The organism is Streptomyces sp. NPDC014676, from assembly GCF_043084105.1.
GTDB lineage: Bacteria > Actinomycetota > Actinomycetes > Streptomycetales > Streptomycetaceae > Streptomyces.
The window spans coordinates 293,838-351,079 of record NZ_JBIBZI010000007.1 but is presented as its reverse complement, the minus strand read 5'-3'; the positions used below and the strand labels follow the sequence as shown (position 1 = coordinate 351,079).

Below are 57,242 nucleotides of genomic sequence, written 5' to 3'. Positions count from 1 at the left end.
TCCTCGCCTCGGCGGCGCACTCCAGGACGGCGGAGAACTGCGGCCGGCCGACGCCGGTCATCATGCGGGTGGTGCACATGGCGCCGGGGCCCACGCCGACCTTGACGATGTCGGCGCCGGCCTCGATCAGGTCGCGGACGCCCGCGGCGGCGACGACGTTGCCGGCGACGATCGGCACCCGCGGGTCGAGGTCGCGGACCAGCTTCAGCGCGCCGATCATCGACTCCTGGTGCCCGTGCGCGGTGTCGATGACGAGCGTGTCGACGCCGGCGTCCAGCAGTTGCCGGGCCTTGCCGGCCACGTCGCCGTTGATGCCGACGGCGGCGGCTATGCGGAGCCTGCCCCGCTCGTCGGTGGCCGGGGTGTACAGGGTGGCGCGCAGGGCGCCCTTGCGGGTCAGGATGCCCGCCAGGCGGCCGTCCTTGTCCACGGCGGGGGCGTAGCGCCGGTTGGCTCCGTCGAGGGTGTTGAAGGCCTCGCGCGGGTCCGTGTCCGCGTCGATGAGGATCAGGTCCTTGGACATGACCTCTTCGAGCTGGGTGAAGCGGTCCACGCCGGACAGGTCGGTGTCGGTGACCACGCCGACCGGCTTGTGGTCCTCGTCGACGACGACACCGGCGTTGTGCGCGCGCTTGGGCAGCAGGGCGAGCGCGTCGGCGACGGTCTGGTGCGGGGCCAGCACGATCGGGGTGTCCAGGACGAGGTGGCGGCCCTTGACCCAGGAGACGACCTCGGTGACGACCTCGATCGGGATGTCCTGCGGGATGACGACGAGTCCGCCGCGCCGGGCCACCGTCTCGGCCATGCGGCGGCCCGCGATGGCGGTCATGTTCGCGACGACCAGCGGGATGGTGGTGCCGGTGCCGTCCGGCGAGCTGAGGTCCACGCTCTGCCGCGAGCCGACCGCGGAGCGGCTGGGCACCATGAAGACGTCGTCGTACGTCAGGTCGTACGCGGGCTGGATGTCGTTGAGGAAACGCACGTGCTGCACATCCCAGTCGATCAGAGGTGGCCCCCGGACAGGTCAGCCAGGGGGAAGAGCACGTACTTCATTGTCCCATGGCGACCGGAACCCCCGCCCCGGGCAGATCGTCCAGGCTGGTCAGAGCCCTGCTCGGAGGATCCTCCAAGGGCCGGGGCACGGTGGGCGACGGCGTTCGGTACGCCGCTCCGGCGGACGCGTCCCGCACGGCCGCCCGCTCCGCGGGACGCGGCCGCCGCGTACGCCCGCCGGCCGCGTACGACGATCAGCGGCGCCCGCTCCACGGCTCCCCCGGGCCGGACGGTGCGATCGGAGAGGGAGTCGGCGGGGCGTCCCGGTCGCGGCCGAACCAGTCGGTGGGAGCAACCGCGTCCGTACCGGGGCCGCGAGCCCCCGAAGTCGCCGGAGACGGCGCCGTCCCGGTCGTACGGGACGCCCGCGTCGATGAGCTCCGGGGTGCGGCACCCCTCGGCGGGCGGGCCGGCCGGCCGCCCGGACGGTGCCCGTGCCGCCGGCCCACGCGGGCGCCGGCCCGTCGTCACCGGCGGACGAGCGGCCGGCCGGCGGAGCGAGCGGGCAGCGGGCGGGACACGGGAGCAGTGCCTGTCGCGCGGCACCGTGCGGCCGGTGCCGCCGGGCCCGCCCCGCCTCACCCGTCGTCAGGCGCCGTCCGGGTCCGCGCGGTTGAGGGCGGACCGCGGGGTGGGCCCCGCCGTCATCAGGTAGTCCGCGGCCGACGTGTCCGTCACCAGGCTGGTGACCAGACCGGAGCGCAGTACGGCGTCGATCGCGGGCCCCTTGCGCTGTCCGCCCGCGATCGCGACGACCTCGGGCACCCGGCGCAGCTGGTCGGTCTTGACCGTGATGCACCGCTCCCCCAGGTCCCGGCCGACCCGGCGCCCCTCCGCGTCGAAGAGGTGCGCGGACATCTCCGCGGCGACCCCGAGGGAGGCGTAGTGCGCCCGCTCCTCGTCGCTGAGCATGTCGTGCACCGTGGAGATGCCCGGCTCCCAGGAGCCGATGGAGACGCAGGCGACGGTGACCTTGTCGAAGTACTCGAAGGCCCGCGCGATGCCGGTCTGGTGGCGCAGCGCCTGGGCGGTGGCCGCGTCCGGCAGCAGCATCGGCGCGTAGATGGGGTGGGCGTCGCCGCCCGACACCTGCGCGGCGCGCCGCACGGCCTCCACCGAGCCGCGCTCGGCGGTCCCGGCGTCGTACACACCCGTGAGCTGCACGACCGTGCAGGGCGGCAGCCGGTCCAGGGCCGCCGCCATGTGAATGGTGGAGCGGCCCCAGGCCAGGCCCAGCACATCTCCTTCGTTGACCAGCTCGCCGAGCAGGTCGGCGGCCACCTCTCCCAGGTTCTCGGGGTCGGGCGTCTCCGCGGCCTCGGCCGGGGACTCGACCACGACGGCGTGCCTCAGGCCGTACCGGGCGCGGAGCGCGTCGGAGCGCTCCGCGTCCAGCTCGGCCGGCACGCGGATCTCGATCCGTACGAGATCCCGTTCGAGGGCGGTCTCCAGGACCCGGGCCACCTTGAAGCGGCTGACGCCGAACTCCTCGGCGATCTGGATCTTGGATTTGCCCTCGAGGTAGAAGCGGCGGGCCATGGCCGCCGCCTGCACCAGCTCAGCGGGTCCCATCCGCATGGCTGACCGGCCCGCCGACATACCCGACACGGCGATCTCCTCACTGCTGTTCACACTCTGGATTCGCCGTTCATCCTTGCAGATCCGGCGCGGTCGATCAGCCCTCCCGGGCGCCGTTCATGTTCCTGACGCTCAGTGGTCGCATGCCCACGACGCCTTGGCCGTCGCGGCCTCGGCCTGGTTGCGCAGTGCACGTACCGCCTCGGCCGGGTCCGCCGCCCCGTACACGGCGGAACCCGCGACGAAGACGTCGGCGCCGGCGTCGGCGCACCGCTCGATGGTGGACGCCGAGACCCCGCCGTCGACCTGGAGCCAGAGCTCCAGACCGTGCTTGCGGATCAGCTCGCGGGTACGGCGGATCTTCGGAAGCATGATGTCGAGGAACGCCTGCCCGCCGAAGCCGGGCTCGACCGTCATGATCAGCAGCATGTCGAGCTCGGGGAGCAGATCCTCGTACGGCTCGATGGGGGTCGCCGGCCTCAGCGCCATGGAGGCACGGGCGCCCTTGGCGCGGATCTCCCGGGCGAGCCGCACGGGCGCGGTGGCCGCCTCCACGTGGAAGGTGACCGAACCGGCCCCCGCCTCCACGTACTGGGGCGCCCATCGGTCGGGGGCCTCGATCATCAGATGGCAGTCCAGCGGGGTGTCCGTCGCACGGGCGAGCGACTCCACGACCGGCACGCCGAGCGTGAGGTTCGGGACGAAGTGGTTGTCCATGACGTCGACGTGGAGCCAGTCGGCGTCGGCCACCGCCTTCGCCTCGTCGGCGAGGCGGGCGAAGTCGGCGGACAGGATGCTGGGACTGATCTGCGGGGCCATGCACCAAGCGTGCCATGTCCCGCGGGCGTTGCCCGCACCGGTCCCGCGCGGGCCGGCCGTGCTCGCCCCCGGCGCGACCGCCGTACCGGGCGTGCCGGTGCCGCCGGCCGCCGGGACGAACTCGCCCGATCCCACCGACCGCCGGGACGAACCCCGCCCGGTGCCCCGGCCCGGTCGCCGCGACCGGCGCCGCGGCCGTCCCGGGCGCCCTCCTGGACGCCTTCGTCGTGCGGTCGGTGCCGGCGACGTCCCTGTCCCCTGTTCCCGGACGTGGGCCCGCAGGCGTGGCGGCCGGGAGGCGGGCGTCAGCCGGTGCGTCGGATGAGGGCCAGGTACATCGCGTCGGTGCCGTGCAGATGCGGCCACAGCTGTACGTCGGGGCCCTCGCCGAGATCCGGTACGCCGGGCAGCAGCGGCCGGGCGTCGATCAGGTCGGTGTCCGGGAACTGCTTGAGGAGGTCGGCGACCACGGCCCGGGTCTCGGCCAGGTGCGGGGAGCAGGTGGCGTAGCCGACGACACCGCCGACCCGTACGGACTCCAGGGCGGTGCGCAGCAGCCCGCGCTGGAGGGGGGCGAAGCCGTCCAGGTCCTCCGGGCGGCGGCGCCAGCGCGCCTCGGGGCGGCGGCGCAGGGCGCCGAGGCCGGTGCACGGCACGTCGACCAGCACCCGGTCGAAGCTGCCGGGCCGCCACGGCGGACGCGTCCCGTCGGCGGCGACGACCTGGTACGGCCCCGGGTTCCCGGCGAGCGCCTTCGCCACCAGACCGGCCCGGTGCGGCTGCTTCTCGGAGGCCAGCAGCACCGCACCCCGCTCGGCGGCGAGCGCGCCCAGCAGCGCGGCCTTCCCGCCCGGTCCGGCGCACCCGTCCAGCCACATCCGGTCGGGCCCCTCAAGGGGCGCGTCGGCGAGCGCGAGCGCGACGAGCTGGCTGCCCTCGTCCTGCACGCCGGCCCGGCCCTGGGCGACCGCCGGGACGGCGCCCGGCTCCCCGCCCTCGGTGAGCCGCACCGCGTACGGCGACCAGCGGCCGACGACGGCGGCCTCCTCGTCGAGCAGTTCGGTGGTGGTCGCCCGCCCGGGACGGGCGACCAGGGTCACCTCGGGCCGCTCGTTGTCGGCCCGCAACAGCTCCTCGATGCCGGCCCGGCCGCCGCCGAGGGAGTCCCACAGCGCGGAGACGACCCAGCGGGGGTGCGAGTGCACGACGGCGAGGTGGTCCTCGGGGTCCTCGTCGTAGGGCGGCGCGACCCGCTCCAGCCAGCCGTCGAGGTCGTCCTGAGCGATCTTGCGCAGCACGGCGTTGACGAACTTGGCGCGACCGTCGCCGAGCACCACCCGGGCCAGTTCGACCGTGGCGGACACGGCGGCGTGCGTCGGGATGCGCGTGCCCAGCAACTGGTGCGCGCCGAGGTTCAGCACGTCCAGCACCGGCGGGTCCACCTCGCGCAGCGGCCGGTCGACACAGGCGGCGACGACCGCGTCGTACGTCCCCTGGCGGCGCAGCGTGCCGTACACCAGCTCGGTGGCCAGCGCCGCGTCGCGCGCGTCGAAGTCGCCGTTCTCGCGCGCCTTGCGCAGCAGCGGGGGCAGGACGAGGTTGGCGTACGCGTCCCGCTCGTCGACGGCCCGCAGGGCCTCGAAGGCGAGGATGCGGACGGGGTCCTTCTGGGGCCGGCGGTAGGGCTTGGCGGGCCTGCGGGGCCGACGGGGCTGGTCGCTCACGAAAAAGGTGCTCCGGATGTGGGGTGAAGTGCGCTCTCCAGCCTACGTCGTGGAGATCCGGGGGCGTCAGGCGCCGACGGTCTCCCCGGCGGCGATCCGCACCCCGCGTGCCCAGTCCGCCGCCCGCATCGGCTTCTTGCCCTGGGGCTGCACCCACAGCAGCTCCACGGCGTACGAGCCGGTGCCCACGTACACGTTGTTCTTGCCGGCGGACAGCTGCCCGGGCGCGAGGTCGGTCAGGTCCGGCACGGGGGCGGCCTGGACGATCTTCAGCCGCTCGCCCCGGAAGGTGGTCCAGGCGCCGGGCGCGGGGGTGCAGCCGCGCACCACCCGGTCGACGCGCAGCGCCGGGGTGTTCCAGTCGACGCGGGCGTCCTCGACGGTGACCTTGGGGGCGAGGCTGACACCGTCGGCGGGCTGCGGTACGGCCTTCAGGGTGCCGTCCTCGATGCCGTCCATGGTGGCGGCGAGCAGCCCGGCGCCGGCGAAGGCGAGCCGGGTGAGCAGGTCGCCGCTGGTGTCGGTGGGGCGGATCTCCTCCGTGATGGTGCCGTAGACGGGGCCGGAGTCGAGGCCCTCCTCGATGAGGAAGGTGGCGGCGCCGGTGATCTCGTCGCCGGCCATGACGGCGTGCTGCACGGGTGCGGCGCCGCGCCAGGCGGGCAGCAGCGAGAAGTGCAGGTTGACCCAGCCCCGGGCGGGGATGTCGAGGGCGGCCCTGGGCAGGAGGGCGCCGTAGGCGACGACGGGGCAGCAGTCCGGCGCGATCTCCTCGAGCCGCTCCAGGAACTCGGGGTCCCCGGGCTTCACCGGCTTCAGCACCTCGATCCCGGCCTCCTCCGCCCGCTCGGCGACGGGGGAGGCGACCAGCCTGCGCCCCCGCCCGGCGGGCGCGTCGGGCCGCGTGACGACGGCGGCCACCTCGTGCCGCCCGGAGGCGAGAAGAGCGTCCAGTGCGGGAACGGCGACCTCGGGGGTACCGGCGAAGACGAGCTTCATGGGGTGCTTGGGGCCTCTCGGGCGGGGACGGACACGGCAGCGCACCAGTCTATGGGGCGCGCGTCACGGGGACGTACGAAGGGAAAGCCGCCGACGGCGACGCGGCCCCACGGAAAACGTCCGCCTCTCGGCCCACCGGAAACGGGGGGTGCGCGGACGGGAGCCCCGCCGATGCCGGAGGCCGAGGCGCACACCTCCACCGGGGGCGTACGCATATGCCGCCACGCCCCCACCCCGTGACCCGCGGAGCGCTCCCGCGTTGGTCAGCGAAGAGTTGACCACGGGCCCCGACACGGGCTCGATTCCTTTCACGCCGGTTCGAGAGGCTTGTTCATGGCCGACCACGCAACCCACGACGCCCAGGCTCGGGCCAGCCTGCACTTGCTGGTGCGGGACATCGAGCGGGTCCGCCGGCAGGTGGACGCGTTGCGCACGCTCACCGCCCAGTTGGGCAACGTCTACCGCCCGCGCCGCTCCGGGCCCTCCACGGGCTTCGTCGTCTACGGACGCGCCCCCGCCCCCACGGTCCGTCTCGCCCAGGAGCTGCGGGACAGTGTCGAGACCCTGGTCACGGCGGCCGTGGACTTCGACCGTTCCCTGGGCTTCTCGTGGGACGCCGTGGGCTCGGCGCTCGGGGTCACCAAGCAGGCGGTCCACCGCCGCTACGGCGCCCGCCGTGCCGCCGCCCAGGCGCCGGCGGCCGGCGAGGCCGCCGCGGAGGCGCCGGGCACGCGCGCGGTGAACACGGTCGCCGGCGTCGCCACGGTACCGACGGGCCCCGCGGCCCACTCCATGCCGACCCAGCCCACGGCCGGCAGTCCGTCCCTCCGCGACGAGCCGCGCTCGACGGCCTTACCCTCCCCCCGCAACGGCTGAGCCCCCGCTCGCCGCACCGCACCCCGCCCTCCCGGACGCCCCGCCCCCGGGAGGGCGCGGCACACCCCGGCGGGGTTCCGCCGGTGTCCTCAGCCGATGTCCGGAGGGTCGACGCGGACCCACACGGGGATGTTCCCGCCGCGGGCCATGCGTGCCGCCTGGGCCGACTTCAGCGCGGCGGTCAGCGCGGCGCCGTTGCCGGGAGGCACCCGGACCAGCGCCCGGTCCCAGTGTTCGCCGGGGGGCGGCGCGCCCGGCCGGCGCGGGCGGCCCGCCGGGGTGACCGGCAGGGGCACCGGGCCCAGGATCTCCGCCCGCGCGGGCAGCTCCACCGCGCGGAGGAACTCGGCCACCGCCTCGCCGGGCCCCGACACCGCCGCCATCCGGGACACCGGCGGGAATCCCAGCTCGCCCCGCTCGGCCAGTTCCCGTACCGCGTGCCCGACCGGGTCCCACCGGACCAGCGCCTGCACGGGCCGCAGGGTCGGCTCGGCGACCACAACCACCGTGCCGCCCTCGGACTGCGGCCGGACCAGTGCCGCCGCGCCGATCCAGCGGCGCAACGCGTCCTCCCCGGCCCGCAGGTCGGGCCGGCTCAGCATGGCCCACCCGTCCAGCAGCAGCGCCGCCGCGTATCCGCCCTCGGCCACCGGCTCCGCGCCGGGGGTGCTCACCACCAGCGCGGGTGTCCCGGGCACCGTGTCCAGCACGTGCTCGCGCCCGGAGGTGCGCACCGGGACCGCGGGGAAGGCGCGGCCCAGCTCCTCGGCGGTCCGCCGGGCCCCGACCACCTGGGCCCGCAGCCGGAACCCGCCGCACTCGGGGCAGTGCCAGCCGCTCTCCTCGCGCCCGCACCACTCGCACCGCAGCTCGTCGGCCCCCTGTGCCTGCAGCGGCCCGGAGCAGTGCCGGCACCGCGCGGGGGCCCGGCAGCCGGCGCACGCCATCCGCGGCACGTATCCACGGCGGGGCACCTGTACGAGCACCGGCCCGTGCCGCAGCCCCTCCCTGGCGGCCTGCCAGGCGAGGCTCGGCAGCCGCGCCGCGCGGGCGGCCTCGTCCCGCGCGAGATCCCCGTCCCCCACGGTCCGCACCAGCGGCGCGGCGGCCCGCACCCGCTCCCTCCCGGCGACCAGCGGCCGGGCCCAGCCGGTCTCCACGAGCTGGGCGGCCTCCACGGTGCAGTGCCGGCTGCCCAGCAGGAAGCCGCACCTGTCCTGCGCCGCCCGCAGCAGCAGCACCTCACGGGCGTGGGGCTGCGGGGCGTGCGGCTCGCTGTGGCTGTCGTCACCGTCGTCCCAGACGGCGACGAGTCCAAGGTCCCGCACCGGCGCGAACATCGCCGCCCGCGTCCCGATGACGGCCCGTACGGATCCCCGCCGCACGGCGAGCCACCGCGCATACCGCTTCTCCGGTCCGGCATCGGCGGTGAGGACCGCGTGCCGGCCCTCCCCCAGCAGTTCGGTGAGCGCCGCGTCGGCGCGGGCCACGGCCCTTCCGTCCGGCAGGACGACCAGGGCGCCGCGCCCGGAGGCCAGGGTCGCGGCGACGGCCCGGGCCAGTTCCTCGCTCCAGCGCGGCCCCGGCAGCGCGTTCCACACGGCCCGTGGGGTGCCTCCCGAGGCCAGCGACTCCAGGAAGGCGGGCCCCTGCTCGTACCGCTCCCAGGAGCCGGGTACGGGCGCCGGGGGCGGCGGCAGCGGGTCGGGCGAGGGCCGCTGCTCGGCGCGGGCGTTGCGCGGCGGCACGGCGAGCTGGAGGACATCGGCGAGGCTGCCCGCGTACCGGTCGGCGACCGCGCGGGCGAGGCCCAGCAGCTCCTCGTCCAGCACCGGTTCGGGCGAGACCACCTGCGCCAGTGCCGCCAGGGGCCCCGAGTAGTCGGACTCGGCGAGCCGCTCGACGAGGAACCCGTCGATCAGTCCGCCGCCCTCGCGCCGCCCCTCGCGCACCCGGTGCCGTCCGGCCCCGAACCGCACCCGCACCCGCACCCCCGGCTGTGCGTCGGCGTCCAGCTCCTCGGGCACGGCGTAGTCGAAGTAGCGGTCGAGGTGGAGCACACCCTTGTCGACGAGGACCCGGGCGACGGGCAGCTCCTTGGCGAGCGCGGCGCCGCGCCAGGTGCGCGGTTTGGCCCGGGGCGTCCTGGCCTTGCGCACGCTCTCCCGGATGAGCGCGAGCTGCTCGGGCGGCGCGCCCTCCGCACCGCCGTCCGACTGTCCGTTCTCGCTGCTCACGCCTGCATTCTTACCAAACGCCACTGACAGCGACGCCGGCCCGAGGCCGAGCCGGGTACGGATCACGAACGCCCGAGGGCGCTTCTGCCTCGGTCCGCTCGGCCGTACCGGTCCGGGACCGGTGGCAGGATGCGAACCCGCGAGGGGTGCCATCCGGACGTGTGCGTGCCCTTCGCACCGGGCCGTGACGTCGCCGCACTCACCGCGCAGGGCTCACTCCCGTGGCGTGCGCGGGCGTTCACGGCGGAGCGGCTCCGTACGCGCCGAGGCCCGGCGGCCCCTCGAAAAGGGGTGCCGGGCCTCGGGGAGAATCGCGGGACGGCCGGACCTACAGCCCCGCCGCCTTGCGCAGGGCGTCCACGCGGTCGGTGCGCTCCCAGGTGAAGTCGGGCAGCTCACGGCCGAAGTGACCGTAGGCGGCGGTCTGGGCGTAGATCGGGCGCAGCAGGTCGAGGTCGCGGATGATCGCGGCCGGGCGGAGGTCGAAGACCTCGTCGATGGCCTTCTCGATCTTCTCGGTGTCGATCGTGGCGGTGCCGAAGGTCTCGACGAACAGGCCGACCGGCTCCGCCTTGCCGATGGCGTACGCCACCTGGACCTCGCAGCGGGCGGCCAGGCCGGCCGCCACCACGTTCTTGGCGACCCAGCGCATCGCGTACGCCGCCGAGCGGTCCACCTTGGACGGGTCCTTGCCGGAGAAGGCACCGCCGCCGTGGCGGGCCATGCCGCCGTAGGTGTCGATGATGATCTTGCGGCCGGTGAGGCCGGCGTCGCCCATCGGGCCGCCGATCTCGAAGCGGCCGGTCGGGTTCACCAGCAGCCGGTAGTTCTCGGTGTCGAGCTTGATGCCCTCGTCCAGGAGCGCCTTCAGCTCCGGCTCCACGACGAACTCGCGGATGTCGGGGGCGAGCAGCGACTCCAGGTCGATGTCGGAGGCGTGCTGCGAGGAGACGACCACGGTGTCCAGACGGACCGCCTTGTCGCCGTCGTACTCGATGGTGACCTGGGTCTTGCCGTCCGGGCGCAGGTAGGGGATGGTCCCGTTCTTGCGCACGTCGGACAGGCGCTTGGACAGGCGGTGCGCGAGGAAGACCGGCAGCGGCATCAGCGTCGGCGTCTCGTCCGTCGCGTAGCCGAACATCAGGCCCTGGTCGCCGGCGCCCTGCCGGTCCAGCTCGTCCTCGTCACCCTCGACGCGGGCCTCGTAGGCGGCGTCGACGCCCTGCGCGATGTCCGGGGACTGCGCGCCGATGGACACCGAGACGCCGCAGGAGGCGCCGTCGAAGCCCTTCTTCGAGGAGTCGTAGCCGATCTCCAGGATCTTGTTGCGCACCAGCGTCGCGATGTCCGCGTACGTCTTGGTGGTGACCTCGCCGGCCACGTGCACCAGGCCGGTGGTGATCAGGGTCTCGACGGCGACCCGGGAGGTCGGGTCCTCACGGAGGAGTGCGTCGAGAATGGTGTCGCTGATCTGGTCAGCGATCTTGTCGGGGTGACCCTCGGTCACGGACTCCGAGGTGAACAGACGACGGGACACAACGCTCCCTGGGGTTGCAGCGGCTGCTGGCTGATCATTGGCGGACGGCGGGGGCTGCACCCGACGCCGTCCGTGGAACAGTTTATCGGTCGCGCTTCGCCACGGGTCCCCCCGTCTCGTCTCGCGAGAGCGCTGTGACCTGCGGCACGGGCATTCTGCCCATGCCGAGCGAGGTTGGCCAGAGGCGCCACGCCCCGAAGGACGAGGTTTCGGGAACCGGACGACGAAATGAATCACTCATCCGAGGCGTTCGGCCACCAGGTCCCATACGGTTTCGGCCAGGGCCTCCTTGGGGCCGTGCGGGACGGGGGTCTCGCTGCCGTCGGTGCCCAGCACCACGGCCTCGTTCTCCTCGGAGCCGAAGGTCTTGCGCTCCCCCACCTCATTCACCACCAGCAGATCGCAGCCCTTGCGCTTCAGTTTGGCGCGGCCGTTGGCGAGCACGTCGTCGGTCTCGGCTGCGAAGCCGACGATCACCTGCCCGGCGCGCGTCCGGTCGCCGGAGATCTCGGCGAGGATGTCCGGATTCCGTACCAGGGTGATGGGCTCGGGCTCCCGGTCGTCCTTCTTCTTGATCTTGCCGGTGGCGTAGGCGGCCGGCCGGAAGTCGGCGACGGCCGCGGCCATGACCACGGCGTCCGCGTCGGCGGCGGCGCCGAGGACGGCCTCGCGCAGCTCCACGGCGGTCCCCACCCGGACGAGGTCCACGCCCGCCGGGTCGGGCAGGGCGGTGTTGGCCGCGATCAGTGTGACGCGGGCGCCGCGGGCGGCGGCGGTGCGGGCGAGGGCGTAGCCCTGCTTGCCGGAGGAACGGTTGCCGAGGAAGCGGACGGGGTCGAGGGGCTCGCGGGTGCCTCCGGCGCTGACGACGACATGCCGGCCCTTGAGGTCGGGCTCGGTGACGCCGCGGGCCAGCACCCGGCGGCAGACCTCGAAGATCTCGCCCGGGTCGGGCAGCCGGCCCTTGCCGGTGTCGACGCCGGTGAGGCGGCCGACGGCCGGTTCGATGACGACGGCGCCGCGGCGGCGCAGGGTGGCCACGTTCTCCTGGGTGGCCGGGTGCTCCCACATCTCGGTGTGCATGGCGGGGGCGAAGACCACCGGGCAGCGGGCGGTGAGCAGGGTGTTGGTGAGGAGGTCGTCGGCCAGGCCGTGGGCCGCCTTGGCGAGCATGTCGGCGGTGGCGGGGGCGACGACCACCAGGTCGGCGTGCTGTCCGATGCGGACGTGGGGCACCTCGTGGACGTCGTCCCAGACCTCGGTGGAGACCGGGTTGCCGGAGAGCGCGGACCAGGTGGCGGCGCCGACGAAGTGCAGCGCGGAGGCGGTGGGGACGACCCGGACGTCGTGTCCCGACTCCGTCAGCCGCCTGAGCAGCTCACAGGCCTTGTACGCGGCGATGCCGCCGCTGACCCCCAGAACGACCTTCGGCTTGTCCACCGTCTCTCCCCGGACCTCGGAAATGTGCGACCACCCCCATGAGACACCACAGGCCCGGCAACGTGCTGCCGGGCCTGTGGAAAAGTCAGCTGGAATCAGCTGATACGACTTACCGACCGATTACTGAGCGGGGCCTTCGACGGCCTCGGAGGTCAGCAGCCCCGCGTTGATCTCGCGCAGGGCGATCGAGAGCGGCTTCTCGTGGACGTGGGTGTCGACGAGGGGACCGACGTACTCGAGCAGACCCTCGCCGAGCTGCGAGTAGTACGCGTTGATCTGGCGGGCCCGCTTGGCCGCGTAGATCACGAGGCTGTACTTCGAGTCCGTGGCCTCGAGGAGCTCGTCGATCGGCGGGTTGATGATGCCCTCGGGCGCGGAGATGGAAGAGGACACGCTCTACCTTCCGATGGATGGGAAAGATTCAGTCGGCGCGATGGGTGAACGATTGCTCACGATCACACGACGTTCATCAAGGCTAGCAGCTCGCGGGCCACGTCCTCGACGGAGGTGTTGACCAGGGTGGTGTCGAACTCCGGCTCGGCTGCCAGTTCGGTCTTCGCGGCCTCCAGCCGACGCTCGATGACCTCGGGCGACTCGGTGCCCCGGCCCGTGAGCCTGCGCACGAGCTCCTCCCAGGAGGGAGGGGCCAGGAACACCGACTGGGCCTCGGCCATGGACTCGCGGACCTGCCGCGCGCCCTGGAGGTCGATCTCCAGCAGCACGGGCACACCCGCCTCCAGGTGCTCCAGCACCGCCGCGCGGGGAGTGCCGTAACGGTTGCCGGCGAACTCGGCCCACTCCAGCAGCTCGCCGTTGGCGATCAGCTTGTCCATCTCCTCGTCGGTGACGAAGAAGTAGTGGACTCCGTGCTGCTCCCCGGGGCGGGGCGCCCGGGTCGTCGCCGACACCGAGAGCCAGACCTCGGGGTGTTCCTTGCGCATATGGGCGACGACCGTGCTCTTGCCGACCCCGGAGGGGCCGGAGAGCACGGTCAGCCGCGGACGTTCAGTCATGCAGCGATTATTCCAGCAATCACGGGAGGTCCGGGACGCCGGTCCCGGACCGTCCCGCACTCAGGAACCGGTGCTGCCGAACTCGCGCTCCAGGGAGGCGATCTGGTTGGACCCGAGACCACGCACGCGGCGGCTCTCGGAGATGCCCAGTCGCTCCATGATCTGCTTGGCGCGGACCTTGCCCACGCCCGGCAGGGACTCCAGCAGGGCGGAGACCTTCATCTTGCCGATGACGTCGTTCTCCTGACCCTGCTTGATGACCTCGTGAAGGGAGGCGCCGGAGTGCTTGAGTCGATTCTTGACCTCGGCCCGCTCCCGGCGAGCCGCGGCGGCCTTTTCGAGCGCGGCTGCGCGCTGTTCAGGGGTAAGGGGCGGAAGAGCCACGCCTACGTCACCTCGGATGTCGAACTGTCGGATACGGACCGGTGAGGAACCTAGTCGCCCCACACCTGGGGAGTCACGAGCGACACCGTCGCCCGTTCACTCTCCGTCGGAGACTAGCGGCCAACTCCGCCGGAGTCAGCGAGAACTGCGGAAAAGTCCTGGTCAGCCTCCGTCAGGCCGGACATTTAAGACATAATCCCCTGGATTTGAGGATGTATCCAGAGTCCGGCGACCACGGATTCCCTCGTCGGGCGGTTCAGGCCGGCGCCACGGCGGCCCTGATCTCCTCCGCGAACCGCTCCGCGGCGTCACGCAGAGCGACCGTGTCGGGACCGTGGCGCAACACTCCCCGGCTGACGTTCGGCACCACGTTGCGCACCGCGCCGCCGAAGACCGCCGGGAGATCGGCCGCCGTGGCCCCCTGCGCGCCGATACCGGGCGCGAGGATCGGCCCGCCCATGTCCAGGTCGTACGAGGAGAGGTCGCCGAGCGTCGCGCCGACCACCGCGCCGAAGGACCCGAGCGGCTCCTCGCCGGCGTTCTCGACGGCCAGGTGCCCGAGCACGGTCGCCCCGACGGTGCGCCCGTCGGCACGGATCGCGTGCTGGACCTCGCCGCCCTCCGGGTTGGACGTCAGCGCCAGCACGAACAGCCCGGTGCCGGTCTCCCGGGCCAGCGCGACGGCCGGGCTGAGCGAGCCGTAGCCGAGGTACGGCGAGACGGTGAGCGCGTCGGAGAACAGGGGTGCGTCCTTGTGCAGGAAGGACTCGGCGTAGGCGGCCATGGTGGAGCCGATGTCACCGCGCTTGGCGTCCATGACGACCAGCGCGCCGGCCGCCCGCGCCTCCTGGACCGTCCGCTCCAGGACGGCGACACCGCGCGAGCCGAAGCGCTCGAAGAAGGCGCTCTGCGGCTTCAGCACGGCCACCCGGTCGGCGACCGCCTCGACGACGGTGCGGCTGAACCGCTCCAGGCCCGTCACATCGTCGTTCAGGCCCCACTCGGCGAGCAGGGAGGCGTGCGGGTCGATGCCCACGCACAGCGGGCCGCGCTCGTCCATCGCGCGGCGCAGTCGCGCGCCGAAGGGTTCCAGACCGGTCATACCGTCGTCCTCACGTCGGCGCCCACCGCGTCGGCGAGCGTGGCGTACGGGCTGGTGCGCAGCCGCGCGGCGAGCCCCTTGTGCATGGCACGGCCCCAGAAGGGGCCTTCGTAGATGAACGCGCTGTACCCCTGGACCAGCGTGGCACCGGCCAGGATGCGCTGCCAGGCGTCCTCGGCGTTCTCGATGCCGCCGACGCCGACCAGGGTGATCCGGTCGCCCACGCGCGCGTAGAGGCGGCGCAGCACGTCCAGGGAGCGTGCCTTGAGGGGGGCGCCGGAGAGGCCGCCGGTCTCCTGGACGAGGGCGGGCGAGGACGTCAGGCCGAGGCCCTCGCGGGCGATGGTGGTGTTGGTGGCGATGATGCCGTCCAGGCCGAGTTCCACGGCGAGGTCGGCGACCGCGTCGACGTCCTCGTCGGCGAGGTCGGGGGCGATCTTCACCAACAGCGGCACCCGGCGGGCGGGCACCGTACGGTCGGCGGCCTCGCGGACGGCGGCGAGCAGCGGGCGCAGGTGATCCACGGCCTGCAGATCGCGCAGCCCGGGCGTGTTCGGGGAGGAGACGTTGACGACCAGGTAGTCGGCGTACGGCGCCAGTCGCTCGGCGGACCTCACGTAGTCGGCGACGGCCTCGTCCTCGGGGACGGCCTTGGTCTTGCCGATGTTGACGCCGACGACCGTCCTGAAGACGGGCGTACGGGAGGCCAGGCGCGCGGCGACGGCGAGCGAGCCCTCGTTGTTGAAGCCCATGCGGTTGATCAGGGCCCGGTCGGCGACCAGGCGGAACAGCCGCTTCCTGGGGTTGCCGGGCTGCGGTTCCCCGGTCACCGTGCCGATCTCGACGTGGTCGAAGCCGAGCATCGCCAGGCCGTCGATGCCGACGGCGTTCTTGTCGAAGCCGGCGGCGAGGCCGAAGGGGCTGTGCAGGCGCAGTCCGAGGGCCTCGGTGCGCAGTTCCTTGTGGCGCGGAGCGAGCACGGCGGCGACGAACGTACGCAGCACGGGGACGCGCGCGACCAGACGGATCCAGCGGAAGGCCAGGTGGTGGGCCTGCTCGGGGTCCATCCGCCGGAAGAGCAGGGTGAAGAGAATCTTGTACATGGTGTCCTCATGGAGAGGGGGACACCGTTTCCGGTGTCCCCCTGCGGGCTGCTGCTAGTCGCGGGCCGCGGTCAGATGTTCCGCGTGTTCCTGCAGTGAGCGGACGCCCACGTCGCCGCGGTTGAGCGCGTCGATGCCCTGGACGGCGGCGGCGAGCGCCTGGACCGTCGTCAGGCAGGGCACAGACCGGGCCACGGCGGCCGTACGGATGTCGTAGCCGTCGAGGCGGCCGCCGGTGCCGTACGGGGTGTTGACGATGAGGTCGACCTCGCCGTCGTGGATGAGCTGGACGACGGTCTTCTCACCGTTCGGGCCGGTGCCCTCGGACTGCTTGCGCACGACCGTGGCGTTGATGCCGTTGCGCCTGAGGACCTCGGCGGTGCCGGAGGTGGCCATCAGCTCGAAGCCGTGGGCGACCAGCTCCCGCGCGGGGAAGATCATCGAGCGCTTGTCGCGGTTGGCGACCGAGATGAACGCGCGTCCCTTGGTCGGCAGCGGTCCGTACGCGCCCGCCTGCGACTTGGCGTACGCCGTGCCGAAGACGGAGTCGATGCCCATGACCTCGCCGGTGGAGCGCATCTCCGGGCCGAGGACGGTGTCGACGCCTCGGCCGTGGATGTCGCGGAAGCGGGACCACGGCATCACGGCCTCCTTGACGGAGATCGGCGCGTCCAGCGGCAGCTCGCCGCCGTCGCCGTTCGCCGGGAGCAGGCCCTCGGCGCGCAGCTCGGCGACGGTCGCGCCCAGCGAGATCCGCGCGGCGGCCTTCGCCAGCGGCACCGCGGTCGCCTTCGAGGTGAAGGGGACGGTGCGCGAGGCGCGCGGGTTGGCCTCCAGGACGTACAGGATGTCCCCGGCCAGCGCGAACTGGATGTTGATCAGGCCGCGCACGCCGACACCGCGCGCGATGGCCTCCGTGGAGGCGCGCAGCCGCTTGATGTCGAAGCCGCCGAGCGTGATCGGGGGCAGGGCGCACGCCGAGTCGCCGGAGTGGATGCCGGCCTCCTCGATGTGCTCCATGACGCCGCCGAGGTAGAGCTCCTCGCCGTCGTACAGGGCGTCCACGTCGATCTCTATGGCGTCGTCGAGGAAGCGGTCGACCAGGACCGGCCGGGAGGGGCTGATCTCGGTCGACTCGGCGATGTAGGACTCCAGCCGGGTCTCGTCGTAGACGATCTCCATGCCGCGTCCGCCGAGCACGTAGGACGGGCGGACGAGGACCGGGTAGCCGATCTCGTCGGCGATGGCCTTGGCCTCGGCGAAGGTGGTGGCGGTGCCGTGCTTGGGGGCCGGCAGGCCGGCCTCCGCCAGGACCCGGCCGAAGGCGCCGCGGTCCTCGGCGGCGTGGATGGCCTCCGGGGAGGTGCCGACGATCGGCACGCCGTTGTCCTTCAGCGCCTGCGCCAGACCCAGCGGGGTCTGCCCGCCGAGCTGGACGACGACGCCCGCGACCGGTCCGGCCTGCTGCTCGGCGTGGACGATCTCCAGGACGTCCTCCAGGGTGAGCGGCTCGAAGTAGAGCCGGTCGGAGGTGTCGTAGTCGGTGGAGACGGTCTCCGGGTTGCAGTTGACCATCACGGTCTCGTACCCGGCGTCGCTCAGCGCGAAGGAGGCGTGGACGCAGGAGTAGTCGAACTCGATGCCCTGGCCGATGCGGTTGGGGCCGGAGCCCAGGATGATCACCGCGGGCTTCTCGCGGGGCGCGACCTCGCTCTCCTCGTCGTAGGAGGAGTAGAAGTACGGGGTCTTCGCGGCGAACTCGGCGGCGCAGGTGTCGACCGTCTTGTAGACCGGGCGGATGCCGAGCGCGTGCCGGACCTCGCGGACGACGTCCTCGCGCAGGCCCCGGATCTCGGCGATCTGCTGGTCGGAGAAGCCGTGCCGCTTGGCCTCGGCGAGCAGGTCGGTGGTCAGCTCGGGGGCCTCGGACAGCTCGTCGGCGATCTCCTTGATGAGGAAGAGCTGGTCGACGAACCAGGGGTCGATCTTCGTGGCGTCGAAGACCTCCTCGGGGGTGGCGCCCGCGCGGATGGCTCCCATGACCGCGTTGATCCGGCCGTCCGTCGGGCGGACCGCCTCGCGCAGCAGCTCGTCCTTGTCGCCGGGCTCGCCGACGAAGGTGAACTGGCTGCCCTTCTTCTCCAGGGAGCGCAGTGCCTTCTGGAAGGCCTCGGTGAAGTTGCGGCCGATGGCCATGGCCTCGCCGACCGACTTCATGGTGGTGGTGAGGGTGGAGTCGGCGCTCGGGAACTTCTCGAAGGCGAACCGGGGGGCCTTCACGACGACGTAGTCGAGCGTGGGCTCGAAGGAGGCCGGGGTCTCCTGGGTGATGTCGTTGGGGATCTCGTCGAGGGTGTAGCCGACGGCGAGTTTGGCGGCGATCTTGGCGATGGGGAAGCCGGTCGCCTTGGAGGCCAGCGCGGACGAACGCGACACGCGCGGGTTCATCTCGATGACGATGACGCGGCCGTCGACCGGGTTCACCGCGAACTGGATGTTGCAGCCGCCGGTGTCGACGCCGACCTCGCGGATGATCGCGATGCCGACGTCGCGCAGGGTCTGGTACTCGCGGTCGGTCAGCGTCATCGCGGGCGCGACGGTGATCGAGTCGCCGGTGTGCACGCCCATGGGGTCGAAGTTCTCGATGGAGCAGACGACCACGACGTTGTCGTTCTTGTCGCGCATCAGCTCCAGCTCGTACTCCTTCCAGCCGAGGATGGACTCCTCCAGGAGCACCTCGGTGGTCGGCGAGAGGGTGAGACCCTGCCCGGCGATGCGGCGCAGCTCCTCCTCGTCGTGGGCGAAGCCGGAACCGGCGCCGCCCATGGTGAAGGAGGGGCGGACGACGACCGGGTAGCCGCCGAGCGTGTCGACCCCGGCGAGGACGTCGTCCATGGAGTGGCAGATGACCGAGCGGGCGGACTCGCCGTGCCCGGTCTTCTTGCGGACCTCCTCGACGACCTCCTTGAACAGGTCGCGGTCCTCGCCCTTGTGGATCGCCTGCACGTTGGCGCCGATCAGCTCGACGCCGTACTTCTCCAGGACGCCGTTCTCGTGCAGCGAGATGGCGGTGTTGAGCGCCGTCTGGCCGCCCAGGGTGGGCAGCAGCGCGTCGGGCCGCTCCTTGGCGATGATCTTCTCGACGAACTCGGGGGTGATCGGCTCGACGTAGGTGGCGTCGGCGATCTCCGGGTCGGTCATGATCGTAGCCGGGTTGGAGTTCACAAGTACGACCCTCAGCCCCTCGGCCTTGAGGACGCGGCACGCCTGGGTGCCGGAGTAGTCGAACTCGGCGGCCTGGCCGATGACGATCGGGCCGGAGCCGATGACCAGGACGGACTGGATATCGGTGCGCTTAGGCACGCTGGCCCTCCATCAGGGAAACGAAGCGGTCGAACAGGTAGGCGGCGTCGTGCGGGCCCGCGGCCGCTTCGGGGTGGTACTGGACGCTGAAGGCCGGCTTGTCGAGGAGCTGGAGGCCCTCCACCACGTTGTCGTTGAGGCAGACGTGGGAGACCTCGGCGCGGCCGTAGGGGGTGTCGGAGACCTTGTCGAGCGGGGCGTCGACGGCGAATCCGTGGTTGTGGGCGGTGACCTCGACCTTGCCGGTCGTACGGTCCTGCACCGGCTGGTTGATGCCGCGGTGGCCGTACTTCAGCTTGAAGGTGCCGAAGCCGAGGGCGCGGCCCAGGATCTGGTTGCCGAAGCAGATGCCGAAGAGCGGAGTGCCGCGCTCCAGGACGCCCTGCATGACGGAGACCGGGTGGTCGGCGGTGGACGGGTCGCCGGGGCCGTTGGAGAAGAAGACGCCGTCCGGGTCGACCGCGTACACGTCCTCGACGGTGGCGGTCGCCGGCAGGACGTGCACCTCGATGCCGCGCTCGGCCATGCGGTGCGGGGTCATGCCCTTGATGCCGAGGTCGACGGCGGCGACGGTGAACTTCTTCTCGCCGATCGCGGGGACCACGTACGCCTCGGTGGTGGCGACCTCGGCGGAGAGGTCGGCGCCGGTCATCTCCGGGGCCTCCTGGACGCGGGCCAGCAGCGCGGCGTCGTCCTGGATCGCGTCGCCGCTGAAGATGCCGACGCGCATGGCGCCGCGCTCGCGCAGGTGGCGGGTGAGGGCGCGGGTGTCGATGCCGGAGATACCGACGACGCCCTGGGCGTCCAGCTCGTCGTCCAGCGTGCGGCGGGAGCGCCAGCTGGAGGGCACGCGCGCGGGGTCGCGGACGACGTATCCGGAGACCCAGATCCTCTTGGACTCCATGTCCTCGTCGTTGACGCCGGTGTTCCCGATGTGCGGGGCGGTCATCACGACCACCTGGCGGTGGTACGACGGGTCGGTGAGGGTCTCCTGGTAGCCGGTCATGCCGGTGGAGAACACGGCTTCGCCGAACGTGGCCCCCACGGCCCCGTAGGCGCGGCCGCGGAAGATCCGGCCGTCCTCCAGGACGAGTACGGCGGGAGCCTTGCCGGCTCCCCGGGTGGAGGTCGTCATCGCGCGCCTTCCGTTTCCGTCTTGTTGATCATGTCGTTCAGGGTTTCGACCCACTCGTTGTGCTCGACCGCGTGGTCGGAGCGGAAGCCGGAGTCGATCAGCTTGTCGCCGTGCTCCCAGGTGACGACCAGCAGGCCGCCCTCGGTGAGCACCTTGCCGGCGATGCCCTTGTCGAGCCGGGCCTCGCGCAGCGCGGCGACGGGGACGAAGAAGTCGTTCGCGCCGGGGCGTACGACGTCCAGTCCGGCGTCCGTCAGCGTGAGCTCGGCCCGGCTGCGGGTGCCCAGGCCGTGCGCCACGATGCGGTCGAGCCACTGACCGGCGGTGGTGGAGCCGTGGTAACGGCCGCTCATGCTCAGTCTCGCCGGGCCGGGGTCGTCCGGCGCGCTGGGCAGCTCCGGCAGGTCGCCCTGGAGGGTGCCACGCCACTTCCAGCCCTCGCGCATCAGCCAGTAGACGAGCGCCACGAAGAGGGCGAGTCCGACGACCCAGCCGATCCGGGCGGCCCAGTCGGTCACTTCCGCCGATTCCTTCCCGGCGGCCAGCAGGAGTACAGGTGTCACGTGAGCTTCCCGTCGACGAGCGTGGCCTTGCCCCGGAGCCAGGTGTGCGTGACACGGCCCGGCAGCTCGCGGCCCTCGTACGGGGTGTTGCGGCTGCGCGAGGCGAAGCCCGCGGGGTCCACAGGGCCACGGTATGCCGTGTCGACGAGGGTGAGGTTGGCGGGCTCACCTGCCGAGACGGGACGGCCGTGGCCCTCGGCCCGTCCGATGCGCGCGGGCGTGAAGGACATGCGGTCGGCGACGCCGGCCCAGTCCAGCAGGCCCGTGTCGACCATGGTCTCCTGCACCACCGACAGCGCGGTCTCCAGGCCGACCATGCCCATGGCGGCGGCGGCCCACTCGCAGTCCTTGTCCTCGTGCGGGTGCGGGGCGTGGTCGGTGGCGACGATGTCGATGGTGCCGTCGGCGAGCGCCTCGCGCAGGGCCGTCACGTCGCGCTCGGTGCGCAGCGGCGGGTTGACCTTGTAGACCGGGTTGTACGACCGGACCAGCTCGTCGGTGAGGAGGAGGTGGTGCGGGGTGACCTCGGCGGTGACGCGGATGCCGCGGGACTTGGCCCAGCGGACGATCTCGACGCTGCCCGCCGTCGACAGGTGGCAGATGTGGACGCGGGAGCCGACGTGCTCGGCGAGCAGCACGTCCCGCGCGATGACCGACTCCTCGGCGACCGCCGGCCAGCCGCCGAGTCCCAGCTCGGCGGAGACGACGCCCTCGTTCATCTGGGCGCCCTCGGTGAGGCGGGGCTCCTGCGCGTGCTGGGCGACGACGCCGCCGAAGGCCTTCACGTACTCCAGGGCGCGGCGCATGATCACGGCGTCGTGGACGCACTTGCCGTCGTCGGAGAAGACGGTGACGCCGGCCGCGGACTCGTGCATGGCGCCCAGCTCGGCGAGCTTCTGTCCCTCCAGGCCGACGGTGACGGCGCCGATGGGCTGCACGTCGCAGTAGCCGGACTCCTGGCCGAGCCTCCAGACCTGCTCGACGACACCGGCGGTGTCGGCGACCGGGAAGGTGTTGGCCATGGCGAAGACGTTGGTGTAGCCGCCGCTCGCCGCCGCGCGGGTGCCGGTCAGGACGGTCTCGGAGTCCTCGCGGCCGGGCTCGCGCAGGTGGGTGTGCAGGTCGACCAGACCCGGCAGGAGCACCTTGCCGCCGGCCTCGACGACCTCGGCACCGTCGGCGGACAGGTCGGTGCCGACCTGGGTGATCGTTTCGCCGTCGATCAGGACGTCCTGCGGCTCGCCGCCGAGCACCTTCGCACCGCGGATCAGGATCTTGCTCATCGTTCTTACTTCTCCTCGGTGGTGGTACGGGCGGGGGTGACGGCGGGTTCGTTGCCGCCCAGCAGCAGGTAGAGGACGGCCATCCGGATGGACACGCCGTTGGTGACCTGCTCGATCACGGTGCAGCGGTCGGAGTCGGCGACGTCGGCGGTGATCTCCATGCCGCGGACCATCGGGCCGGGGTGCATCACGATGGCGTGCTCGGGCATCCGCGCCATGCGGTCGCCGTCGAGGCCGTAGCGGCGCGAGTACTCCCGCTCGGTGGGGAAGAACGCGGCGTTCATCCGCTCGCGCTGGACGCGCAGCATCATGACCGCGTCGGACTTGGTCAGCGTCGAGTCGAGGTCGTACGACACCTCGCAGGGCCAGGTGTCGACGCCGACCGGCAGCAGGGTCGGCGGGGCGACGAGGGTGACCTCGGCGCCGAGCGTGTGCAGCAGGTCGACGTTGGAGCGGGCGACCCTGCTGTGCAGGACGTCACCGACGATGGTGATGCGCCGGCCGGAGAGGTCCTGTCCGAGTCCGGCGTCCCGGCCGACCAGCCGGCGCCGCATGGTGAAGGCGTCCAGCAGGGCCTGGGTGGGGTGCTGGTGGGTGCCGTCGCCCGCGTTGATGACGGCGGCGTCGATCCAGCCGGAGGTGGCCAGGCGGTACGGGGCCCCGGAGGCGCCGTGCCGGATGACCACGGCGTCGACGCCCATGGCCTCCAGGGTCTGGGCGGTGTCCTTCAGGGACTCGCCCTTGGAGACGCTGGAGCCCTTGGCGGTGAAGTTGATGACGTCCGCGGAGAGCCGCTTCTCGGCGGCCTCGAAGGAGATCCGGGTGCGGGTGGAGTCCTCGAAGAAGAGGTTGACCACGGTCCGGCCGCGCAGGGTCGGGAGTTTCTTGATCGGCCGGTCGGCGACCCGGGCCATCTCCTCGGCGGTGTCGAGGATCAGGACGGCGTCGTCGCGGGTGAGGTCGGCGGCCGAGATGAGATGACGCTGCATCTGTCAGGCTCCGTAAGGCAGTTCAATGAGGCGAAATCGGGCAGACGGGTACGCGCGTGGGCGTGCCGGACCGGCGCACGCGGTCGGCGTGCGCTCCGCGGTGCTACTGGGCGGTCCGCTTGGCGCCGAGCAGCACGGTGTCGCGACCGTCCTCCTCGGCGAGCAGGACCTTGACCGTCTCCCGCAGCGACGTGGGGAGGTTCTTGCCGACGTAGTCGGCGCGGATGGGCAGTTCGCGGTGGCCGCGGTCGACGAGGACGGCGAGCTGCACCGCGCGGGGGCGCCCGATGTCGTTCAGCGCGTCGAGGGCGGCGCGGATGGTGCGGCCCGAGAAGAGCACGTCGTCGACGAGGACGACCAGCTTGCCGTCGATGCCGTCACCGGGGATCTCGGTGCGGGCCAGCGCACGCGGCGGGTGCATGCGCAGGTCGTCGCGGTACATGGTGATGTCCAGCGAGCCGACCGGGACCTTGCGCTCGGTGATCTGCTCGAGCTTGGCGGCGAGCCGCTGGGCGAGGAAGACGCCTCGGGTCGGGATGCCGAGGAGCACCACGTCGTCGGCGCCCTTGGCGCGTTCGACGATCTCGTGGGCGATGCGGGTCAGTACCCGCGCGATGTCGGGGCCTTCGAGAACGGGCCGCGCATCGGACTGCGTGTTCTGCGTGTCCATGTGAAACGGACCTCCTTCTCCGCCTCACGGGACGGACTTTAAAGGACGTCGGATTGCGTCGCTCAGGCTATCAGGTCGGGATCCGCGCGGAGCGACACCCCCGATCACCCCAATGGCGTAGCCGATCTTCGCTACCACGGAAGAGTCGGTGTGGACCATTCGGCTTGACGCACGAGAGTAACGCTGCGTAACCTCACAGTGAGTTACCAGCCGCGCGGCATGGAAACCAGCCAGAGTCGCGTCGACACAGTGCCGGGGAGCTATATGTCCAGCGAATACGCCAAACAACTCGGGGCCAAGCTCCGGGCGATCCGCACCCAGCAGGGCCTTTCCCTCCACGGTGTCGAGGAGAAGTCCCAGGGCCGCTGGAAGGCGGTCGTGGTCGGTTCGTACGAGCGCGGCGACCGCGCCGTGACCGTGCAGCGCCTCGCGGAGCTGGCGGACTTCTACGGCGTCCCGGTGCAGGAGCTGCTGCCGGGTACGACCCCGGGCGGCGCCGCCGAGCCGCCGCCGAAGCTGGTCCTGGACCTGGAGCGGCTGGCCACGGTGCCGGCCGAGAAGGCGGGCCCGCTGCAGCGCTACGCGGCGACGATCCAGTCGCAGCGCGGCGACTACAACGGCAAGGTGCTCTCGATCCGCCAGGACGACCTGCGCACCCTCGCCGTCATCTACGACCAGTCGCCCTCGGTCCTCACCGAGCAGCTGATCAGCTGGGGCGTCCTGGACGCGGACGCGCGCCGCGCGGTGGCCTCCCACGAGGAGGCGTAACCGCTCCGCGGGGACGCAGAAACGTGCCGCCGGGGTGGCCGGAACCCTGAGGGTTCCGGCCACCCCGGCGGTTTTGTGCGGGCGCTTCCGCGTGCCGTGTCTTGTGCGGGTACTTCCGCACGTCGTGGGGGCAGCACCTCAGGGGCGCGGCCGGCCACGACCGGCCCGCGGTCGCCTCTTGAGGCGCACCCCTGTGGTGCATGGGCGTCGAGACGCCGGACTACGCTTCGCGGCGAAGCGACGGCTTCAGCTCCTTGAGCCGGCCCAGAAGCCCGTTCACGAAGGAAGGCGACTCGTCCGTCGAGAACTCTTTCGCCAGCTGCACCATCTCGTCGAGGACGACCGCGTCCGGGGTCTCGTCGACCCAGATCAGCTCGTACGCGCCGAGACGCAGGATGCTGCGGTCGACGACCGGCATCCGGTCGATCGTCCAGCCCACCGAGTACTGGGAGATCAGCTCGTCGATGCGCCGCGCGTGCTCCGCGTAGCCCTCGACGAGCTGCATCGTGTACTCGCTCACCGGCGGCTGCCGGGTGTCGGACCGGGCGTGCCGGATCCAGTCGGCGAGGACGGTCAGGACCTCGGCGCCGCGCTGGTCACCCTCGAAGATGATCTGGAAGGCGCGTTTGCGGGCCGTGTTGCGGGCAGCCACGGTTAGCTGTTCACCCGGCCGAGGTAGTCGCTGGTGCGGGTGTCGACCTTGATCTTCTCACCGGTGGTGATGAAGAGCGGGACCTGGATCTGGTGACCGGTCTCCAGCGTGGCCGGCTTGGTGCCGCCGGTGGAGCGGTCGCCCTGGACGCCCGGCTCGGTCTCCTGGATCGTCAGCTCGACGGCGGCCGGGAGCTCGACGAAGAGCACCTCGCCCTCGTGCTGCGCGACGGTGGCGGTGAAGCCCTCGACGAGGAAGTTGGCGGCGTCGCCGACGGCCTTGCGGTCGACCATGAGCTGGTCGTAGGTCTCCATGTCCATGAAGACGAAGTAGTCGCCGTCCATGTAGGAGAACTGCATGTCGCGCTTGTCGACGGTGGCCGTTTCGACCTTGACGCCGGCGTTGAAGGTCTTGTCGACGACCTTGCCGGAGAGCACGTTCTTGAGCTTGGTGCGCACGAAGGCCGGGCCCTTGCCGGGCTTGACGTGCTGGAACTCGACGACGGACCAGAGCTGGCCGCCTTCGAGCTTGAGCACCATGCCGTTCTTGAGGTCGTTCGTGGAAGCCACGGTTGCGGAATCTCCTGGACTGGACTGACGTGGACGACGGCCGGGGCCTGCGCCCGCGCCCAGCGTGGGGCTAGAGCGCGAGCAGCTCCTTGGTCGTGATGGTGAGTAGCTCGGGTCCGCCGTCCGCCTCGGGGCGCACGACGAGCGTGTCATCGATCCGGACCCCGCCCCGGCCCGGGAGGTGGACCCCCGGTTCGACGGTGACCGGCACACAAGCGTCTAGTTTACCCATGGCCGCGGGGGTCAATTGAGGGTCCTCGTCGATTTCGAGTCCGACGCCGTGGCCGGTGAGCGCGGGGAGGGCCTCGGCGTACCCGGCGGAGTCCAGTACCTGGCGGGCGGCCCGGTCCACGTCGCGGCAGGCCGCGCCGGGGACGAGGGACTCGCGTCCGGCCCTCTGGGCGGAGAAGACGAGGTCGTAGAGCTCGATCTGCCAGTCCGCGGGGGCCGTGCCGATGACGAACGTACGGCCGATCTCGCAGCGGTAGCCGCGGTAGGTGGCGCCGAGGCAGACGGAGAGGAAGTCGCCCTCCTCGACGCGGCGGTCGGTGGGACGGTGCCCGGGGCGGCCGGCGTTCGGGCCGGTGGCGACGGAGGTGGGGAAGGCGGGGCCGTCGGCGCCGTGGTCGACGAGGCGGCGCTCGAGTTCGAGGGCGAGGTGGCGTTCGGTACGGCCTACGAGGATGGACTCCAGGAGTTCGCCGAGGGCCTGGTCGGCGATCTCCGCGCCGATGCGGAGGCAGGAGATCTCTTCCTCGTCCTTGACGACGCGGAGCTGTTCGACGGCGCAGCCGATGCCGGCGAGGCGGAGGCGGGGGGCGGCGTCGCGGATCGCGCGGTGGCGGGTCACGGTGAGGTGGTGTTCCTCGACGGCGAGGGAGTCGATGTCCTGGCCGGCGGCGAGGTCGGCGGCGGCGACGGCGGCGTCGCCGCCGATGCCGGGGACGACGTGTACGCGCAGGGATTCGTCGGGGTGGCTCTGGGGGGAGTGGTCGTCGGGCGGGGCGGCGCAGACCAGCAGGTCCTCGGTCCTGCCCAGGAGCAGCACGGCGCCTTCGGGGGCGGCGCCGGCGAGGTAGCGCACGTTTGCGGGCCGGGACACCAGCGCCGCCGCGCTGCCGCCCGCGTTGCAGCATTCCCGTAGCCGGGTACGGCGGACCGCGTAGACCTCTGACATTCTTCGAGCGTAGGAGTGGTGGCTGGATGTCGCCGGTCGGGCGGGGCCGAGTGGGGGTGCGGCGGGGGCACGTGTGGTCGCGTCGTGGGGCCGGGGGTGTGGTGGTGCGGTGAGTCCGCCGCAGTCGGGCCCGTAACGTGCTGCCACGGTGAGCCGGGGTGGGGACCGGCTGAGCGGCGGCCTCCACCGCACCACCACACCCCACTCCCGTGCATCGGCGCCCGCGGGAGCGTCCTACCCGGCTACGGGCAGTCACGCCGCCCCAGCCGCGGGCAGTCACGCCGTCCCAGCCGCGGGCAAGTGACAGCCGGCCCCGGCACCACCGGCGCCGGGGCCGTTGCGACGAGGGGCGGCTACCAGAGCCCTGGGTTCACCACTGCGGAGGGCTCGCCATCGCGCGGGCCAGGACGTCGTCCAGGATGCGGGCCGTTTCCGGTATGTCCAGCTGGGAGTTGTCGATGATGGGGAGCCCCGAGCCGTACCAGCCGGCCATCCGGCCGTGGATACGGGCGACCTCCTCGTCGGTGAGCCGGCGGTTGCCGGAGCGTTCCGCGTTGCGCTCGAGGACGATGTCCAGGCCGGGGAGGAGGACCACAGGGAGCAGGCCGGGGCCCACGTGCCGCTTCCAGCCGCCGAGGCCGACGACCGGCCGGTCGGGGAAGACCGCGTCGTCGAGGATGCACGAGATCCCGTTGGCGAGGAAGTTGCGGGCGGCGAAGCCGCAGGTGCGGCGGGCCAGGCGGTACTGCGCCTCCGAGTGGTCGTTCCACCCGGACTGCGGGTCGGCGAAACCGGAGCGGACCCACTCGCGTACGTCGTCGAGGCTGATGTGGGCGGTCGGCACCCTGCGGTGGTCCGCCCAGTACTTGGCCACGCTCGTCTTGCCGGCGCCCGCGGGGCCTATGAGCAGCACGGCGATGATCGTGCCGGCCGGGTCGGGTGCCGCGGGGGCCTGCGGCGGGCTGGGCATCGCGACCGGGCCGCCGGGCGGCAGCGGTACGTGGCCGGTGGTGTCCGGCGGCGGGGGCATCGAGGCGTGCCGCGGGCCCGCGGGAGGCGGGCCCGCGGGAGGCGGGGTGGGGCCGGGCGGAGGCGCGGGGTAGCCCGGTGCCGGAGGAGGCACGGGCACGGGGGCGGGACCCTGGTGCGCTCCCGGGTGCTGGCCCAGGTGGTGTGCGGCCGGTGACCAGCCGGTGGCCGGTCCGTGCCCCGGCTGATGGGGCGGCGGCAGCGGAGAACCCACTGCGTGCTGCATCCGGTGCCACTCCGTCTCGTACAGGCGATGGGGCGCTGACAGCGGGGGTGACCCGCGTGCTACCGAACGGTACCGCCCCCTGCCGTCGTGGTGTGAACGGCCGGGGGCTGTGATGAGTGCCCGGGGCTACTCCCCGACCTCGCCGTACGCGGCGAGGAGGACGGCCGGGTCCGGGCCTTCGAACACCGTGGGCTTGGCGAGGCCGTCGAGGACGATGAAGCGCAGCAGGTCGCCGCGGGACTTCTTGTCGACCTTCATGTTCTCCAGCAGCTTGGGCCACTGGTCGTAGCGGTAGTGCAGGGGGAGCCCGACCGATTCGAGGACCGTCCGGTGGCGGTCCGCGGTGGCGTCGTCCAAGCGGCCCGCGAGGCGGCCCAGTTCCGCGGCGAAGTGCATGCCGACGGAGACCGCCGCACCGTGGCGCCACTTGTAGCGCTCGTTCTTCTCGATGGCGTGGCCGAGGGTGTGGCCGTAGTTCAGGATCTCGCGCAGACCCGATTCCTTGAGGTCGGACGAGACGACCTCCGCCTTGACCCGGATCGAACGCTCGATCAGTTCGGCGGTGTGCGGGCCGGACGGGGTGCGGGCGGCCTGGGGGTCGGACTCGATGAGGTCCAGGATCACCGGGTCGGCGATGAAGCCGGCCTTGATGACCTCGGCGAGTCCGGAGACGTAGTCGTTGACCGGGAGGGAGTCCAGGGCGGCCAGGTCGCACAGGACACCGGCGGGCGGGTGGAAGGCTCCGACGAGGTTCTTGCCCTCGGCGGTGTTGATGCCGGTCTTGCCGCCCACGGCCGCGTCCACCATGGCGAGCACGGTGGTGGGGATCGCGATCCAGCGGACTCCGCGCAGCCAGGTCGCGGCGACGAAGCCGGCCAGATCCGTCGTGGCGCCGCCGCCCACGCCGACGATGACGTCGGTGCGGGTGAAGCCGGACTGGCCCAGCGCCTTCCAGCAGTAGGCGGCGACCTCGGCGGTCTTGGCCTCCTCCGCGTTGGGCACCTGGATGGCGACCGCCTCGTAGCCCTGCTCGGCCAGGTCCGCGCGGAGCGCGTCGCCGGTCTCGGCGAGCGCCTCGGGGTGCACGATCGCCACCCGCTTGGCCCGGTCACCGATCAACCCGCCCAGCTCTCCGAGGAGCTGTCGTCCCACCAGGACGTCGTAGGGGTCGGTGCCCGCCGTGCCGCCGATGGCGATCCGCGTCACTGCCTCGCTCATGCTTCTTTCAACTCCAGTGCGTTCAGGGCGGCTTCCGCGACCTCTTCGGGGGTGCGGCCGTCCGTGGGTACGACGGCCGTGGCGACCTCCTCGTACAGGTGCCGGCGGGCCTCCATCAGCTCGCGCCACTGCTTGCGCGGGTTGACCGCCAGCAGCGGGCGGGCGGCGTTGAGGCCGGTGCGCTTGACGGCCTCCTCGACGTCCATCGAGAGGTAGACGACCCGCTGCCCGGCGAGCAGGGCGCGCGTCTCCGGGTCGAGGATCGCGCCGCCGCCGAGTGCCAGGACGCCCTCGTGCCCGGTGAGCGCCGTGCGCACCGCGCGCTTCTCGACGGCGCGGAAGGCGGGCTCACCCTCGTCGACGAAGATGTCGGCGATGGTGCGGCCCTCGGCGGTGACGATGTCGTCGTCGGTGTCGCGGTAGGCGACGCCCAGGCGCTCGGCGAGCAACTGCCCTACGGTGGACTTGCCCACGCCCATCGGACCGATCAGCACGATGAACGGTGAGCTCATCGGATGGCCAGGTTCTCGAGGTACGACGTCACGTTGCGGCGGGTCTCGGTGACGCTGTCGCCGCCGAACTTCTCGGCGACCGCGTCCGCGAGGACCAGGGCGACCATGGCCTCGGCGACGATGCCGGCGGCCGGCACGGCGCACACGTCGGAGCGCTGGTGGTGGGCGGCGGTCTCCTCGCCGGTGACGACGTCCACGGTCTTCAGCGCCCGCGGCACGGTCGCGATGGGCTTCATCGCCGCGCGTACGCGCAGCAGCTCGCCGGTGGTCAGTCCGCCCTCGGTGCCGCCGGAGCGGCCCGAGGCGCGCTTGATGCCGTCGGGGGTGGCGACGATCTCGTCGTGCGCCTTGGAACCGGGGACGCGGGCGAGGTCGAAGCCGTCACCGACCTCGACGCCCTTGATCGCCTGGATGCCCATGAGGGCGGCGGCCAGGCGTGCGTCCAGGCGGCGGTCCCAGTGGACGTGGGAGCCGAGACCGACCGGGACGCCGTACGCCAGCACCTCGACCACGCCGCCGAGGGTGTCGCCGTCCTTGTGGGCCTGGTCGATCTCGGCGACCATCGCCTTCGAGGCGTCCGCGTCCAGGCAGCGCACCGGGTCGGCGTCCAGCCGCTCCACGTCGGCGGGGGTCGGGTGGACGCCGTACGGCGCCTTGGCCGCGGCCAGCTCGACGACGTGGCTGACGATCTCGATGCCGGCCGTCTCCTTCAGGTACGACCGTGCCACCGCGCCCAGCGCCACGCGGGCGGCGGTCTCGCGGGCGGAGGCGCGCTCCAGGATCGGGCGGGCCTCGTCGAAGCCGTACTTCTGCATGCCGGCCAGGTCTGCGTGGCCGGGGCGGGGGCGGGTCAGCGGGGCGTTGCGCGCCAGGCCGGCCAGTACCTCCGGGTCGACCGGGTCGGCCGCCATGACCTGCTCCCACTTCGGCCACTCGGTGTTGCCCACCATGACCGCGACCGGGGAACCGAGGGTCAGACCGTGCCGGACGCCACCGAGGAAGCTGACCTCGTCGCGCTCGAACTTCATCCGGGCGCCGCGACCGTAGCCCAGCCGCCGCCTCGCGAGGTGGTCCGCCACCATGTCCGTGGTGATCGGTACGCCGGCGGGAAGGCCCTCCAGCGTCGCCACGAGTGCGGGACCGTGCGACTCCCCCGCGGTCAGCCAGCGCAACCTGCTCAACGGTGCTCCTCAATGCTCGCGCCCCGGTACTGCCCTGCGTACACGTGTCCTCGTGCACGGCTGCGGCGTGACGGGGTGCGCGGCCCCGGTCCGCCACCTCCGATCCTCCCACGTCCGGGCCGGGTGTCCGGCCGCCGGTCCATCAGGCGGACGGGCCAGGACGAACGGCGGGCTCAGGCCCACCAGCCTTCCGCGTCAGCCGCAGTTCCCGTAAGTGCTGGTGTGATACCAGTCACGGATACTGGACGCACCGATCTCCTCGTAGTGAGCCCAGAAACGAACGCACTTGCCAGGAGCGTTGAGGTAGACGGGCCCCGCGTAGTACTTGTAATCGCCGTCGTCCTTCTTCCACGAGCCGCCCTCGGCCTGGATTCCGGCACCCAGGCCCGTGGCCGTGCCGAAGTAGGCCCCGGCATTCTCGTGCTTGACCGTGACAACGCAGTTGTTCCCCGTCGAGGAGCTGTAAAGCAGATAGGCAGTTACGTTCTGCCCCAGCCCCATCGTGTGGCTGCGCTGCACGTAGTAACTGGAGCCACAGGCGGCCACGGCTCGCTCGGCGGGTGTCGCCGCATGCGCCACTCCGGATCCCGCCAGCAATATCCCGAAAGCCGCCGCCGTCAGGGCAAGGACGCGACTGATCGACTTACGCACAGTTCTCCCCTTCTCCGATGCCACTCGACACCGTCCGGCGAGACTATAGCTCCAAAATGATCTTCTTTTGTCAGGATCGCATCAATCAGGCCAGATCGTGACCTAATCACGCTCCCGCTTTCCGAAGTGCCCGCTCTCCCGCTTCTCGCATGGCCTCCAGAGGGGCCGGTGAATGCCCCGTCATCTGCTCCACCTGGAGCACCGCTTGGTGCACCAGCAGGTCCAGCCCGCTGACCACGGCGCCCCCGTACGCCGACCAGCGGGCGGCGAGAACGGTCGGCCACGGGTCGTAGAGCACGTCGAAGAGGGCCGTCGGACGCTCCGGGACGGCCTTGGCGAGGGTGTCCGTGACACCGGCCGGGGTGGTGCTGACGACCAGCGGGGCGTGCAGGGCCTGCTCGGCGTCGTCCCAGGCGGCGATGCGGACCGTGACGCCGAGCCGTTCGGCCCACTGCCGCATCTCCGTCGCGCGGGTCTCGCTGCGGACGTACACGGTGACCTCGCCCGAGCAGATCCGGGCCAGCGCGGCCAGCGCGGAGGAGGCGGTGGCGCCCGCGCCGATGACGGCGGCGGACTCCACCTTGTCGATGCCGTGCTCGCGCAGGGCGGCGACCATTCCGGGGATGTCGGTGTTGTCGCCGGCCCGGCGGCCGTCCGGCGTGAGGACGACCGTGTTGACCGCCTCGACCGAGGTCGCGGTCTCGCTGACCGAGTCGAGCAGCGGGATCACCGCCCGCTTCAGCGGCATGGTCAGCGACAGTCCCGCCCACTCGGTCCCGAGCGTGTCGAAGAAGCCGGGCAGAGCCTTCTCGTCGACCTCGAAACGGTCGTACGTCCAGTCCCTCAGCCCCAGTTCCGCGTACGCGGCACGATGCAGCACCGGAGAGAGGGAGTGGGCGATCGGGGAGCCGAGGACTGCGGCCCGACGAGGTGCGGTCATCAGTTCTTCCTCGCCTCGTTCCACTCTTCGACCAGTTTCGCGTGCTCGGCGTTGGTCTTGGTGAATTCGCTGGTCTTACCGTCGAGCGAGATGAAGTAGTACCAGCCGTCGCTCGTCGGGGCGAGCGCGCCCTTGATGGCGTCTTCGCCTGGATTGCTGATCGGTCCGGGCGGCAGGCCCTTGTAGAAGTACGTGTTGTACGGGTTGTCGTAGTTCCTGAGCTCGCTGAGGGTCAGGTCCAGCTTGCTCTGGTTCTTGACGTAGTTGTAGGTGGAGTCGAACTCCAGCATGCCGTTGGTCTCGGTGTTTCCCGGCTTGAGCCGGTTGTAGATAACCTCGGACATCTTGCGGAAGTCACTGTGGCTGGTGCCCTCAGCCTGGACGAGGCTCGCCACAGTGACAAGCTGCCACGGATCCTCAAGACCGAGGCTCTCGGCCTTTTTCTCGACTTCGAGCTTCTCGTAGGTGGCAGTGGCCTGCTCGACCATGCTCTTCAGCACGTCCTTGGGCGTCTGCCCCTCGGACACGCCGTAGCTGGAGGGGAACAGGAACCCTTCCAGGGGGTCCTTGACGTCCTCATGGTTCACCGCCCACTCGGGCAGGCCGAGCTTCTCCCAGTCGTTCTTAGCGACCTCCGCGGTGGTCCCGTCCTCGACCTTGAGGCGTGCGTCGATGAGCTTGTAGATGTCGGCGTTGCGCTTGCCCTCGGCGATGATCAGGTTGTCGCGGCTCTTCGGGCTGAGCATCAGCTCGACCGCGCTCGCGGCCGACATCTCCTTCTCCAGCGTGTACACGCCGTCCTGAATGGTCTTGCCCTCCGGGTTGGCCGCCTGGGCCGCGACGAAGGCGTCGACGCTCTTGACCACGCCCATCTTCTTGAGCTCCTGGCCGATGGCGTACCCGCCGGCGCCCTTGGGGATCGTGACGGTCACCTGCTCGCCGTTGCCGGCCCCCGCGAAATCCGGGGCGCTGCCGAAACGATCCTGGTAGAACTGGTAGCCGAAGTAGCCGACACCGGCGATGCCGCCGCCGAAGACCCCGACCACGACGAGACAGGCCAGGCCGCTGCGTCGTTTCCTCTCCTTGCCGCCCCGGCCCCGGCGCTCGCCGCGCCCGCTCCGGTCGTCCGGCTCGCCGTCACCGTCGTCGCCGGGGGCGTCGTCGCCACCGCCCGCGAAGAAGGCGTGTTCGCCCTGGTCGGGGCCCGGGTCCCAGTCGGTCTCCGGCTCGGGTTCGGCGCGGCGGCGGCCGGGCGGTTCGGGCGGCGGGTAGGCGTCGGGGGTGCCGTAGTGGTCGGGCTGCTCCGCGCCGTACGTCCCGGCCTGCTGCGCGTACGGGTCCGCCGGGCCGGCCGCGTAGGGGTCCTGCGGGTAGGAGCCCGTGGGCCAGCCGTTCTGGTCGTACTGCTGCTGCTGTTGTTGCTGCTGAGGGTCGTACTGCTGTTGCTGCTGGTCGTACTGCGGGTACTGCTGCCCGCCGTACCCGTGCTGCTCGCCGGTGCCCCAGTCGCCGTACTGCTGCTGCGCCTGCGGCTGCTGCGGATAGTGCTGTGGCTGGCCGCCGTAGGGGGACTGCTGACCCTGCTGGGTCTGCTGTCCGCCCCATCCGCCGTCCCCGTACAACGGGTCGTCCGGATGCCACGGTTCGGAGCCCTGGCCCCGGCCATACTCAGTCATCGATCCCCTAGAGCCGCGAGGCGGCGGTCGCCCGGCCGCCTGAAGACCACGGCTCCCGTACCGCCTCTCTCTGTGCGGCGGCTGTTCGAATGCCGTCCGCATCGCGCGGAACGTTACCGTATCGCGATCAGATGACCACTTCGACGCCCTCACCGGGTGGTCTGCCTGACACCCGTTCGGATTCCAGTGCCTGCTGAAGGATGATCACAGCGGCCGCCTGGTCGATGACGGAACGTCCCTTCTTGGACTTCACGCCCGAGGCGCGCAGTCCCTGACTCGCCGTCACCGTCGTCATGCGTTCGTCGACGAGTCGCACCGGAACGGGAGTGATCATACGGGCCAGCTCCTGCGTGAAACCCCTGACCTTGGCCGCGGCCGGGCCCTCGCCCCCCTTGAGGGAGCGGGGGAGACCGACGACGACCTCGATCGGCTCGTACTCCTCGACGAGCTGCCGCAGCCTGCGGTGGGCGGCGGGGACGTCCCGGCCGGGGACGGTCTCGACCGGCGTGGCGAGGATCCCGTCGGGGTCGCACGAGGCGACCCCGATACGGGCGTCCCCGACGTCGATCGCGAGACGGCGGCCCCGGCGCATCGCCGGGGTGTCCCGCTGGTCCTCGCTCACTTGGCGGTGTCCGCCACGAGCCGCTCGACGGCGTCGACGGCCTCGCCGACGGCGGCCGGGTTCTGGCCGCCGCCCTGGGCGACGTCCGGCTTGCCGCCACCGCCGCCGCCGAGGGTCTTGGCGGCGGTGCGGACCAGGTCACCGGCCTTGAGGCCGCGCTCGCGGGCGGCCTCGTTGGTGGCGATGACCGTCAGCGGCTTGCCGTTGTTCACGGCGAACAGGGCGACGACGACGGCCCGGCCGCCCTGGATGCGGCCCCGCACGTCGAGGACCAGCTTGCGCAGGTCGTCCGGCGTGGTGCCGTCGGGGACCTGGCCGGTGACAAGGGCGACGCCGTGGACGTCCTTGGCGGACTCGGCGAGACCGGCGGCGGCCTGGAGCACCTTCTCGGCGCGGAACTTCTCGATCTCCTTCTCGGCGTCCTTCAGCTTGCCGAGCATGGCGGAGACCTTCTCCGGGAGCTCCTCCGGGCGGCCCTTGATCAGCTCCTGGAGCTGGGCGACGACCGTGTGCTCACGGGCGAGGAAGTTGTAGGCGTCCACACCGACCAGGGCCTCGATACGGCGCACACCCGAGCCGATGGACGACTCGCCGAGCAGCTTGACCAGGCCGAGCTGGGAGGTGTTGTGCACGTGGGTGCCGCCGCACAGCTCCTTGGAGAAGTCGCCGATGGTGACCACGCGCACGCGCTCGCCGTACTTCTCGCCGAACTCGGCGATGGCGCCCTGCTTCTTGGCCTCGTCGATGCCCATGACGTCGGCGCGGACGTCGAGGTCGCGGGCGAGCACCTCGTTGATCTTCTGCTCGACGTCGGTCATCACGGCCGTCGGTACGGCGGACGGGGAGCCGAAGTCGAAGCGGAAGCGGCCGGGCTGGTTCTCGGAACCGGCCTGGGCGGCCGTCGGGCCGAGGGCGTCGCGCAGGGCCTGGTGGGTGAGGTGGGTGGCCGAGTGGGCGCGGGCGATGGCCGTGCGGCGGCGGCCGTCGATGGAGGCGTGGGCCTTGGCGCCGACGGTGACCTCGCCGACCTGGACGACGCCCTTGTGGACGTACACGCCCGGGACCGGCTTCTGGCAGTCGCGGATCTCCACGACGGCACCGGTGTCGACCTTGATGCGGCCGGTGTCGCCGATCTGGCCGCCGCCCTCGGCGTAGAACGGGGTGCGGTCGAGGACGATCTCGACCTCGTCGCCCTCGGTGGCGGCCGGCGAGGAGACGCCGTCGACGAGGATGCCGACGATCGTGGACTCGCCCTCGGTGTCGGTGTAGCCGATGAAGTCGGTGGCACCGGCGCGGTCGGCGATCTCGCGGTAGGCGCCCATGTCGGCGTGGCCGGTCTTCTTGGCCTGGGCGTCGGCCTTGGCGCGCTCCCGCTGCTCCTTCATCAGGCGCCGGAAGCCCTCCTCGTCCACGGAGAGCCCCTGCTCGGCGGCCATCTCCAGGGTGAGGTCGATCGGGAAGCCCCAGGTGTCGTGGAGCAGGAAGGCCTTGTCGCCGGCGAGGACCGTGCCGCCGGCGGCCTTGGTGTCGCTGACGGCGGTGTCGAGGATGTTGGTGCCGGCCTTCAGCGTCTTGAGGAAGGCGTTCTCCTCGGCGAGGGCGACCTTCTCGATGCGCTCGCGGTCGGTGATGAGCTCGGGGTACTGCTGCCCCATCATCCCGATCACGACGTCGACGAGGTCCTTGACGACCGGACCGGTGGCGCCGAGCAGGCGCATGTTGCGGATGGCGCGGCGCATGATGCGGCGCAGCACGTAGCCGCGGCCCTCGTTGCCGGGGGTGACGCCGTCGCCGATGAGCATCACGGAGGTGCGCATGTGGTCGGTGACCACGCGGAGCGAGACGTCGGAGGCGTGGGCGTCGCCGTAGGCCACGCCGGTGAGCTCGGTGGCCTTGTCGATGACGGCCATGGAGGTGTCGATCTCGTACATGTTCTGCACGCCCTGCAGAATCATGGCGAGGCGTTCCAGGCCGAGTCCGGTGTCGATGTTCTGGCTCGGCAGGTCCCCGAGGATCTCGAAGTCGTCCTTGCCGGTGCCCTCGCCCCGCTCGTACTGCATGAAGACGAGGTTCCAGATCTCCACGTACCGCTCGTCGTTGACGGCGGGGCCGCCCTCGACGCCGAACTCGGGGCCGCGGTCGTAGTTGATCTCGGAGCAGGGGCCGCAGGGGCCGGGGACGCCCATGGACCAGTAGTTGTCCTTCTTGCCCAGGCGCTGGATGCGCTCGGACGGGACCCCCACGACGTCGTGCCAGATCCGCTCGGCCTCGTCGTCGTCCTGGTAGACGGTGATCCACAGGCGCTCGGGGTCGAGGCCGTAACCGCCCTCGTCCTGGGAGCTGGTGAGCAGCTCCCAGGCGTACTTGATGGCGCCTTCCTTGAAGTAGTCGCCGAAGGAGAAGTTGCCGCACATCTGGAAGAACGTGCCGTGGCGGGTGGTCTTGCCGACCTCTTCGATGTCGGGGGTGCGCACGCACTTCTGCACGCTGGTGGCGCGGTCGAAGGGCGGCTTGACCTCGCCGAGGAAGTAGGGCTTGAAGGGCACCATGCCGGCCGGGACGAGCAGCAGAGTCGGGTCGTCCGCGATGAGCGACGCCGACGGGACGACGGTGTGCCCGCGCTCCTCGAAGAAGCTCAGCCAGCGGCGGCGGATCTCGGCCGACTCCATCAGTGGTCCTCATTCCGGTTGTACGGGTACGTCGGGTGCGTCGGGTGCGTCGGCTTGTGCGCCGGGCCCTCGACGTACTTGGGGGTGTTGCGGTTCTCGATGACGGCGTAGCTGCGGGGGGCGGGGAGTTCGCGGTCGACGGGGGCGTTGAGCCCGAGCGCGTCGCCCAGTTCGGCCTCCCGCCGGGCCATGTTGTCGCGGACCTCGAGCGCGAAGTCGACCGCGCGGTCCTTGAGCCGGCCGCCGGCCTCGATCGCCTTGTTCGCCGCGGTGACGGCGAGGTGCTCGGGCGTCAGCTGCTTGATCTTGCGGTTGACCTTGGTGGTGGCCCACACTCCGGCGGCGACGCCGGTGGTGAACCAGAACGTTCGGCGGAACATCGCTGGGTCAGTCCCTCTTTCCCCGGGTCCGCTTGTCACGCCGCGCGCCCGGGACGGTGCGGCCCACGATCACGTCGCGCCTCGGCTCCCTGGCCGGGGCGTCGTCCTTGCGGCCGCTGACGGCGCGGCGCACTCCGTAGCCGAAGGCGGCGACCTTGACCAGGGGGCCGCCGAAGGTGGAGGCCACGGTGGTCGACAGCGCGGAGGCGTTGGAGGTGACCTCCTGGACGTCGGAGGCGATCGCGTCGACCCGTTCGATCTGGGTCTGCGCGGAACGCACCGCCGCCGAGGCGTCCGCCAGCAGGGGGACGGCCTGGTCGGTCACGTCCGCCACCAGCCTGGTGGTCGCCCGGAGCGTCTGGGCCAGCCTCGCCAGCGCGACGGCGAGGAAGGAGACCAGGATCGCCCAGAACACGGCCACCAGGATTCCGGCCACCTCGCCACCGGACACTGTGTGCACCCGCTCCCTTGAAACGCGCCTGAACATCGAGAAAGTCGTGGGTCGAGCCTATCGCGCCGGTGACGGGACTCCGTACCGGATTACCGTCCGCCACCGGCGGAGTCGCGGGAAGCGACGACGAACCCGCCGCCTCGCCCGCCCAAAGGGGCGGGGAGACGGCGGGTTCGGGATACCGCGCGCCTGCTGGGATCAGCGGGCGTAGTACTCGACGACGAGCTGCTCGTCGCAGATCACCGGGATCTCCTTGCGGTTCGGCTCACGGTCCAGGCGGAACGCCAGGGACTTGAGGTTCACCTGGAGGTAGCGCGGGGTCTCACCGTCGGGGGCGAAGCCGCCTTCACGGGCGATCGTGAAGAGGGTCTTCTCCTTGGAACGGTCGCGGACCTGCACCACGTCGTCCGGGCGGACACGGAAGGAGGGCTTGTCGACCTTCTTGCCGTTGACCTGGATGTGACCGTGGACGACCATCTGGCGGGCCTGGTAGATCGTGCGGGCGATGCCCGAACGCAGGACCAGCGCGTCGAGGCGGCGCTCGAGCTCGATGATCAGGGCCTCACCGGTCTTGCCCTGCACCTTGGAGGCACGCTCGTAGGCGCGGACGAGCTGACGCTCGGAGATGTCGTACTGCGCGCGCAGACGCTGCTTCTCCAGCAGACGGACCTTGTAGTCCGAGTTCTGCTTGCGGCCGCGGCCGTGCTCGCCCGGCGGGTAGGGGCGGGCCTCGAAGTACTTGACGGCCTTCGGGGTCAGCGCGATGCCGAGGGCACGCGACTTCTTGACCTTGGGGCGGGACTGGTTCGCCACTTCTCTTCCTTTTCCTTTTCGGCTGCCTCAGGGTTACGGGAGGTCGCATCCGCAGCCGGGGAATTCCCATCGGGCCCGCGAGGGACCTGGTGGGCAGCCGCTCCCCTGGACTGGGCACATACGTGCAGCACACGAACGGCCCACCGACCGGTCCCGGGACTGACGGGGGGTGGTGGGCTGCCCGCGACACCTACGACGGTGCGCGACGCTCCTGGATCGAAGATCCGGCTGGGTGTCCCGCCTGAGGCGCCGACCGGAGCCGGACACGGGACTCAGCACTCCGGCAGATTCTACAGGGTGGTCAGGACCGCTTCCGACCGAGGTGCTTCCTGGTCCACTCCACCGCGTCCGCGTACCGCGCCTCCGCGCCGTGCCGGGTGGGCTCGTAGTACGTGCGGTCCTTCAGGGCGTCCGGCGCGTACTGCTGCGCGGCGATGCCCTCGGGCAGGTCGTGCGGGTAGGTGTAGCCCTTTCCGTGCCCGAGCTTCGTCGCGCCCTTGTAGTGGCTGTCCCGGAGGTGGGACGGCACGGGTCCGGCCAGTCCCTTGCGTACGTCGTCCAGGGCGGCGCCGATCGCGGTGGTGGCCGCGTTGGACTTGGGCGCGAGGGCGAGGGCGATGGTGGCGTGGCTGAGGGTGAGAGCGGCCTCCGGGAAGCCGATCATGGCGACGGCCTGGGCGGCGGCGACCGCGATCGGCAGCGCGTTCGGGTCGGCCAGGCCGATGTCCTCGCTCGCGGAGATCATCAGCCGGCGGGCGATGAAGCGGGGGTCCTCGCCGGCCTCGATCATGCGGGCCAGGTAGTGCAGGGCGGCGTCCACGTCGGAGCCGCGGATGGACTTGATCAGGGCGCTGGCGACGTCGTAGTGCTGGTCGCCGTCGCGGTCGTACTTCACCGCGGCCCGGTCGACCGTCTCCTCCAGCGTGGCCAGGGTGATCGACGCCTCGCCCTTGTCGAGCGCGGCCCCTGCGGCGGCCTCCAGGGCGGTGAGCGCGCGGCGGGCGTCGCCGCCCGCGATCCGCAGGAAGTGGTTCTCGGTGTCCTCGGGGAGGGTGACGGCGCCCTTCAGGCCCCGCTCGTCGGTGAGGGCGCGCTTCAGCAGGTCCCGGACGTCGTCGTCGGTGAGCGGTTCGAGGGTGAGGAGGAGGGAGCGGGAGAGCAGCGGGGAGATGACCGAGAAGTAGGGGTTCTCGGTGGTCGCGGCGATCAGGGTGACCCAGCGGTTCTCCACGGCCGGGAGCAGGGAGTCCTGCTGGGCCTTGCTGAAGCGGTGGATCTCGTCGAGGAAGAGGACGGTCTCCTGGCCGTACCCGCCGGAGGCGCGGCGGGCGCCGTCGATGACCGCGCGGACCTCCTTGACGCCCGCGGTGATCGCCGACAGCTCGACGAAGCGCTTGTTGGTGGCCTTGGAGACGACGTAGGCCAGGGTCGTCTTGCCGGTGCCGGGCGGGCCCCAGAGGATCACCGAGGAAGGACCCGCGGGGCCCGAGGCGCCCTCGCCGACCAGTCTGCGCAGGGGGGAGCCCGGCTTCAGCAGGTGCTGCTGGCCCACCACCTCGTCGAGGGTGCGCGGGCGCATCCGGACCGCCAGGGGGCTGCCGGTCGGGTCCTTCTCCTGGCGTTCTTCTGCTGCGGCGGTGAACAGGTCGGGCTCCACGCTGAAACCCTAAGGCACCGCACCGACAGCCCGGGGCGGGCGGTCAGCTGGTCCAGAACTCCCACCAGCGGGTCAGGATCAGCATGCCGATGATGCCGATGTGCAGGACCGGCATGACCCAGGTGAACTCGCCGAAGAAGCCCTTCAGCCAGCCGGGGGCGGGCAGGAAGCCCTGGCGGACGTTGAACGACGTCACGTACCAGAACATGATGATCGTGGCGACCCAGGCCAGGCAGCACCACAGGCACAGGGCGTTGATCCGGTACAGGGACTGGAACATCAGCCAGGCGCAGAACACGGTGCCGAAGAGGGTGCCCGCGTTGAAGGTGAGCCAGTACCAGCGCGGGAAGCGGGCCCGGGCGAGCAGGCTCATGCCGACGCAGACGACGATGCCGTAGGTGACCAGGCCGAGCATCGGGTTGGGGAAGCCGAAGACGGAGGCCTGGTCGCTCTCCATGACGCTGCCGCAGGAGACGACGGGGTTGAGGCTGCACCCGGGGACGAACGTCTCGCCCTTGACCTTGGCCTCGAGCAGCTTGAACTTGTCGAGCGTGATCACCCACGCGGCGAGCACGCCGGCGGCGCCGGTGATCACCAGGAGCAGGGCGAAGGCCCGGCTCGCGCCCTCCGTGCGCGGCGCGGAGGCGGCCCGCTGCGGTGCGGCCGAGGGTTCGGGATCCATGTCGACGTCCCTGACTGTCGTCTTGCTCATCACGCCGATTCCGTCACTGGGGTGTGGACCTGCTTCGGGCAGGGGCCATTGTGCCGTACGGGACCGTGGGTTCGCCGTTGTGCGGACATAAGTGCGTACCGGCGTTCGCCCGTGAGTGTGCGGTTTCGGCCGCTGCCCGGGGACGACCGTGCACACGCTCCGCTCAGGATCATCCGGCCGGGTGAACCGCCCGTAGGTGTTGACGACGAAGGCGCCGGTGCCCCGCGCGGGGCACCGGCGCCTTCGTCGGTACGACGGGTCAGCCGAGCCGTGACTCCAGCTCCGCCACGATCTCGTTGACGCCGACCGCCGTCTGCTCGCCGGACTCCATGTCCTTGAGCTGCACCACGCCCTCGGCGAGGTCGCGGTCGCCCAGCACCAGGGCGTAGCGGGCGCCCGAGCGGTTGGCGGCCTTCATCGCGGCCTTGAGGCCCTTGCCGCCGTAGGAGAAGTCCGCGGCCACGCCGTTCTTGCGCAGTTCGATGACCTTCGCGAACAGCACCCGGCGGGCCTCGTCGCCGAGCGGGACGGCGAACACGCTGGTGGTGGCGGGGAGTTCGAGCTCGACGCCCTCCGCCTCCAGGGCCAGCACGGTGCGGTCGACACCCAGGGCCCAGCCGACGGACGGCAGCGCGGGGCCGCCGATCATCTCGGACAGGCCGTCGTAGCGGCCGCCGCCGCCCACCGCGGACTGGGAGCCCAGGCCGTCGTGGACGAACTCGAAGGTCGTACGGGTGTAGTAGTCGAGGCCGCGGACCAGCTTGGGATCGTCCTCGAAGGCCACGCCCGCCGCCGTGATCAGCTCGCGGACCTCCTCGTGGTACGCCTTGCAGGCGTCGCAGAGGTAGTCGCGCAGCAGGGGCGCCCCGGTGAGCTGCTTCTGCACCGACTCGCGCTTGTCGTCCAGGACGCGCAGCGGGTTGATCTCCGCGCGGCGCAGCGTGTCCTCGTCCAGGTCGAGGCCGCGCAGGAAGTCCTGCAGCGCGGCCCGGTACACCGGGCGGCACTCCTTGTCGCCGAGGCTGTTGAGCAGGATGCGGAAGTTCCGCAGGCCCAGCGAGCGGTACGCCTGGTCGGCGAGGATGATCAGCTCGGCGTCGAGCGCCGGGTCCTCCGCGCCGATCGCCTCGGCGCCGACCTGGGAGAAGTGGCGGTAGCGGCCCTTCTGGGGGCGCTCGTAGCGGTAGTAGGAACCGGAGTACCAGAGCTTGACCGGGAGGTTGCCCGCCTTGTGCAGGTTGGCCTCCAGGGCCGCGCGCAGCACGGAGGCGGTGCCCTCGGGGCGCAGGGCGAGCCGGTCGCCGCCCTTGGTCTCGAAGGCGTACATCTCCTTGGTGACGATGTCGGTGGACTCGCCGACACCACGCGCGAACAGCTCGACGTTCTCGAAGCCGGGCGTCTCGATGTAGCCGTAGCCGGAACCCCGCAGCGGGGCGGCGATGGCCTCGCGGACGGCGAGGTACTTGGCGCTGTCCGGCGGGATCAGGTCGTACGTGCCCTTGGGGGCCTTGAAGGTGCTCACGGAAGGTCTCGTCACATTCCTCGTCGGGGAGCCTCGGTGGTGGCTCCCTGGCCGGCGGCCACCTGCCGCAGATACGGGTTGGTGGCGCGCTCCTGGCCGATGGTCGTCTGGGGGCCGTGGCCGGACAGCACCACGGTCGAGTCGTCGAGCGGCAGGCACACGCGGGCCAGGGACTCGAGCATGTCGTCCATGGAGCCACCCGGCAGGTCGGTGCGTCCGATGGAGCCGGCGAACAGCAGGTCGCCCGAGAACATGACCGGCGGGATGTCCGCCGTCTCGGGCAGGCCGAAGGTCACCGACCCCTTGGTATGGCCCGGCGCGTGCGCGACGGAGAACGTGAGGCCCGCGAGGTCCAGCCGCGTGCCGTCGGCGAGTTCCCTGACGTCGTCCGGCTCCCCCACCGTCAGCTCGCCCATCAGTGGCATGCCGATGGCACGGCCGATGCCCTTCTCGGGGTCGCTCATCATGTACCGGTCCTCGGGGTGGATCCAGGCCGGTACGTCGTGCGCTCCGCACACCGGGACGACCGAGGCGACGTGGTCGATGTGGCCGTGGGTGAGGACGACGGCGACGGGCTTGAGCCGGTGCTTGCGGACCGCCTCCGCGACGCCGTCGGCGGCCTGGTGGCCGGGGTCGATGATCACGCACTCCTCACCGGCGGCGGGGGCGACGAGATAACAGTTCGTCCCCCAGGCCCCGGCGGGGAACCCGGCAATGAGCACGATCGTCCTTCGTTGTGTCGATACGGGAGGCTTGCGACGGGGCTGCGCCCGTGGTCAGAGCCTACCGGCGCTGCCGATTCCTCAGCGAACCCATATACGGTACGGGGCACACGCAGGCGGTCGGCTCACCGCACGCACGCACGCGTACCGGCCGGCACACGAGACGCATGAGGAGAGAATCCGGTGGTCAGCCAGGAGCAGCGGCGGCGTCAGCTCGCCCGGGAGAAGTTCTTGCGGCAGCAGCAGCGGCGCACCGAAGCACGGCGGAAGTCGCGGGTGCGCAACTCGGTGATCGCGTCCGTGCTCGGTGTGGTCCTCGTGGGCAGCGGCGCGCTGTACGCGACCGGGGCACTGGAGCAGGGCGACGACAAGACCAACGCGAACGCGGAGGTCACGCCGAGCGCCGCGCCGACCAGCAAGGCTCCGGACCCGTGCGACAAGCCCGCCGAGGGCAAGGTCAAGACGGAGACCTGGAAGAAGGAGCCGGCGGTCGCCATCGACAAGTCGGCGAAGTACACCCTGAAGCTGGACACGACCTGCGGCGAGATCGACGTGGCGCTGAAGGCGTCGGCGGCCCCGCACACGGTCAACTCGTTCGACTTCCTGGCGAAGAAGGGCTACTTCGACCACAGCAAGTGCCACCGGCTCACCACGAGCGGCATCTACGTGCTGCAGTGCGGTGACCCGACGGGCACCGGCACCGGCGGTCCCGGCTACACGATCCCGGACGAGAACCTGAAGGACAAAAGCCTGAAGGACAACATCTACCCGGCGGGCACGGTCGCGATGGCCAACACCGGGCAGGCGAACAGTGGCGGCAGCCAGTTCTTCCTGGTCTACCAGGACAGTCAGCTTCCGCCCAGCTACACCCCGTTCGGGACCATCTCGGACGCCGGCATGAAGGTGCTGAAGAAGATCGCCGACGCCGGGGAGAACACCGGAGCGGGTGACGGGGCGCCCAACGCGACGGTCGTGATCGACAAGGCGACCGTCACCAAATCCTGACCCCCAACTGCGAAATTTCGGTCGCGCGGGATGCGGACAGGCATCCCGTCGGTCGCCTATGTTGGCCGTGACGAAACTGTGGACGATGCCCGGGGGAGCTTCGAGGCCCCCTCGACGGCATCATGTGGAGGAGGCGCTGTGAGCAGCGACCCGTGGGGCCGCGTCGACGAGACGGGGACCGTGTACGTGCGTACGGCCGACGGCGAGCAGGTCGTCGGTTCCTGGCAGGCCGGCTCCCCCGAGGAGGCGCTGGCCTACTTCGAGCGCAAGTACGAGGGCCTGGTTGTCGAGATCGGCCTCCTCGAGAAGCGAGTGAAGACCACCGACCTGTCGTCCAAGGACGCCCAGGCCGCGATCGGGCACCTGCGCGAGCAGGTGGACGCGCACCACGCGGTCGGCGACCTGGACGCCCTCAGGGCCCGGCTGGACAAGCTCGTGGAGCTGGTGGATGCGCGCCGCGAGGAGCGCAAGGTGCAGCGGGCCAAGCAGTCCGACGAGGCGCGGCACGCCAAGGAGGCGCTGGTCGTCGAGGCGGAGGAGCTGGCGCGGTCCGACCAGTGGCGGGCCGCCGGTGAGCGGCTGCGGGCGCTGGTGGACACCTGGAAGGGCCTGCCGCGGCTGGACCGCAAGTCGGACGACGAGCTGTGGCACCGGTTCTCGCACGCGCGGTCGGCGTTCTCCAAGCGGCGCAAGCAGCACTTCGCGCAGCTGGACGCGCAGCGTGAGGAGGCCCGTCAGACCAAGGAGCGGCTGGTCGCGGAGGCCGAGTCGCTGTCGGGCTCGACGGACTGGGGGCCGACGGCCGCCCGCTACCGCGACCTGATGTCGGAGTGGAAGGCCGCGGGCCGCGCCCAGCGCGAGCACGAGGACGACCTGTGGAACCGCTTCCGCGGCGCCCAGGACGTCTTCTTCGCCGCCCGCAGCTCGGTCTTCGCCGAGCGGGACGCGGAGCAGGCCGAGAACCTCAAGCTCAAGGAGGAGCTGGCCGAGGAGGCCGAGAAGCTCCTGCCGATCACGGAGCTGAAGGCCGCGCGGGCCGCGTTCCGCGGGATCAACGAGCGCTGGGAGGCCATCGGCCATGTGCCGCGGGACGCCCGCCCGAAGGTCGAGGGCCGGATGCACGCCGTGGAGCGGGCCCTGCAGGAGGCCGAGGAGGCCGAGTGGCGCCGGACGAACCCGGAGGCACGCGCGCGTGCCGCGGGTCTGACCGGTCAGCTCCAGGCCGCCGTGGACAAGCTGAAGGGCCAGATCGAGCAGGCCAGGGCGCAGGGCAACACCGCCAGGGCGGAGAAGCTGGAGCGGGAGCTGGAGGGCCGCCAGGCCCTGCTGGACCAGGCCCTGAAGGGTCTGCACGAGTTCGGCGGCTGAACCCGCGCACGGCACGCGAAAGGGGGCTCCCGTACCTCGGGTACGGGAGCCCCCTTTCGCGTGTGCGCCGTCCGCTACGTGCGGTTGCGGGCCGAGGTCACCCGGTAGACGTCGTAGACGCCCTCCACGCCGCGTACGGCCTTCAGGACGTGCCCGAGGTGCTTGGGGTCGCCCATCTCGAAGGTGAAGCGGGAGGTGGCGACACGGTCGCGGGAGGTCTGGACGGCCGCGGAGAGGATGTTGACATGCTGGTCGGACAGGACGCGTGTGACGTCCGACAGCAGCCGGGACCGGTCGAGGGCCTCGACCTGGATGGCGACCAGGAAGACCGAGGACTGGGTGGGCGCCCACTCGACGTCGAGGATCCGCTCGGGCTCCCGGGACAGCGAGTCGACGTTGACGCAGTCGCTGCGGTGGACCGACACGCCGCTGCCCCGGGTCACGAACCCGATGATCGGGTCGCCGGGCACCGGCGTACAGCAGCGGGCCAGCTTCACCCAGACGTCCTCGACGCCCTTGACGACGACACCGGGGTCGGCGCTGGAGCGGCGCTTGCGGCTGCGGGCCGGCGGGACCGACTCGTCGATCTCCTCGGTGGCCGCTTCCTCACCGCCGAGGGCCTGGACGAGCTTCTGCACGATGTTCTGCGCGGAGACATGGCCCTCACCGATCGCCGCGTACAGCGCGGAGATGTCCGAGTAGCGCATCTCGTGCGCCAGCGTGACCAGCGAGTCGCCGGTGAGGATGCGCTGGATCGGCAGGTTCTGCTTGCGCATCGCGCGGACGATGGAGTCCTTGCCGTGCTCGATGGCCTCGTCGCGGCGCTCCTTGGAGAACCAGGCGCGGATCTTGTTGCGGGCGCGCGGCGACTTGACGAAGCCGAGCCAGTCGCGGGAGGGGCCGGCGCCGGCCGCCTTGGAGGTGAAGACCTCCACCAGGTCGCCGTTGTCGAGGGTCGACTCCAGCGGTACGAGGCGGCCGTTGACCCGTGCCCCGATGGTGCGGTGGCCGACCTCGGTGTGGACGGCGTAGGCGAAGTCCACGGGGGTGGCACTCGCGGGCAGCGCTATGACGTCACCCTTGGGGGTGAAGACGAAGACCTCGTTGCGGGAGAGGTCGAAGCGCAGGGACTCCAGGAACTCGCCGGGGTCCTCGGTCTCCTTCTGCCAGTCCAGGAGCTGCCGCAGCCAGGCCATGTCGTTGAGGTGGTCGTCCTTGCCCTTGCCGGACGACCTGGGCGCGTCGGAACGGACCTTGGAGGCGCCGGCGACGGCCTCCTGCTTGTACTTCCAGTGCGCGGCGATGCCGTACTCGGCGCGGCGGTGCATGTCGAAGGTGCGGATCTGCAGCTCGACGGGTTTGCCGCCGGGGCCGATGACCGTCGTGTGCAGCGACTGGTACATGTTGAACTTGGGCATCGCGATGTAGTCCTTGAACCGGCCGGGGACCGGGTTCCATCGCGCGTGCACCGTGCCGAGGGCCGCGTAGCAGTCGCGGACGGTGTCCACGAGGACGCGGATGCCCACCAGGTCGTAGATCTCCGCGAAGTCACGGCCGCGGACGATCATCTTCTGGTAGACGCTGTAGTAGTGCTTGGGGCGGCCGGTGACGGTGGCCTTGATGCGGGCGGCGCGCAGGTCCTGCTGCACCTCGTCGGTGACGATGGCGAGGTACTCGTCGCGCTTGGGGGCGCGCTCGGCGACGAGGCGGACGATCTCGTCGTACATCTTGGGGTAGAGGATCGCGAAGGCGAGGTCCTCCAGCTCCCACTTGATGGTGTTCATGCCCAGGCGGTGGGCGAGCGGCGCGTAGATCTCCAGGGTCTCGCGCGCCTTCTTCTCCTGCTTCTCGCGCTTGAGATAGCGCATGGTGCGCATGTTGTGCAGGCGGTCGGCGAGCTTGATGACCAGGACGCGCGGGTCCTTGGCCATGGCGACGACCATCTTGCGCACGGTCTCGGCCTGCGCGGCCTCGCCGAACTTGACCTTGTCGAGCTTGGTGACGCCGTCGACGAGGAGGGTGACCACGTCGCCGAAGTCGCGGCGCAGGTCCTCCAGGCCGTACTCGGTGTCCTCGACGGTGTCGTGCAGCAGCCCGGCCATCAGCGTGGCCGGATCCATGCCGAGCTCGGCGAGGATGGTGGTGACGGCGAGCGGGTGCGTGATGTACGGGTCGCCGCTCTTGCGCTTCTGGCCGCGGTGCCAGCGCTCGGCGACCTGGTAGGCGCGCTCGATCTGGCGGAGCGTGGCGTTCTCGATCTTGGGGTCGTTGCTGCGGACGATCCGCAGCAGCGGTTCCAGGACCGGGTTGTACGGGTTGGCGCGCTGGACGCCGAGCCGGGCGAGACGGGCGCGGACGCGGTTGGAGGAGCCGGAGCGCGGCTGGCCGGTGTTCGGGCGGGCCAGGGGCGCGGAGCGCTCGGGCGGGGCCGGCTTGGGGCGCGGCTGCTCGGGCTTGTCGACCGGCGTGGACTGGGCGTGCTGGACCGGCCCGCGCGTGTCGTTCTTCGCGTGGGGCGCGCTCGGCGCGGGCTTGGCCGCGGCCGCCGAGGCGGACTCGGGCTTGGCGGCGGTCAGGTGCTGGGCCTCGTCTGGCAAGAGGGCTCCTCGTGCGCGATCCGGGTCCCCCGGTCAGGCTCCGGAGACCCCATGGTAGCGATCCCGCGCCCGCGGATCGCCTGCGGGCGGCTGTGAGGACGGTCTACTCCTGAAAACACCCGAGGCGGGCACCGGATTCCTCCGGGCCCGCCCGAACGGTGTTCCCCGTACGCGGTTCGTGTGTGACGCCGCTGGTCAGACCGTGAGCAGCGCCTCCAGCGGGGCGCCCGCCATGGCCGGTTCCAGCCGGGCGCGGCCGCCGAGGAAGCCGAGCTCCATCAGTACGGCCAGACCCGCGACCTCGGCGCCCGCCCTGCGGATGAGCTGGACCGACGCCTCGGCGGTACCGCCGGTGGCGAGGACGTCGTCGACCACCAGGACGCGGTCGTCGGCGCTCAGGTCCTCGGCGTGCACCTCGATCTCGGCGGAGCCGTACTCCAGGTCGTACGCCTGGCTGAGGGTGGCTCCGGGGAGCTTGCCCGCCTTGCGTACGGGGATGAAGCCGAGGCCCGCGCGGACGGCGACCGGGGCGCCGAGGATGAACCCGCGGGCCTCCAGGCCGACGACCTTGGTGGCGCCGGTGGCGCGGGCGATGTCGGCGAGGGCGTCGCTGAGCGCGGAGAACGCCGCGGGGTCCGCCAGGAGCGGGGTGATGTCCTTGAACATCACGCCCGGCTCCGGGTAGTCCGCCACGTCCCGGATGCGGCTGAGCAGCAGCTCTCTGATCTCGGTCATCGGCGCTTCCCGGAGGGACGGCCCCGGCCGCGGGTGCGGGTGGCCGACTGGTCGCCCGGGCCGACGACCGCGGGCGCGGCGCCCTCGGACTCGTCGTCGTGGTCCTCGCCGGTGACCGGGGCCTCCTGCGTCCCGCCCTCGGTCACGCCCTGGGCGCGCTTGGCCAGGACGCGCTTCTTCAGCGCCCTCATCGCCGGCTCGCGCTCCTTGAGGTCGGCGACGAGCGGGGTGGCGATGAAGATCGAGGAGTACGCACCGGCGGCGAGGCCGACGAACAGCGACAGCGAGATGTCGTTCAGCATGCCGGCGCCGAGGACACCGCCGCCGATGAACAGCAGGCCGCCCACCGGCAGCAGCGCCACCACCGTGGTGTTGATGGAGCGGACCAGGGTGCTGTTGATGGAACGGTTGGCGATCTCGCTGTAGGTCCAGCGGGTCTGCTTGGTGATGTCCCTGGTCTGTTCCTTGAGGCTGTCGAAGACGACGACCGTGTCGTAGAGCGAGTAACCGAGGATGGTCAGCAGACCGATCACCGTGCCCGGCGTGACCTCGAAGCCGACGAGGGCGTAGATGCCGACGGTGATGGTGATGTCGTGGATCAGGGCGACGAACGCGGCGAGCGCCATGCGCCACTCGAAGGCGATCGCCAGATAGATCACGACCAGGATCATGAAGATGCCGAGGCCCTGCCAGGCCTTGTTGGCGATCTGCTCGCCCCAGCTCGGGCCGACCAGTTCGGCGTTGATCCGCTCGTCGTCGACCTTGAGGTCCTCGGCGAGCTTGTCCTTGATGCTGTCCGAGGTCTTGGTGTCGATGCCCGCGACCTGGATGCGCAGGCTGCCGTCACCGAGCTTCTGGACGATCGCGTCGTGACCGGAGGCGTCCTCCGCGTACTCCTCGGCCTGGGCGACCGAGACGCTCATGTTCTTCGGGGTGGTGAAGACCGCTCCGCCCTGGAACTCGATGCCCATGTGCAGGCCGCGCACCGCCAGGCCGAGGATGGCCGTGATGGTGATCAGGATGGAGATGCCGTACCAGATCTTGCGGTTCTTGACGAAGTCGTAGCCGACCTCGCCGTGGTGCAGTCGGGCGCCGAGGGTGCCGAGCTTCGACATCTCTCACGCCTCCTTCGTCTGGGCAGGGGCGGAGGGACGGCGGGTACGGCGCAGGGGCGGCTTCGCGCCCAGCGCCTTCGGGTCGAGGCCGGACCACTTGTGGCCGCTCGCGAAGAACGTGCGGCGGGCCATCAGCGTGAGCAGGGGCTTGGTGAAGAGGAACACCACCACGACGTCGAGCACGGTGGTCAGGCCGAGTGTGAACGCGAAGCCCTGGACCTTGCCGACGGTGACGACGAAGAGCACCGCGGCGGCGAGGAACGACACGAAGTCGGAGACCAGGATGGTGCGCCGGGCGCGCGGCCAGGCCCGCTCCACGGCGGGACGCAGGGTGCGGCCCTCGCGCAGCTCGTCCCGGACCCGTTCGAAGAACACGATGAACGAGTCCGCCGTGATGCCGATGGCGACGATGGCACCGCACACGGCCGGCAGGTTCAGCGCGAAGCCGATGGCCGGGCCGAGCAGCGACATGATCACGTAGGTGAGCGCGGCGGACACCAGCAGCGACAGGATCGCGATGAAGGACAGGCCTCGGTAGTAGACCAGCAGGTAGAGGACGACCAGGGCGAGGCCGATGGCACCGGCGATCAGGCCGGCCTTCAGCTGCTCACCGCCGAGCGCGGCGGTGACGGTGGTGACGCTGTCCTCGCGGAAGGTCAGCGGCAGGGCGCCGTAGGACAGCATGTTGGCCAGTTCCTGCGCCGACTGCTGGTTGAAGTTGCCGGAGATCTCGGCGTTGCCGCCGGTCAGGGCCTGGCTGACGTACGGGTCGGAGACGACCTCGTTGTCCAGGACGATGGCGAACTGGTTCTGTGGGGACTGGTTCTGGGCGAGCTGGCCGGTGATGTCGGCGAACTTCTTGGCGCCCTTGTCCGTGAAGTCCATGGTGACGACCCAGCCGGCACCGGTCTGGGTGTTCAGGACGGCGCTGGCCTCGTCGACGTCCGTGCCGTCGACCGCGGCGGGGCCGAGGATGTACTTCTGCCACTGGCCCTGGGAGTTCTGGCCGCAGGCGACGGTCGAGTCGGTGGCCTTGGAACCGTCACCGGCCTTGGCGCGGACGCTCTCCTTGGTGCAGTCGAGCGCGGCGTACTGCGCCTGGAGCTTGCTGTCCGCTTCGCCGGAGGTGCCGCCGGTCGCGGACGCGGAGGGGCTGGCCCCGTCCTCGGCCGTGCCGCTCGGGGAGGCGGACGGCGTCTCGTCGGCCTTCAGGGCGTCGGTGACGGCACGGCCCTGGGTGGTGGCGCTCGCCGACGGGGAGGAACCGTCGGTCGCCTTCTCCGTGGCCTTGTCGGTCGCCTTGTCCTTGCCGGAGTCCTGCTCCGAGCCGTCGCCGGTCGCACTGGGCGTGGGAGCGGCGCCGCCACCGGCGAGTTCGGTGGCGACGACCGGGCGGAAGTAGAGCTTGGCGGTGGTGCCCACCTGGTCCCGGGCCTGCTTGGAATTGGTGCCCTTGGGAATGTTGACGATGATGTTGCGGTCACCCTGCGTCTGGACCTCGGCCTCCGAGACGCCAAGACCGTTGACACGCCGCTCCATGATGGAGACCGCGGTGTTCATGTTGGTCTTGTTGATCGCGGACTCCTGGCCGGCCTCGGGGACCGCCGCCAGCGTGATGCTCGTACCGCCGGCCAGGTCGATGCCGAGACGCGGAGTGGTGTGCCCGGAGGCGAACATCCCTCCGGTGAGCGCCACGATGGCGATCAGGATCAGAGCGAGCGAGCGCCACGGCTTACTCGTGGCGCTCGCGTTCCGTCCCTTTTTGACTGCTGCCACCTTCTCGTACTCCCTCTCGGGCCGCCTCGCGCCGGATCGGCGGGCGGGCGGCCATGACATGGTGTCGGGACTCCGTGCGAGTCGGGCATGTCCCGGGGCGCGCGGGCAGCACCCGCGCGCCCCGGGACACGACTACTTCGCGTCGGAGTCGCCGTCGGACTTCTTCGACTGCGCGTCCGCCTTCACCTCGTCGGCGTCGGCCGGCTCGTCGGCCGCGTCCTTCTTGCCGAGGTCGACAGGCGTGTCGTCGGAGGCGGCGGCAGCGTCGGAGGAGTCGTCGGTCTCGGTGAGGGAGGAGGCGTCGTCGGGGACGACGTCGGCGTCGGACTTCAGGTCGTGCTCGATGCCGTGGACGATGCGGTTGTACTCCTCGTCGGTCAGGACGGCACCGATCGAGTTCTTGGCGAACAGCAGCTCCACACCCGGGCCGGCGTCGAGGAGGACCGTGTCCTCACTGACCTCCTTGACCGTGGCGTACATGCCCCCGATGGTGCGGACGCCGGAACCGGGCTGCATCTGGTTCCGCATGTCGATGGCCTGCTGCTGCTTCTTCTTGGCCGACCGGGTCATCAGGAACATGGCCCCGATGAGCACAATGAACGGGAGGAGGGTCAGGAGACTCACGGGTCGGAACTTCCTTCACACGACCGCGATGGTGAACGGCCTGATGGTTGGGGGTGTGTACTGCCGCCGACAAGGGTGGCATCGGCGGAGTCTAAGCGAGTCCGCGCGCAGGGAACAACGCTCAGCATGGCACCGGGGTTCCTACCCGGGCCATCGTCCTCGCCGTCACGCCCCGAACAGGTCCCCTTGTCCGTTTCCGGAGGTCCCCGAGCGGGGCGGCGTGAGGCCGAGATGCGCCCATGCCGCCGGGGTGGCGACCCTCCCGCGCGGGGTACGGGCGAGCAGGCCTTCCCGTACGAGGAAGGGTTCGGCCACCTCTTCCACGGTCTCACGTTCCTCCCCGACCGCGACGGAGAGCGTGGACAGGCCGACCGGTCCGCCGCCGAACAGCTTCAGCAGGGCTTCCAGTACGGCCCGGTCCAGCCGGTCGAGGCCCCGGGCGTCGACCTCGTAGACGGCGAGGGCCGCCGCCGCGATGTCCTTGGTGATCAGCCCGTCGGCCTTGACCTGCGCGTAGTCCCGGACGCGGCGCAGGAGGCGGTTGGCGATGCGGGGCGTGCCGCGGGAACGGCCGGCGATCTCCGCGGCGCCGGCCGGGTCGATCTCCACGTCGAGGAGGCTCGCCGAGCGGTGGACGACCCGCTCCAGCTCGGCGGGTTCGTAGAACTCCATGTGAGCGGTGAAGCCGAAGCGGTCGCGCAGCGGGGGCGGCAGCAGGCCGGCCCGGGTGGTGGCGCCGACCAGGGTGAAGGGGGGAAGTTCGAGGGGGATGGCGGTGGCGCCGGGGCCCTTGCCGACGATCACGTCGACGCGGAAGTCCTCCATCGCCATGTAGAGCATCTCCTCGGCGGGCCGGGACATGCGGTGGATCTCGTCGAGGAAGAGCACCTCTCCCTCCTGGAGGGAGGAGAGGATCGCCGCGAGGTCACCGGCGTGCTGGATGGCGGGGCCCGAGGTGATGCGGATGGGGGCTTCCATCTCGGCGGCGATGATCATCGAGAGGGTGGTCTTGCCGAGGCCGGGGGCGCCGGAGAGCAGCACGTGGTCGGCGGTGGCGCCCCGTGCGCGGGCGGCGCGCAGCACGAGGTCGAGCTGCTCGCGGACCTTCTCCTGGCCGATGAACTCGCCCAGGTCCTTGGGGCGCAGGGCGGCCTCGACCGCCTGGTCCTCGCGGTCGGCGACGGAGCCCACCAGCCGCTCGCCGGTGGCGTCGGTGTCGGTGGTGTCGTCCCAGTTCATGTGCGTGTGCCTCAGCTCTCCGTACGGGCTATCGGGCGCGGTTCAGCGTCTGCAGGGCCGCCTTCAGCAGCTGCCCCACCTGCGGGGTGCCCTCGGCGGCCTCCGCCTGGGGTGTCACGGCGGACACGGCCTCGTCGGCCTCGCGGGTCGCGTACCCGAGGCCGATCAGGGCGGCGTGCAGCTGGTCGCGCCAGCCGCTGGTGACCGGTGCGCCGACGGCGGGGGCGCCGAGCGGCTCGCCGAGGCGGTCCTTGAGCTCCAGGAGCAGCTTCTGGGCGCCCTTCCTGCCGATGCCGGGGACGGCGGTCAGCGCCTTCTCGTCCCCGGTGGCCACGGCTCTGCGCAGGGCGTCGGGGGCGTGCACGGCGAGCATCGCCTGGGCCAGCCGGGGGCCCACTCCGCTGGCGGTCTGGAGCAGCACGAAGACCTGGCGTTCGTCGTCGTCGGCGAAGCCGTACAGGGTCAGCGAGTCCTCGCGGACGACCAGGGAGGTGGCGAGTTTCGCGGGCTGTCCGACGCGGAGCGTGGAGAGCGTGTTCGGTGTGCACTGGACGGCCATGCCGACCCCGCCGACCTCGATCACCGCGGTGTCGGGAGCGAGGGCGGCGACCGTGCCGCTGACGAAGGCGATCATGTCGTACGGCCTTTCGATGCGCGCGGGGCTTGTGGTGCGCGGGGGGTTCTGGAGGCGTGCAGGGCGGCGGCCCGCTGGAGCCGGTTCTGCGCGGGGGCGCGCCAGATGTGGCAGATGGCGAGCGCGAGGGCGTCGGCGGCGTCGGCGGGCTTCGGCGGCGCGTCCAGCCGCAGCAGGCGGGTGACCATGGCGCCGACCTGGGCCTTTTCGGCTCGGCCCGAGCCGGTGACGGCGGCCTTGACCTCGCTGGGTGTGTGCAGGACGACGGGGATGCCGCGGCGGGAGGCGCACAGGATGGCGACGGCGCTGGCCTGGGCGGTGCCCATCACCGTACGCACGTTGTGCTGGCTGAAGACGCGCTCCACGGCGACGACCTCGGGCCGGTGCTCGTCCAGCCACTGTTCGAGGCCCTGCTCGACGGCGACGAGGCGGTGACCGAGGTCGGCGTCGGCCGGTGTGCGGACGACGCCCACGCCGAGCATGGTGAGCGGCCGCCCGGCGACGCCCTCCACGACACCGACGCCGCACCGGGTCAGCCCCGGGTCCACCCCCAGTACGCGCACGTGCCACCCCTTTTCCCTCGATCACCTGTTTGTGCAGGCTATCGGGTGCCACTGACAGAGCGGCGGGCCGACGGGAGTGTCCCGCCGGCCCGCCGAGCAGTGGACGCGTTACGCGTCGACCTTCTCCATGATCTCGTCGCTCACGTCGAAGTTGGCGAAGACGTTCTGCACGTCGTCGCTGTCCTCCAGCGCGTCGATGAGCTTGAAGATCTTCTTGGCGCCCTCCTCGTCCAGCTCGACCTGCATGGTCGGGACGAAGTTGGCCTCGGCGGAGTCGTAGTCGATCCCGGCGTCCTGCAGGGCGGTGCGCACGGCGACCAGGTCGGTGGCCTCGCTGAGCACCTCGAAGTTCTCGCCGAGGTCGTTGACCTCCTCGGCGCCCGCGTCCAGGACGGCGGCGAGGACGTCGTCCTCGGTCAGCTCGCCCTTGGGGACGATCACCACGCCCTTGCGGTTGAACAGGTAGGACACCGAGCCCGGGTCGGCCATGGAGCCGCCGTTGCGGGTCATCGCGACGCGCACGTCCGAGGCGGCGCGGTTGCGGTTGTCGGTGAGGCACTCGATGAGCACCGCGACACCGTTCGGACCGTAACCCTCGTACATGATCGTCTCGTAGTCGGCGCCACCGGCCTCGAGACCGCCACCGCGCTTGATGGCGGAGTCGATGTTCTTGTTCGGCACCGACTGCTTCTTGGCCTTCTGGACGGCGTCGTAGAGGGTGGGGTTGCCCTCCAGATCGACACCGCCCATCCGCGCGGCGACCTCGATGTTCTTGATCAGCTTCGCGAAGAGCTTGCCGCGCTTGGCATCGATCACGGCCTTCTTGTGCTTCGTCGTAGCCCATTTAGAGTGGCCGGACATCTGCCTGTCTCCTTCGCGTAACCCATCTCTGCAACGAACGCAGGAATCCTACAAGGACTCGGCCGCCCGGCATGCGCGCACCATGTCGACGAAGAGGCCGTGCACGCGGTGGTCGCCGGTCAGTTCCGGGTGGAACGACGTGGCCAGCGCGTTGCCCTGGCGGACGGCGACGATGTGGCCGCCGTGCTCGGCGAGCACCTCGGCGCCGGCGCCGACGGACTCCACCCAGGGGGCGCGGATGAAGACGCCCTCCACGGGACCGCCCTCGACGCCCTCGACGTCGACCGCGGCCTCGAAGGACTCGTTCTGCCGGCCGAAGGCGTTGCGGCGCACGATCATGTCGATGCCGCCGACGGTCTCCTGGCCCGAGCGCGGGTCGAGGATCTTGTCGGCCAGCATGATCATGCCGGCGCAGGTGCCGTAGACGGGCATGCCCTCGCGCACACGCGCGCGGAGGGGCTCCATCAGGCCGAAGAGGACCGCCAGCTTGGAGATCGTGGTGGACTCCCCGCCGGGGACGACCAGGCCGTCGACCTCTGCGAGCTCCTCGGGACGCCGGACCGGCCTGGCCACGGCGTCGGCCGCGGCCAGGGCGACGAGGTGCTCCCGTACGTCGCCCTGGAGGGCCAGGACACCGATGATCACGGTCACCAGCCGCGGTTGGCGTAGCGCTCGGTCTCGGGGAGGGTGTCGCAGTTGATGCCGACCAT

General features: G+C 71.3%; 53 protein-coding genes (2 of these 53 cut by a window edge). 4 read left to right on the top strand and 49 right to left on the bottom strand.

The window, feature by feature from the left end:
* From ACF1DX_RS22130 to fmt, 5 genes are all read right to left on the bottom strand, one after another.
* A protein-coding gene (locus tag ACF1DX_RS22130; RefSeq protein ID WP_391792916.1) for a GuaB1 family IMP dehydrogenase-related protein crosses the window boundary here: on the bottom strand, positions 1-982 show its 5' portion. 461 nt of this gene lie to the left of the window's left edge; the window shows 982 of its 1,443 coding nt (coding positions 1-982); its start codon is at positions 980-982; the stop codon falls past the left edge of the window.
* Between the two features lie 659 nt (positions 983-1,641).
* A complete protein-coding gene (locus ACF1DX_RS22125) occupies positions 1,642-2,685 on the bottom strand; it encodes a sugar-binding transcriptional regulator (protein ID WP_391792840.1) in 1,044 nt (347 codons plus the stop codon).
* A 78-nt stretch (positions 2,686-2,763) separates the two neighbouring features.
* Positions 2,764-3,450: a ribulose-phosphate 3-epimerase gene (rpe, locus tag ACF1DX_RS22120; protein ID WP_391792839.1), complete on the bottom strand. Its 687-nt coding sequence runs from the start codon at positions 3,448-3,450 to the stop codon at positions 2,764-2,766.
* A gap of 305 nt (positions 3,451-3,755) precedes the next feature.
* Complete coding sequence (locus ACF1DX_RS22115; RefSeq protein WP_391792838.1) at positions 3,756-5,174, bottom strand: RsmB/NOP family class I SAM-dependent RNA methyltransferase; 1,419 nt, start codon at positions 5,172-5,174, stop codon at positions 3,756-3,758.
* A 66-nt stretch (positions 5,175-5,240) separates the two neighbouring features.
* Complete coding sequence (gene fmt, locus ACF1DX_RS22110; protein WP_391792837.1) at positions 5,241-6,173, bottom strand: methionyl-tRNA formyltransferase; 933 nt, start codon at positions 6,171-6,173, stop codon at positions 5,241-5,243.
* Between the two features lie 333 nt (positions 6,174-6,506).
* Between fmt and ACF1DX_RS22105 the strand changes: the two genes are divergently transcribed.
* Positions 6,507-7,049, top strand: coding sequence for a hypothetical protein (locus ACF1DX_RS22105; protein ID WP_391792836.1), 543 nt, complete (start codon positions 6,507-6,509; stop codon positions 7,047-7,049).
* 89 nt (positions 7,050-7,138) lie between these two features.
* On the opposite strand, the gene ACF1DX_RS22100 is transcribed toward ACF1DX_RS22105, so the two are convergent.
* The 14 genes from ACF1DX_RS22100 to pyrR form a co-directional block, all read right to left on the bottom strand.
* The gene (locus ACF1DX_RS22100; RefSeq protein ID WP_391792835.1) at positions 7,139-9,286 is read right to left on the bottom strand and encodes a primosomal protein N'; all 2,148 of its coding nucleotides are present in this window, start codon (positions 9,284-9,286) and stop codon (positions 7,139-7,141) included.
* Positions 9,287-9,614: 328 nt separating this feature from the next.
* Positions 9,615-10,823 (bottom strand): methionine adenosyltransferase, encoded by a 1,209-nt coding sequence (metK, locus tag ACF1DX_RS22095; RefSeq protein ID WP_030867780.1) that lies wholly within the window; start codon positions 10,821-10,823, stop codon positions 9,615-9,617.
* Positions 10,824-11,060: 237 nt separating this feature from the next.
* A complete protein-coding gene (coaBC, locus tag ACF1DX_RS22090; RefSeq protein WP_391792834.1) occupies positions 11,061-12,263 on the bottom strand; it encodes a bifunctional phosphopantothenoylcysteine decarboxylase/phosphopantothenate--cysteine ligase CoaBC in 1,203 nt (400 codons plus the stop codon).
* A 120-nt stretch (positions 12,264-12,383) separates the two neighbouring features.
* Positions 12,384-12,656: a DNA-directed RNA polymerase subunit omega gene (gene rpoZ, locus ACF1DX_RS22085; protein WP_003988945.1), complete on the bottom strand. Its 273-nt coding sequence runs from the start codon at positions 12,654-12,656 to the stop codon at positions 12,384-12,386.
* Positions 12,657-12,718: 62 nt separating this feature from the next.
* On the bottom strand, positions 12,719-13,276 hold the full coding sequence (gene gmk / locus ACF1DX_RS22080; RefSeq protein ID WP_030867773.1) for a guanylate kinase: 558 nt from the start codon (positions 13,274-13,276) through the stop codon (positions 12,719-12,721).
* 60 nt (positions 13,277-13,336) lie between these two features.
* Positions 13,337-13,660 carry an integration host factor gene (locus ACF1DX_RS22075; RefSeq protein ID WP_003977346.1) on the bottom strand — a complete coding sequence of 108 codons (324 nt, stop codon included), beginning with the start codon at positions 13,658-13,660 and terminating at the stop codon, positions 13,337-13,339.
* Positions 13,661-13,916: 256 nt separating this feature from the next.
* The gene (gene pyrF, locus ACF1DX_RS22070; protein ID WP_391792833.1) at positions 13,917-14,762 is read right to left on the bottom strand and encodes an orotidine-5'-phosphate decarboxylase; all 846 of its coding nucleotides are present in this window, start codon (positions 14,760-14,762) and stop codon (positions 13,917-13,919) included.
* Positions 14,759-15,865 carry a quinone-dependent dihydroorotate dehydrogenase gene (locus ACF1DX_RS22065; protein ID WP_391792832.1) on the bottom strand — a complete coding sequence of 369 codons (1,107 nt, stop codon included), beginning with the start codon at positions 15,863-15,865 and terminating at the stop codon, positions 14,759-14,761. Before ACF1DX_RS22065 ends, pyrF begins: the two co-directional genes overlap by 4 nt.
* 54 nt (positions 15,866-15,919) lie before the next feature.
* On the bottom strand, positions 15,920-19,228 hold the full coding sequence (gene carB, locus ACF1DX_RS22060) for a carbamoyl-phosphate synthase large subunit (protein ID WP_391792831.1): 3,309 nt from the start codon (positions 19,226-19,228) through the stop codon (positions 15,920-15,922).
* Positions 19,221-20,363, bottom strand: coding sequence for a glutamine-hydrolyzing carbamoyl-phosphate synthase small subunit (gene carA / locus ACF1DX_RS22055; protein ID WP_391792830.1), 1,143 nt, complete (start codon positions 20,361-20,363; stop codon positions 19,221-19,223). The genes carB and carA overlap by 8 nt, the downstream gene beginning before the upstream one ends.
* Entirely contained in the window at positions 20,360-20,926 is a 567-nt protein-coding gene (locus ACF1DX_RS22050) for a hypothetical protein (RefSeq protein ID WP_391792829.1), read from the bottom strand. The genes carA and ACF1DX_RS22050 overlap by 4 nt, the downstream gene beginning before the upstream one ends.
* Positions 20,923-22,209 carry a dihydroorotase gene (locus ACF1DX_RS22045; protein ID WP_391792828.1) on the bottom strand — a complete coding sequence of 429 codons (1,287 nt, stop codon included), beginning with the start codon at positions 22,207-22,209 and terminating at the stop codon, positions 20,923-20,925. The genes ACF1DX_RS22050 and ACF1DX_RS22045 overlap by 4 nt, the downstream gene beginning before the upstream one ends.
* Positions 22,210-22,214: 5 nt before the next feature.
* Positions 22,215-23,198, bottom strand: coding sequence for an aspartate carbamoyltransferase catalytic subunit (locus ACF1DX_RS22040; RefSeq protein WP_391792827.1), 984 nt, complete (start codon positions 23,196-23,198; stop codon positions 22,215-22,217).
* A gap of 103 nt (positions 23,199-23,301) precedes the next feature.
* On the bottom strand, positions 23,302-23,868 hold the full coding sequence (gene pyrR / locus ACF1DX_RS22035) for a bifunctional pyr operon transcriptional regulator/uracil phosphoribosyltransferase PyrR (protein ID WP_030867749.1): 567 nt from the start codon (positions 23,866-23,868) through the stop codon (positions 23,302-23,304).
* 264 nt (positions 23,869-24,132) lie between these two features.
* Between pyrR and bldD the strand changes: the two genes are divergently transcribed.
* Positions 24,133-24,636 (top strand): transcriptional regulator BldD, encoded by a 504-nt coding sequence (bldD, locus tag ACF1DX_RS22030; protein ID WP_018570201.1) that lies wholly within the window; start codon positions 24,133-24,135, stop codon positions 24,634-24,636.
* 220 nt (positions 24,637-24,856) lie between these two features.
* On the opposite strand, the gene nusB is transcribed toward bldD, so the two are convergent.
* From nusB to ACF1DX_RS21935, 19 genes are all read right to left on the bottom strand, one after another.
* Positions 24,857-25,288 (bottom strand): transcription antitermination factor NusB, encoded by a 432-nt coding sequence (gene nusB, locus ACF1DX_RS22025; RefSeq protein WP_391792826.1) that lies wholly within the window; start codon positions 25,286-25,288, stop codon positions 24,857-24,859.
* 2 nt (positions 25,289-25,290) lie between these two features.
* Entirely contained in the window at positions 25,291-25,857 is a 567-nt protein-coding gene (gene efp, locus ACF1DX_RS22020; protein WP_006131211.1) for an elongation factor P, read from the bottom strand.
* Between the two features lie 70 nt (positions 25,858-25,927).
* Positions 25,928-27,034 carry an aminopeptidase P family protein gene (locus tag ACF1DX_RS22015; RefSeq protein ID WP_391792825.1) on the bottom strand — a complete coding sequence of 369 codons (1,107 nt, stop codon included), beginning with the start codon at positions 27,032-27,034 and terminating at the stop codon, positions 25,928-25,930.
* A gap of 370 nt (positions 27,035-27,404) precedes the next feature.
* Positions 27,405-28,289 carry a Pro-rich N-terminal domain-containing protein gene (locus tag ACF1DX_RS22010; protein WP_391792824.1) on the bottom strand — a complete coding sequence of 295 codons (885 nt, stop codon included), beginning with the start codon at positions 28,287-28,289 and terminating at the stop codon, positions 27,405-27,407.
* A gap of 126 nt (positions 28,290-28,415) precedes the next feature.
* Positions 28,416-29,507 carry a 3-dehydroquinate synthase gene (gene aroB, locus ACF1DX_RS22005; protein WP_391792823.1) on the bottom strand — a complete coding sequence of 364 codons (1,092 nt, stop codon included), beginning with the start codon at positions 29,505-29,507 and terminating at the stop codon, positions 28,416-28,418.
* A complete protein-coding gene (locus ACF1DX_RS22000) occupies positions 29,504-30,019 on the bottom strand; it encodes a shikimate kinase (RefSeq protein WP_391792822.1) in 516 nt (171 codons plus the stop codon). Before ACF1DX_RS22000 ends, aroB begins: the two co-directional genes overlap by 4 nt.
* Positions 30,016-31,200, bottom strand: a complete 1,185-nt coding sequence (aroC, locus tag ACF1DX_RS21995; protein ID WP_391792821.1) for a chorismate synthase — start codon at positions 31,198-31,200, stop codon at positions 30,016-30,018. Before aroC ends, ACF1DX_RS22000 begins: the two co-directional genes overlap by 4 nt.
* 195 nt (positions 31,201-31,395) lie before the next feature.
* Positions 31,396-31,851 carry a serine/threonine protein kinase gene (locus ACF1DX_RS21990; protein WP_391792820.1) on the bottom strand — a complete coding sequence of 152 codons (456 nt, stop codon included), beginning with the start codon at positions 31,849-31,851 and terminating at the stop codon, positions 31,396-31,398.
* 106 nt (positions 31,852-31,957) lie between these two features.
* The gene (locus ACF1DX_RS21985) at positions 31,958-32,791 is read right to left on the bottom strand and encodes a shikimate dehydrogenase (protein WP_391792819.1); all 834 of its coding nucleotides are present in this window, start codon (positions 32,789-32,791) and stop codon (positions 31,958-31,960) included.
* Complete coding sequence (mltG, locus tag ACF1DX_RS21980) at positions 32,791-34,467, bottom strand: endolytic transglycosylase MltG (RefSeq protein ID WP_391792818.1); 1,677 nt, start codon at positions 34,465-34,467, stop codon at positions 32,791-32,793. Before mltG ends, ACF1DX_RS21985 begins: the two co-directional genes overlap by 1 nt.
* Before the next feature lie 127 nt (positions 34,468-34,594).
* Positions 34,595-35,059 (bottom strand): Holliday junction resolvase RuvX, encoded by a 465-nt coding sequence (gene ruvX / locus ACF1DX_RS21975; RefSeq protein ID WP_391792915.1) that lies wholly within the window; start codon positions 35,057-35,059, stop codon positions 34,595-34,597.
* A 26-nt stretch (positions 35,060-35,085) separates the two neighbouring features.
* Positions 35,086-37,758: an alanine--tRNA ligase gene (gene alaS, locus ACF1DX_RS21970; RefSeq protein WP_391792817.1), complete on the bottom strand. Its 2,673-nt coding sequence runs from the start codon at positions 37,756-37,758 to the stop codon at positions 35,086-35,088.
* Positions 37,758-38,138 (bottom strand): hypothetical protein, encoded by a 381-nt coding sequence (locus ACF1DX_RS21965; protein ID WP_391792816.1) that lies wholly within the window; start codon positions 38,136-38,138, stop codon positions 37,758-37,760. The genes alaS and ACF1DX_RS21965 overlap by 1 nt, the downstream gene beginning before the upstream one ends.
* 7 nt (positions 38,139-38,145) lie before the next feature.
* Positions 38,146-38,598 (bottom strand): DUF948 domain-containing protein, encoded by a 453-nt coding sequence (locus ACF1DX_RS21960; protein ID WP_391792815.1) that lies wholly within the window; start codon positions 38,596-38,598, stop codon positions 38,146-38,148.
* A gap of 189 nt (positions 38,599-38,787) precedes the next feature.
* On the bottom strand, positions 38,788-39,402 hold the full coding sequence (gene rpsD / locus ACF1DX_RS21955) for a 30S ribosomal protein S4 (RefSeq protein ID WP_030867712.1): 615 nt from the start codon (positions 39,400-39,402) through the stop codon (positions 38,788-38,790).
* Between the two features lie 301 nt (positions 39,403-39,703).
* Entirely contained in the window at positions 39,704-41,059 is a 1,356-nt protein-coding gene (locus ACF1DX_RS21950; protein ID WP_391792814.1) for a replication-associated recombination protein A, read from the bottom strand.
* A gap of 43 nt (positions 41,060-41,102) precedes the next feature.
* Positions 41,103-41,771, bottom strand: a complete 669-nt coding sequence (locus tag ACF1DX_RS21945) for a vitamin K epoxide reductase family protein (RefSeq protein ID WP_391792813.1) — start codon at positions 41,769-41,771, stop codon at positions 41,103-41,105.
* A 259-nt stretch (positions 41,772-42,030) separates the two neighbouring features.
* The gene (gene hisS / locus ACF1DX_RS21940; RefSeq protein ID WP_391792812.1) at positions 42,031-43,293 is read right to left on the bottom strand and encodes a histidine--tRNA ligase; all 1,263 of its coding nucleotides are present in this window, start codon (positions 43,291-43,293) and stop codon (positions 42,031-42,033) included.
* 11 nt (positions 43,294-43,304) lie between these two features.
* Complete coding sequence (locus ACF1DX_RS21935; protein ID WP_391792811.1) at positions 43,305-44,015, bottom strand: MBL fold metallo-hydrolase; 711 nt, start codon at positions 44,013-44,015, stop codon at positions 43,305-43,307.
* Between the two features lie 183 nt (positions 44,016-44,198).
* Between ACF1DX_RS21935 and ACF1DX_RS21930 the strand changes: the two genes are divergently transcribed.
* Positions 44,199-45,020, top strand: a complete 822-nt coding sequence (locus tag ACF1DX_RS21930; RefSeq protein ID WP_391792810.1) for a peptidylprolyl isomerase — start codon at positions 44,199-44,201, stop codon at positions 45,018-45,020.
* 138 nt (positions 45,021-45,158) lie between these two features.
* Positions 45,159-46,388: a DUF349 domain-containing protein gene (locus ACF1DX_RS21925; RefSeq protein ID WP_391792809.1), complete on the top strand. Its 1,230-nt coding sequence runs from the start codon at positions 45,159-45,161 to the stop codon at positions 46,386-46,388.
* A gap of 74 nt (positions 46,389-46,462) precedes the next feature.
* Here the strand turns inward: ACF1DX_RS21925 and relA are convergent, their stop codons facing one another.
* The 11 genes from relA to pdxS all read right to left on the bottom strand — a co-directional run.
* Positions 46,463-48,985: a GTP pyrophosphokinase gene (gene relA, locus ACF1DX_RS21920; protein ID WP_391792808.1), complete on the bottom strand. Its 2,523-nt coding sequence runs from the start codon at positions 48,983-48,985 to the stop codon at positions 46,463-46,465.
* Positions 48,986-49,180: 195 nt separating this feature from the next.
* The gene (locus tag ACF1DX_RS21915; RefSeq protein WP_391792807.1) at positions 49,181-49,720 is read right to left on the bottom strand and encodes an adenine phosphoribosyltransferase; all 540 of its coding nucleotides are present in this window, start codon (positions 49,718-49,720) and stop codon (positions 49,181-49,183) included.
* Positions 49,717-50,835: a protein translocase subunit SecF gene (gene secF, locus ACF1DX_RS21910; protein ID WP_391792806.1), complete on the bottom strand. Its 1,119-nt coding sequence runs from the start codon at positions 50,833-50,835 to the stop codon at positions 49,717-49,719. The genes ACF1DX_RS21915 and secF overlap by 4 nt, the downstream gene beginning before the upstream one ends.
* A 3-nt stretch (positions 50,836-50,838) precedes the next feature.
* Positions 50,839-52,611: a protein translocase subunit SecD gene (gene secD / locus ACF1DX_RS21905; RefSeq protein ID WP_391792805.1), complete on the bottom strand. Its 1,773-nt coding sequence runs from the start codon at positions 52,609-52,611 to the stop codon at positions 50,839-50,841.
* A gap of 132 nt (positions 52,612-52,743) precedes the next feature.
* On the bottom strand, positions 52,744-53,235 hold the full coding sequence (yajC, locus tag ACF1DX_RS21900) for a preprotein translocase subunit YajC (RefSeq protein WP_030867687.1): 492 nt from the start codon (positions 53,233-53,235) through the stop codon (positions 52,744-52,746).
* Between the two features lie 165 nt (positions 53,236-53,400).
* Positions 53,401-54,474 (bottom strand): Holliday junction branch migration DNA helicase RuvB, encoded by a 1,074-nt coding sequence (gene ruvB, locus ACF1DX_RS21895; RefSeq protein ID WP_391792804.1) that lies wholly within the window; start codon positions 54,472-54,474, stop codon positions 53,401-53,403.
* Positions 54,475-54,502: 28 nt separating this feature from the next.
* Positions 54,503-55,108 carry a Holliday junction branch migration protein RuvA gene (gene ruvA / locus ACF1DX_RS21890; RefSeq protein WP_391792803.1) on the bottom strand — a complete coding sequence of 202 codons (606 nt, stop codon included), beginning with the start codon at positions 55,106-55,108 and terminating at the stop codon, positions 54,503-54,505.
* A complete protein-coding gene (gene ruvC / locus ACF1DX_RS21885) occupies positions 55,105-55,671 on the bottom strand; it encodes a crossover junction endodeoxyribonuclease RuvC (RefSeq protein WP_391792802.1) in 567 nt (188 codons plus the stop codon). Before ruvC ends, ruvA begins: the two co-directional genes overlap by 4 nt.
* Before the next feature lie 108 nt (positions 55,672-55,779).
* Positions 55,780-56,532, bottom strand: coding sequence for a YebC/PmpR family DNA-binding transcriptional regulator (locus tag ACF1DX_RS21880; protein WP_085570707.1), 753 nt, complete (start codon positions 56,530-56,532; stop codon positions 55,780-55,782).
* 48 nt (positions 56,533-56,580) lie between these two features.
* Entirely contained in the window at positions 56,581-57,186 is a 606-nt protein-coding gene (pdxT, locus tag ACF1DX_RS21875; RefSeq protein WP_391792914.1) for a pyridoxal 5'-phosphate synthase glutaminase subunit PdxT, read from the bottom strand.
* On the bottom strand, positions 57,180-57,242 hold the 3' end of the coding sequence (gene pdxS, locus ACF1DX_RS21870; protein WP_391792801.1) for a pyridoxal 5'-phosphate synthase lyase subunit PdxS. The gene runs 849 nt beyond the window's last position; 63 of the gene's 912 nt are visible here — the last part of the coding sequence; its start codon lies beyond the right edge, outside the window; its stop codon occupies positions 57,180-57,182. Before pdxS ends, pdxT begins: the two co-directional genes overlap by 7 nt.

Excerpts from the sequence above, each read along its gene's own strand:
- rpe (WP_391792839.1), bottom strand. The coding sequence starts at position 3,450 with ATGGCCCCGCAGATCAGTCCCAGCATCCTGTCCGCCGACTTCGCCCGC.
- fmt (WP_391792837.1), bottom strand. The coding sequence starts at position 6,173 with ATGAAGCTCGTCTTCGCCGGTACCCCCGAGGTCGCCGTTCCCGCACTG.
- ACF1DX_RS22105 (WP_391792836.1), top strand. The coding sequence starts at position 6,507 with ATGGCCGACCACGCAACCCACGACGCCCAGGCTCGGGCCAGCCTGCAC.
- gmk (WP_030867773.1), bottom strand. The coding sequence starts at position 13,276 with ATGACTGAACGTCCGCGGCTGACCGTGCTCTCCGGCCCCTCCGGGGTC.
- pyrF (WP_391792833.1), bottom strand. The coding sequence starts at position 14,762 with ATGACCGGTCTGGAACCCTTCGGCGCGCGACTGCGCCGCGCGATGGAC.
- ACF1DX_RS22065 (WP_391792832.1), bottom strand. The coding sequence starts at position 15,865 with ATGTACAAGATTCTCTTCACCCTGCTCTTCCGGCGGATGGACCCCGAG.
- carA (WP_391792830.1), bottom strand. The coding sequence starts at position 20,363 with ATGACGACCTCCACCCGGGGAGCCGGCAAGGCTCCCGCCGTACTCGTC.
- ACF1DX_RS22045 (WP_391792828.1), bottom strand. The coding sequence starts at position 22,209 with ATGAGCAAGATCCTGATCCGCGGTGCGAAGGTGCTCGGCGGCGAGCCG.
- ACF1DX_RS22040 (WP_391792827.1), bottom strand. The coding sequence starts at position 23,198 with ATGCAGCGTCATCTCATCTCGGCCGCCGACCTCACCCGCGACGACGCC.
- pyrR (WP_030867749.1), bottom strand. The coding sequence starts at position 23,868 with ATGGACACGCAGAACACGCAGTCCGATGCGCGGCCCGTTCTCGAAGGC.
- bldD (WP_018570201.1), top strand. The coding sequence starts at position 24,133 with ATGTCCAGCGAATACGCCAAACAACTCGGGGCCAAGCTCCGGGCGATC.
- ACF1DX_RS22015 (WP_391792825.1), bottom strand. The coding sequence starts at position 27,034 with ATGTCAGAGGTCTACGCGGTCCGCCGTACCCGGCTACGGGAATGCTGC.
- ACF1DX_RS22010 (WP_391792824.1), bottom strand. The coding sequence starts at position 28,289 with ATGCAGCACGCAGTGGGTTCTCCGCTGCCGCCGCCCCATCAGCCGGGG.
- aroB (WP_391792823.1), bottom strand. The coding sequence starts at position 29,507 with ATGAGCGAGGCAGTGACGCGGATCGCCATCGGCGGCACGGCGGGCACC.
- ACF1DX_RS22000 (WP_391792822.1), bottom strand. The coding sequence starts at position 30,019 with ATGAGCTCACCGTTCATCGTGCTGATCGGTCCGATGGGCGTGGGCAAG.
- ACF1DX_RS21985 (WP_391792819.1), bottom strand. The coding sequence starts at position 32,791 with ATGACCGCACCTCGTCGGGCCGCAGTCCTCGGCTCCCCGATCGCCCAC.
- mltG (WP_391792818.1), bottom strand. The coding sequence starts at position 34,467 with ATGACTGAGTATGGCCGGGGCCAGGGCTCCGAACCGTGGCATCCGGAC.
- ruvX (WP_391792915.1), bottom strand. The coding sequence starts at position 35,059 with ATGCGCCGGGGCCGCCGTCTCGCGATCGACGTCGGGGACGCCCGTATC.
- alaS (WP_391792817.1), bottom strand. The coding sequence starts at position 37,758 with ATGGAGTCGGCCGAGATCCGCCGCCGCTGGCTGAGCTTCTTCGAGGAG.
- ACF1DX_RS21965 (WP_391792816.1), bottom strand. The coding sequence starts at position 38,138 with ATGTTCCGCCGAACGTTCTGGTTCACCACCGGCGTCGCCGCCGGAGTG.
- ACF1DX_RS21945 (WP_391792813.1), bottom strand. The coding sequence starts at position 41,771 with ATGAGCAAGACGACAGTCAGGGACGTCGACATGGATCCCGAACCCTCG.
- ACF1DX_RS21915 (WP_391792807.1), bottom strand. The coding sequence starts at position 49,720 with ATGACCGAGATCAGAGAGCTGCTGCTCAGCCGCATCCGGGACGTGGCG.
- secF (WP_391792806.1), bottom strand. The coding sequence starts at position 50,835 with ATGTCGAAGCTCGGCACCCTCGGCGCCCGACTGCACCACGGCGAGGTC.
- ruvB (WP_391792804.1), bottom strand. The coding sequence starts at position 54,474 with ATGAACTGGGACGACACCACCGACACCGACGCCACCGGCGAGCGGCTG.
- ruvA (WP_391792803.1), bottom strand. The coding sequence starts at position 55,108 with ATGATCGCCTTCGTCAGCGGCACGGTCGCCGCCCTCGCTCCCGACACC.
- ACF1DX_RS21880 (WP_085570707.1), bottom strand. The coding sequence starts at position 56,532 with ATGTCCGGCCACTCTAAATGGGCTACGACGAAGCACAAGAAGGCCGTG.